Annotated in this window: 52 protein-coding genes and 1 pseudogene (2 of these 53 cut by a window edge); 28 read left to right on the top strand and 25 right to left on the bottom strand. The window is 61.0% G+C overall.

The genetic code is table 11. The features are described 5' to 3' along the window. Nucleotides 1–77 carry the beginning of a transcriptional regulator NanR gene (locus tag FHT84_RS02885; RefSeq protein ID WP_112344977.1) on the bottom strand. It extends 628 nt beyond the left edge of the window, so the window shows 77 of its 705 coding nt (coding positions 1–77); it begins with the start codon at nt 75–77; the stop codon falls past the left edge of the window. A 185-nt stretch (nt 78–262) separates the two neighbouring features. Here FHT84_RS02885 and oiaX point away from each other — a divergent pair, with 185 nt between their 5' ends. The 16 genes from oiaX to ugpC all read left to right on the top strand — a co-directional run bounded on the left by oiaX (nt 263) and on the right by ugpC (nt 18633). Continuing rightward, entirely contained in the window at nt 263–1522 is a 1260-nt protein-coding gene (gene oiaX, locus FHT84_RS02880; protein WP_112344976.1) for a 3-oxo-isoapionate-4-phosphate decarboxylase OiaX, read from the top strand. Between the two features lie 23 nt (nt 1523–1545). Continuing rightward, nucleotides 1546–2880: a four-carbon acid sugar kinase family protein gene (locus FHT84_RS02875; RefSeq protein ID WP_112344975.1), complete on the top strand. Its 1335-nt coding sequence runs from the start codon at nt 1546–1548 to the stop codon at nt 2878–2880. 89 nt (nt 2881–2969) lie between these two features. Then, complete coding sequence (locus FHT84_RS02870) at nt 2970–3797, top strand: phosphogluconate dehydrogenase C-terminal domain-containing protein (protein WP_112344974.1); 828 nt, start codon at nt 2970–2972, stop codon at nt 3795–3797. 79 nt (nt 3798–3876) lie between these two features. Beyond that, nucleotides 3877–4818, top strand: coding sequence for a D-ribose ABC transporter substrate-binding protein (locus tag FHT84_RS02865; protein ID WP_095436537.1), 942 nt, complete (start codon nt 3877–3879; stop codon nt 4816–4818). Between the two features lie 72 nt (nt 4819–4890). After that, on the top strand, nt 4891–5535 hold the full coding sequence (locus FHT84_RS02860) for a DUF2291 domain-containing protein (protein ID WP_112344973.1): 645 nt from the start codon (nt 4891–4893) through the stop codon (nt 5533–5535). Further along, complete coding sequence (locus tag FHT84_RS02855; RefSeq protein WP_112344972.1) at nt 5532–7085, top strand: sugar ABC transporter ATP-binding protein; 1554 nt, start codon at nt 5532–5534, stop codon at nt 7083–7085. The genes FHT84_RS02860 and FHT84_RS02855 overlap by 4 nt, the downstream gene beginning before the upstream one ends. After that, on the top strand, nt 7082–8146 hold the full coding sequence (locus tag FHT84_RS02850; RefSeq protein WP_112344971.1) for an ABC transporter permease: 1065 nt from the start codon (nt 7082–7084) through the stop codon (nt 8144–8146). Before FHT84_RS02855 ends, FHT84_RS02850 begins: the two co-directional genes overlap by 4 nt. A 1-nt stretch (nt 8147) precedes the next feature. Then, a complete protein-coding gene (locus FHT84_RS02845) occupies nt 8148–9182 on the top strand; it encodes a Gfo/Idh/MocA family oxidoreductase (RefSeq protein WP_112344970.1) in 1035 nt (344 codons plus the stop codon). Beyond that, on the top strand, nt 9179–11056 hold the full coding sequence (locus FHT84_RS02840; RefSeq protein WP_112344969.1) for a hypothetical protein: 1878 nt from the start codon (nt 9179–9181) through the stop codon (nt 11054–11056). Before FHT84_RS02845 ends, FHT84_RS02840 begins: the two co-directional genes overlap by 4 nt. Nucleotides 11057–11113: 57 nt before the next feature. Further along, entirely contained in the window at nt 11114–12130 is a 1017-nt protein-coding gene (locus FHT84_RS02835; RefSeq protein WP_112344968.1) for a dihydroxyacetone kinase subunit DhaK, read from the top strand. Next, nucleotides 12130–12768: a dihydroxyacetone kinase subunit DhaL gene (gene dhaL / locus FHT84_RS02830; protein ID WP_112344967.1), complete on the top strand. Its 639-nt coding sequence runs from the start codon at nt 12130–12132 to the stop codon at nt 12766–12768. The genes FHT84_RS02835 and dhaL overlap by 1 nt, the downstream gene beginning before the upstream one ends. An 87-nt stretch (nt 12769–12855) precedes the next feature. Beyond that, complete coding sequence (locus FHT84_RS02825; protein WP_112344966.1) at nt 12856–14109, top strand: extracellular solute-binding protein; 1254 nt, start codon at nt 12856–12858, stop codon at nt 14107–14109. 96 nt (nt 14110–14205) lie between these two features. Continuing rightward, on the top strand, nt 14206–15105 hold the full coding sequence (locus FHT84_RS02820; RefSeq protein WP_112344965.1) for a sugar ABC transporter permease: 900 nt from the start codon (nt 14206–14208) through the stop codon (nt 15103–15105). Between the two features lie 20 nt (nt 15106–15125). Beyond that, entirely contained in the window at nt 15126–15989 is an 864-nt protein-coding gene (locus FHT84_RS02815) for a carbohydrate ABC transporter permease (RefSeq protein ID WP_181592432.1), read from the top strand. A 38-nt stretch (nt 15990–16027) separates the two neighbouring features. Further along, nucleotides 16028–17542, top strand: coding sequence for a DUF5060 domain-containing protein (locus tag FHT84_RS02810; protein ID WP_112344963.1), 1515 nt, complete (start codon nt 16028–16030; stop codon nt 17540–17542). 23 nt (nt 17543–17565) lie between these two features. Next, the gene (gene ugpC, locus FHT84_RS02805) at nt 17566–18633 is read left to right on the top strand and encodes a sn-glycerol-3-phosphate ABC transporter ATP-binding protein UgpC (protein WP_113250402.1); all 1068 of its coding nucleotides are present in this window, start codon (nt 17566–17568) and stop codon (nt 18631–18633) included. Between the two features lie 22 nt (nt 18634–18655). Here the strand turns inward: ugpC and FHT84_RS02800 are convergent, their stop codons facing one another. Together FHT84_RS02800 and FHT84_RS02795 are read right to left on the bottom strand one after the other, a co-directional pair. After that, the gene (locus FHT84_RS02800) at nt 18656–19018 is read right to left on the bottom strand and encodes a hypothetical protein (protein ID WP_112344961.1); all 363 of its coding nucleotides are present in this window, start codon (nt 19016–19018) and stop codon (nt 18656–18658) included. Nucleotides 19019–19239: 221 nt separating this feature from the next. Then, entirely contained in the window at nt 19240–20148 is a 909-nt protein-coding gene (locus tag FHT84_RS02795) for a DMT family transporter (RefSeq protein ID WP_112344960.1), read from the bottom strand. 110 nt (nt 20149–20258) lie between these two features. On the opposite strand from FHT84_RS02795, the gene FHT84_RS02790 reads away from it, so the two are divergent. Beyond that, nucleotides 20259–21134 (top strand): LysR substrate-binding domain-containing protein, encoded by an 876-nt coding sequence (locus FHT84_RS02790; RefSeq protein ID WP_112344959.1) that lies wholly within the window; start codon nt 20259–20261, stop codon nt 21132–21134. Here the strand turns inward: FHT84_RS02790 and FHT84_RS02785 are convergent. After that, nucleotides 21109–22101: a GlxA family transcriptional regulator gene (locus FHT84_RS02785; RefSeq protein ID WP_183760858.1), complete on the bottom strand. Its 993-nt coding sequence runs from the start codon at nt 22099–22101 to the stop codon at nt 21109–21111. The two genes, FHT84_RS02790 and FHT84_RS02785, sit on opposite strands and share 26 nt — an antisense overlap. Before the next feature lie 106 nt (nt 22102–22207). On the opposite strand from FHT84_RS02785, the gene FHT84_RS02780 reads away from it, so the two are divergent. The 9 genes from FHT84_RS02780 to FHT84_RS02740 all read left to right on the top strand — a co-directional run bounded on the left by FHT84_RS02780 (nt 22208) and on the right by FHT84_RS02740 (nt 34005). Then, nucleotides 22208–23110 carry a 3-keto-5-aminohexanoate cleavage protein gene (locus FHT84_RS02780; RefSeq protein ID WP_112344957.1) on the top strand — a complete coding sequence of 301 codons (903 nt, stop codon included), beginning with the start codon at nt 22208–22210 and terminating at the stop codon, nt 23108–23110. Nucleotides 23111–23117: 7 nt separating this feature from the next. Then, nucleotides 23118–24608 carry a carnitine 3-dehydrogenase gene (locus FHT84_RS02775; protein WP_112344956.1) on the top strand — a complete coding sequence of 497 codons (1491 nt, stop codon included), beginning with the start codon at nt 23118–23120 and terminating at the stop codon, nt 24606–24608. Nucleotides 24609–24620: 12 nt separating this feature from the next. Then, nucleotides 24621–25781 carry an acyl-CoA dehydrogenase family protein gene (locus tag FHT84_RS02770; protein ID WP_112344955.1) on the top strand — a complete coding sequence of 387 codons (1161 nt, stop codon included), beginning with the start codon at nt 24621–24623 and terminating at the stop codon, nt 25779–25781. A gap of 4 nt (nt 25782–25785) precedes the next feature. After that, entirely contained in the window at nt 25786–27843 is a 2058-nt protein-coding gene (locus tag FHT84_RS02765) for an acetate--CoA ligase family protein (RefSeq protein WP_113250404.1), read from the top strand. A 6-nt stretch (nt 27844–27849) separates the two neighbouring features. Next, entirely contained in the window at nt 27850–28632 is a 783-nt protein-coding gene (locus FHT84_RS02760) for a carnitinyl-CoA dehydratase (protein WP_112344953.1), read from the top strand. A gap of 129 nt (nt 28633–28761) precedes the next feature. Then, nucleotides 28762–30351, top strand: a complete 1590-nt coding sequence (locus FHT84_RS02755) for an ABC transporter substrate-binding protein (RefSeq protein WP_112344952.1) — start codon at nt 28762–28764, stop codon at nt 30349–30351. Between the two features lie 198 nt (nt 30352–30549). Further along, nucleotides 30550–31557, top strand: a complete 1008-nt coding sequence (locus FHT84_RS02750; protein WP_112344951.1) for an ABC transporter permease — start codon at nt 30550–30552, stop codon at nt 31555–31557. Next, nucleotides 31554–32381 carry an ABC transporter permease gene (locus FHT84_RS02745; protein WP_112344950.1) on the top strand — a complete coding sequence of 276 codons (828 nt, stop codon included), beginning with the start codon at nt 31554–31556 and terminating at the stop codon, nt 32379–32381. Before FHT84_RS02750 ends, FHT84_RS02745 begins: the two co-directional genes overlap by 4 nt. Beyond that, complete coding sequence (locus FHT84_RS02740; RefSeq protein WP_112344949.1) at nt 32374–34005, top strand: ABC transporter ATP-binding protein; 1632 nt, start codon at nt 32374–32376, stop codon at nt 34003–34005. Before FHT84_RS02745 ends, FHT84_RS02740 begins: the two co-directional genes overlap by 8 nt. Nucleotides 34006–34018: 13 nt before the next feature. Here the strand turns inward: FHT84_RS02740 and FHT84_RS02735 are convergent, their stop codons facing one another. Beyond that, nucleotides 34019–34804, bottom strand: coding sequence for a helix-turn-helix transcriptional regulator (locus FHT84_RS02735; RefSeq protein ID WP_112344948.1), 786 nt, complete (start codon nt 34802–34804; stop codon nt 34019–34021). Nucleotides 34805–34926: 122 nt separating this feature from the next. Between FHT84_RS02735 and FHT84_RS02730 the strand changes: the two genes are divergently transcribed. Next, on the top strand, nt 34927–36507 hold the full coding sequence (locus tag FHT84_RS02730) for an ABC transporter substrate-binding protein (RefSeq protein WP_112344947.1): 1581 nt from the start codon (nt 34927–34929) through the stop codon (nt 36505–36507). Between the two features lie 21 nt (nt 36508–36528). Continuing rightward, complete coding sequence (locus tag FHT84_RS02725; RefSeq protein ID WP_112344946.1) at nt 36529–38532, top strand: CocE/NonD family hydrolase; 2004 nt, start codon at nt 36529–36531, stop codon at nt 38530–38532. Between the two features lies 1 nt (nt 38533). On the opposite strand, the gene FHT84_RS02720 is transcribed toward FHT84_RS02725, so the two are convergent. From FHT84_RS02720 to FHT84_RS02625, 20 genes and pseudogenes are all read right to left on the bottom strand, one after another. Next, a complete protein-coding gene (locus FHT84_RS02720; protein WP_183760861.1) occupies nt 38534–39454 on the bottom strand; it encodes an alpha/beta hydrolase in 921 nt (306 codons plus the stop codon). Between the two features lie 434 nt (nt 39455–39888). Continuing rightward, on the bottom strand, nt 39889–40287 hold the full coding sequence (locus FHT84_RS02715; RefSeq protein ID WP_112344944.1) for a cupin domain-containing protein: 399 nt from the start codon (nt 40285–40287) through the stop codon (nt 39889–39891). Nucleotides 40288–40462: 175 nt separating this feature from the next. After that, entirely contained in the window at nt 40463–42094 is a 1632-nt protein-coding gene (locus FHT84_RS02710; RefSeq protein WP_112344943.1) for an FGGY-family carbohydrate kinase, read from the bottom strand. Further along, nucleotides 42094–42822, bottom strand: coding sequence for an SDR family oxidoreductase (locus FHT84_RS02705; RefSeq protein WP_112345213.1), 729 nt, complete (start codon nt 42820–42822; stop codon nt 42094–42096). Before FHT84_RS02705 ends, FHT84_RS02710 begins: the two co-directional genes overlap by 1 nt. A 25-nt stretch (nt 42823–42847) precedes the next feature. Further along, on the bottom strand, nt 42848–44098 hold the full coding sequence (locus FHT84_RS02700; protein ID WP_183760864.1) for a sugar ABC transporter permease: 1251 nt from the start codon (nt 44096–44098) through the stop codon (nt 42848–42850). Then, a complete protein-coding gene (locus tag FHT84_RS02695) occupies nt 44095–44916 on the bottom strand; it encodes an ATP-binding cassette domain-containing protein (protein ID WP_112344941.1) in 822 nt (273 codons plus the stop codon). Before FHT84_RS02695 ends, FHT84_RS02700 begins: the two co-directional genes overlap by 4 nt. An 85-nt stretch (nt 44917–45001) precedes the next feature. Continuing rightward, on the bottom strand, nt 45002–46087 hold the full coding sequence (locus FHT84_RS02690) for a sugar ABC transporter substrate-binding protein (protein ID WP_112344940.1): 1086 nt from the start codon (nt 46085–46087) through the stop codon (nt 45002–45004). Nucleotides 46088–46289: 202 nt separating this feature from the next. Beyond that, on the bottom strand, nt 46290–47174 hold the full coding sequence (locus tag FHT84_RS02685; RefSeq protein WP_112344939.1) for an AraC family transcriptional regulator: 885 nt from the start codon (nt 47172–47174) through the stop codon (nt 46290–46292). 227 nt (nt 47175–47401) lie between these two features. Then, a complete protein-coding gene (locus FHT84_RS02680) occupies nt 47402–48355 on the bottom strand; it encodes an ABC transporter ATP-binding protein (RefSeq protein ID WP_112344938.1) in 954 nt (317 codons plus the stop codon). Further along, nucleotides 48356–49372 (bottom strand): ABC transporter ATP-binding protein, encoded by a 1017-nt coding sequence (locus FHT84_RS02675; protein ID WP_112345212.1) that lies wholly within the window; start codon nt 49370–49372, stop codon nt 48356–48358. A gap of 5 nt (nt 49373–49377) precedes the next feature. Then, the gene (locus FHT84_RS02670) at nt 49378–50292 is read right to left on the bottom strand and encodes a dihydrodipicolinate synthase family protein (RefSeq protein WP_113250406.1); all 915 of its coding nucleotides are present in this window, start codon (nt 50290–50292) and stop codon (nt 49378–49380) included. A 20-nt stretch (nt 50293–50312) separates the two neighbouring features. Further along, nucleotides 50313–51188 carry an ABC transporter permease gene (locus tag FHT84_RS02665; protein WP_112344936.1) on the bottom strand — a complete coding sequence of 292 codons (876 nt, stop codon included), beginning with the start codon at nt 51186–51188 and terminating at the stop codon, nt 50313–50315. 3 nt (nt 51189–51191) lie between these two features. Beyond that, nucleotides 51192–52151: an ABC transporter permease gene (locus FHT84_RS02660; protein ID WP_112345211.1), complete on the bottom strand. Its 960-nt coding sequence runs from the start codon at nt 52149–52151 to the stop codon at nt 51192–51194. 57 nt (nt 52152–52208) lie between these two features. Continuing rightward, a complete protein-coding gene (locus tag FHT84_RS02655) occupies nt 52209–53801 on the bottom strand; it encodes an ABC transporter substrate-binding protein (protein WP_112344935.1) in 1593 nt (530 codons plus the stop codon). A 28-nt stretch (nt 53802–53829) separates the two neighbouring features. Beyond that, nucleotides 53830–54540: a FadR/GntR family transcriptional regulator gene (locus FHT84_RS02650; RefSeq protein WP_112344934.1), complete on the bottom strand. Its 711-nt coding sequence runs from the start codon at nt 54538–54540 to the stop codon at nt 53830–53832. Between the two features lie 279 nt (nt 54541–54819). After that, nucleotides 54820–55224 (bottom strand): DUF983 domain-containing protein, encoded by a 405-nt coding sequence (locus FHT84_RS02645; RefSeq protein ID WP_112344933.1) that lies wholly within the window; start codon nt 55222–55224, stop codon nt 54820–54822. 199 nt (nt 55225–55423) lie between these two features. Next, nucleotides 55424–55729: pseudogene (locus tag FHT84_RS02640) on the bottom strand (PLP-dependent aminotransferase family protein); the annotation flags it as partial. A 142-nt stretch (nt 55730–55871) separates the two neighbouring features. Then, nucleotides 55872–56000 (bottom strand): cytochrome bd-I oxidase subunit CydX, encoded by a 129-nt coding sequence (cydX, locus tag FHT84_RS02635; RefSeq protein ID WP_112344932.1) that lies wholly within the window; start codon nt 55998–56000, stop codon nt 55872–55874. An 18-nt stretch (nt 56001–56018) separates the two neighbouring features. Continuing rightward, nucleotides 56019–57173 (bottom strand): cytochrome d ubiquinol oxidase subunit II, encoded by a 1155-nt coding sequence (gene cydB / locus FHT84_RS02630; RefSeq protein ID WP_112344931.1) that lies wholly within the window; start codon nt 57171–57173, stop codon nt 56019–56021. A 6-nt stretch (nt 57174–57179) separates the two neighbouring features. Beyond that, nucleotides 57180–57671, bottom strand: the end of a protein-coding gene (locus FHT84_RS02625; protein WP_112344930.1) for a cytochrome ubiquinol oxidase subunit I. Its footprint extends 1104 nt past the window's final position; 492 of the gene's 1596 nt are visible here — the last part of the coding sequence; its start codon lies off the right edge, out of view — the gene reads right to left on this strand; it ends in the stop codon at nt 57180–57182.

Raw genomic sequence — 57671 nt, 5'->3', positions numbered from 1 at the left:
GTGATCAACCGTTCCAGCCGCTCGAATACCTCATCGGACAGCTTTCGACGTACAATTTGTTCAACAGGCTGACCCATGGACCCCCGCTTTCCCAAAACCTTTTCTCCCTTATGCATTTTCGATTGCCGCGGCGGAAGCCCATACGAAACATGTTGTCGACTGCCGGGCAAAAAAATCGTTGCAGAAGTTGGAATACTCATTATACCAGATCACCAGTTTGCGCCACGTGAAAATCGTCGGCGAGAGGAGCATTCAGTCGCTTATGACCATCACCGTTACCTACCGTATCGAAACGCCTGGCAGCATCGAAGCGATGGCCCGCAAGATCGCCAGCGATCAATCGACCGGCACTTTCGTCGCGGTCCCCGGCGAAACGGAAGAACTCAAGGCGCGCGTTGCCGCGCGCCTCAGCGCGATTCGCCCGCTTGCCGATGCGGAGCATCCGACCTGGCCGGAAGTCGCGGAAGGACATGGCCCGATCCGTCGGGCCGATGTCGATATCGCCTTCCCGCTGGATGCGATCGGCACCGATCTTGCGGCGCTGATGACGATCGCGATCGGCGGCGTCTTCTCGATCAAGGGCATGACCGGCATCCGCATCGTCGACATGAAGCTGCCGGAGGCCTTTCGCGATGCACATCCCGGGCCGCAATTCGGTGTTGCCGGCAGCTTGCGCCTGACCGGCGTCAGCGGCCGCCCGATCATCGGCACGATCGTCAAGCCCGCGCTCGGCCTTCGGCCAAAGGAAACGGCCGCGCTTGTCGGCGAGCTGATCGGCTCGGGCGTCGATTTCATCAAGGATGACGAGAAGCTCATGAGCCCGGCCTATTCGCCGCTGAAAGAGCGCGTCGAAGCCATCATGCCCCTTATCCTCGATCACGAGCAGAAGACGGGCAAGAAGGTCATGTATGCCTTCGGCATTTCGCATGCCGATCCCGACGAGATGATGCGCAACCACGATCTGGTGCTGAAGGCCGGCGGCAATTGCGCCGTCGTCAACATCAATTCCATCGGCTTCGGTGGCATGAGCTTCCTGCGCAAGCGCTCCGGGCTGGTGCTGCATGCGCATCGCAATGGCTGGGATGTGCTGACCCGCCATCCCGGTGCCGGCATGGATTTTAGGGTTTACCAGCAATTCTGGCGCCTGCTCGGCGTTGACCAGTTCCAGATCAACGGCATCAGGGTCAAATATTGGGAACCGGACGACAGCTTCGTCGAGTCCTTCAAGGCAATTCGCACGCCGCTTTTCGGCCCATCCGACTGTCCGCTCCCCGTTGCCGGCTCCGGTCAATGGGGCGGCCAGGCGCCGGAAACCTACCAGCGCACCGGCCGGACGACCGACCTTCTCTATCTCTGCGGCGGCGGCATCGTCAGCCATCCCTTCGGACCGGCGGCCGGCGTTCGCGCCATCCAGCAGGCCTGGCAGGCGGCGGTTTCGGACATACCGCTTGCCGACTATGCGAGGAATCATCCGGAGCTTGCCGCCTCGATCACAAAATTCAGTGACGGCAAGGACGCCTAACAGCAATGTCCAGTCTTCCAGCAATGTCCAACCTTCTCCTCAGCTATTATGGCGATGACTTCACCGGCTCCACCGACGTCATGGAGGCGCTTGCCTCGAACGGCGTGCCGACTGCTCTCTTCCTCGACATTCCGAGCGAAGCCATGCTGGAACGGTTCAGGGATTGCCGCGCCATCGGCATTGCCGGCACCAGCCGAAGCGAAACGCCGCAATGGATGGATGAGCATCTGACATCCGCATTCGAATGGTTGAAGGGCCTCGATGCCGCCATATGCCACTACAAGGTCTGCTCGACCTTCGATTCCAGCCCCGGGATCGGCAATATCGGTAAGGCGATCGAGATCGGCAAAGCGCTCTTTGCACAACCCGTCGTGCCCGTTGTGATCGGAGCGCCGCAGCTGAAACGCTACACCGCCTTCGGTCATCTTTTCGCGGCCTATCAGGGCCAGGTCTTCCGCATCGACCGGCACCCGGTCATGAGCCGGCATCCCGTTACGCCAATGGATGAGGCCGATCTCACCTTGCATCTGGGCAAGCAGACGCCCCTCCCCGTCAGCCTCGCGGACCTCGTCATGATGCGGGCAGCCGATGCCGACGTGCGGCTAGATGCGCTGACGAGAGGCAAGGATGGTATCCTGCTTCTCGATGTCGACAGCCCGGAAACCCAGGCTGCTGCAGGACATCAGCTGTGGCGCCTCGCAGGCAAGGGCAATGCTTTTGTCGCAGGCTCATCCGGTGTCGAATATGCCCTTCTCAATGCCTGGCGCAACGAAGGTTTGATCGGAGAGAAGCCGAAGTTTGCTCCTCCCGGCAAGGTCGACCGCCTCGCGGTCGTCTCCGGCAGCGTATCGCCGACGACCGAACGGCAAATCCGCCGCGCCACGGCCGATGGTTTTGACGGCATCGATCTCGATCCCTTGGCGCTTGTCGGCGAAAATGGCGAGCGTGCTCTGGACGCAGCCGTCGCCGCGGGCGTGGCCAGCCTCAAGGCCGGCCGCAGCGTCATTCTTCATACGGCGCTCGGCCCGTCCGCCGACCGTGGCGGCGATATCGACCGCATTCCCGGCGCCCGGCATCGTCTCGGCCAAGCTCTCGGCACGATCCTGCGACGTCTGATCGAACAGGAAAATCTCGGTCGCGCCGTCATTGCCGGCGGCGATACTTCGAGCCATGCCCTGAAGGAATTGCGCGTCGAGGCCCTGACGACACGTCTCCCATTACCGCAAACGCCAGGCTCGCCGCTTTGCACGGCCCATGGCAGCTATGCGCCCACCAACGGCCTGCAGATCGCACTGAAGGGCGGGCAGGTCGGCACCGACGATTACTTCGCGCAGATCCGCGACGGCCGAGCATCTTAGCTGTGCATTCTCGGCAAGGTCATTGGCATGCTCATTGACTCATCATACCACTTGCGATACCACACATTGAAAGTGAACGAGGTACCAACATGACTGCAATTGCTCTTTTCGGCGCCGGCGGCAAAATGGGCTACCGGCTCGCCAAGAACCTGAAAGGCTCGCGCTTCGATGTGCGCCATGTCGAGGTCAGCGATGCCGGCAAGGCCCGACTGAAGAATGACCTTTCCATCGATTGCGTCCCTGTCGACGCCGCGCTGGATGGCGCGGACGTCGTGATCCTTGCAGTACCGGATACCGCGATCGGCAAGGTTGCCGCCGGCATCGTCGACAAGCTGAAACCCGGCACGATGGTCGTCGCGCTCGACGCCGCCGCCCCCTTTGCAGGCCATCTGCCGCAGCGCGAAGACCTCACTTATTTCGTCACCCATCCCTGCCATCCGCCGATCTTCAACGACGAGACCGACATGCAGGCCAAGAAGGACCATTTCGGCGGCCTCTTTGCCAAGCAGCATATCGTTTCGGCGCTGATGCAGGGTCCGGAAAGTGCCTATTCTCTCGGCGAGGAAATCGCCAAGGTCATCTGGGCGCCCGTCATGCGCTCGCATCGCGTCACCGTCGAGCAGATGGCGATGCTGGAACCGGGTCTTTCGGAAACGGTTTGCGCCTCGCTGCTCGTCGTCATGCGCCAGGCCATGGATGAGTGCGTTGCCCGCGGCGTCCCGGCGGAAGCCGCCCGCGACTTCCTGCTGGGCCACATGAACGTGCTCGGCGCCGTCATCTTCAAGGAAGTCGACGGCGTGTTCTCCGATGCCTGCAACAAGGCGATCGAATTCGGCATTCCTGCCCTCATGCGCGACGACTGGAAGAAAGTTTTCGAGCCGCAGGAGATCGCAGAAAGCATCCGTCGCATCACCTGATCGACGTCCCCGGGAGGGCAATGCCCTCCCCTTGCTGCCCTGCCGGGAACAGGGCCTGTTTCATAACTGGGAGGAGACCATGAAACTGACACGCAGACTGACACTTGCAGCCTTTACCGCCGCACTGGCGCTGGGGACGGCGATGCCGGCTTTCGCGGCCGATCTGATCGCCATCATCACGCCGGCCTTCGACAATCCATTCTTCAAGGCAGAGGCCGTCGGCGCCGAGGCCAAGGCGAAGGAACTGGGCTACGAGACGCTCGTCATGACGCATGACGACGATGCCAACAAGCAATCGGAAGTCATCGACACGGCGATCGGGCGTGGCGCCAAAGCTATTATTCTCGACAATGCCGGCGCGGATGCGACGGTCGCTGCACTGAAGAAGGCCAAGGATGCGGGCATCCCCTCCTTCCTCATCGACCGCGAAATCAACGTGACCGGCATCGCGGTCGCCCAGATCGTTTCCAACAACTACCAGGGCGCCCAGCTCGGCGCGCAGGAGTTCGTCAAGCTGATGGGCGAGAAGGGCAATTATGCCGAACTCGTCGGCCGCGAAGCCGATACCAATGCCGGCATCCGCTCGCAGGGTTATCACGACGTCATCGACGACTATCCGGATCTGAAGCTGGTTGCCAAGCAGTCGGCGAACTGGAGCCAGACCGAGGCCTATGCCAAGATGGAAACCATCCTGCAGGCAAATCCTGATATCAAGGGCGTAATCTCGGGCAACGATACCATGGCGATGGGCGCGATTGCCGCTCTGCAGGCCGCCGGCCGCAAGGACGTGATCGTCGTCGGCTTCGACGGGTCGAACGATGTGCGCGACTCCATCAAGGCGGGCGGCATCAAGGCGACGGTCATGCAGCCAGCTTACGCCCAGGCCCAGAAGGCGGTCGAACAGGCCGACGCCTATATCAAGAACAAGACGGCACCGAAGGATGAGAAGCAATTGATGGATTGCGTCCTCATCAATGCCGACAATGCCGACAAGCTTGAGACCTTCGCGCTGAAGAACTGATGCCACTAGGTTGGAGAGCGCGGGAAACTCGCGCTCTCCCGATGTCTTTCCTGCGAGATCGAGGTGTATTGCATGTTGAGGACCAGAGGCGCGCTCGTGGCCCTTGTTTTGGCCGCGGCATTGCCCGGCTGCAAGATTATCAAGACGCCGACGCCCGAGGAGAAAGCCGCGGCGGCAGCAAAGAGTGCCTTCGATCCCGCGGCAAAGGTCGATGCCATCTGGCAATCTCAGGTGCTGCCGAGCATGGAGAAGCGCGCGGGCGACATCAAGACGGTGTTGCAGGCCATAGCCGCTAATCCGGACGATGCCGGCGCGAAATACGGAAATCCGCGAAAGCAGGCTTCATCACCCTGGACCTATGCCGTCAAATTGAGCGGCAAGATCGTCGCTGCCGATACCGCCTCCCGTGCGGGCACCCTCGACGTCGATGTGGATGGCGACGGCGAGGCGGATGCGAAGGTGCAGATCGGTCCGGCCATCCGAGGCACGGCGCTGCGCGACGCGCTGGATTTCCTGGACTTCAACGAATTCAGGAACCAGATCGAATGGGCTCAATTCGGCAAGGCCTTCAATGAGAAGGCAAACTCATCTTTTCTGGCAGCACTGCCTCGCAACGAGCTGATTGGAAAGACGATCACGGTGACCGGCGCGTTTCCACTGCCCCCATCCGGCCAGCTTCCCCTGATCACCCCTTCAGCCCTGACATTGGGGCAATGACCATGAGCGAAACGCCGAGCAACGACATCATCCTGCGCCTAGAGGACGTTTCCAAGGTCTATTCCGGCATCGTCGCCGTCAGGCACGCTAACCTCGAGCTGCACCGCGGCGCGGTCAATGTGCTTGTCGGCGAAAACGGCGCCGGAAAATCTACCTTGATGAAGATCATCGCCGGGGTCGAACGGCCGACCTTGGGCCGCATCCTGCTCGAAGGCGAGGAAGTCTCCTTCAGCAGCCCGGCCGACGCGCAGGCGCGCGGCATCGGCATGATCTTCCAGGAGCTCAATCTCTTTGCCAACATGACGGTGGCCGAAAACATCTTTACCACGCGTGAAATCACCCGCGGCATCTTCGGTATCGACCACAAGGCGCAGATCGCCAGGGCCAACGCGTTTCTGGATCGGCTCGATGCCGGCATAGGCGCCGAAACCATGGTGGAGGACCTTCCGATCGGGCAGCAGCAGCTCGTCGAGATCGCCAAGGCCATCTCGCTCGATGCCCGCATTCTGATCATGGATGAGCCGACATCGGCGCTATCTGCCGCGGAAGTCGATATTCTGTTCAAGGTCATTGCGGAGCTGAAGGCTCAAGGCGTCGCGATCGTCTACATCTCGCACCGGCTGGAAGAACTGATGCGCATCGGCGACTACATCACCGTGCTGCGTGACGGGCAGATCACCGGTCAGGCCATGGTTCGCGATATCGATACGAAATGGATCGTCCGCTCGATGATCGGATCGGACGCCAAGGACTTCGCCAGGGACGGAGGCCATGCGATCGGCAAGGAAGCCTTCCGTGCCGAGGAGATCAGCCTGCCGCGACGCACCGGCGGCCTTGCCGTCGATCATGTCTCGCTGTCGGTGCGCGCCGGCGAAATCCTCGGCATCTACGGCCTGATGGGTGCCGGGCGCAGCGAATTCTTCGAATGCGTGATGGGCCGGCATATGCATTCGACCGGGCGGATCTACATCGATGGGGTCGAGGTTCGCGCACGCGACACCACCAGGCGCATCCGGCACGGTCTGGCGCTGATCCCCGAGGATCGGCAGCGCGAAGGGCTGGTGCAGGTCCTGTCCATCGCCAGCAATTTGACGCTTGCGAGCCTCGGCCGCTTCGCCCGGCTGTTTTTCCATATCGATCCGGGTGCCGAAAAGACTGCCATCCGCGACATGATCCGCGATCTCTCGATCAAGGCGCCCAATCCGGATTTCGAGGTAACCTCCATGTCCGGCGGCAACCAGCAGAAGGTCGTCATCGGCAAGGCGCTGATGACCGACCCGAAGGTGCTTTTGATGGACGAGCCGAGCCGCGGCATCGATGTCGGCGCCAAGGCCGACGTCTTCCGCACCATGCGCAGGCTCGCCGGCAAGGGTCTCGCAATCTTGTTTTCAACCTCCGACCTTGAAGAGGTCATGGCACTTTCGGACCGCATCGCAGTGCTCAGCAACGGCAAGCTCGTGACCGTTCTCGACCGAAGCGAAGCGACGGAAGAGGCCATCATCGCGGCATCCGCCAAGGGACACGGACATACAGGGAAACTCGCGTCATGACCGCAGATACGTCTTCCAGCCTTGCGGCCGATCGCTCGAACGGCTCCGTTCTCCTGACGCTGATGAAGCTCAGGACCTTCATCGCGCTATTTGCCGTCGTCATCTTCTTTGCGATCTTCGCACCGAACTTCACCTCGACCGCCAACATCATCCTGATGTCCAAGCACGTCGCACTCAACGCCTTTCTCGCCATGGGCATGACCTTCGTGATCGTCACCGGCGGGATCGATCTATCGGTCGGCTCGATCGTCGGCCTTTGCGGCATGGTGGCAGGCGCCCTCATCCTGAATGGCGTCGAACTGCCGATCGGCTATACCGTCTACTTCAACATCTACGAGATCATCCTCATCACACTGGCCGTCGGCCTGGGGATTGGGCTGATCAACGGCCTGCTCATCACCAAGCTCAACGTCGCGCCCTTCATCGCCACGCTCGGAACGCTCTATATCGCCCGCGGCCTCGCACTCTTGTCGTCCGACGGGCAGACCTTCCCGAACCTGGTGGGCCGGCCGGAATACGATACCACGGGCTTCGACGTCTTCGGCGCTGGCCGTATGCTCGGCCTTCCCGTCTCCATCTGGATCCTGATCGTGTTGGCGCTACTCGCCGCCTACGTCGCCCGCTCGACGCCGATTGGCCGGCACATCTTCGCCGTCGGCGGAAACGAGCGCGCCGCGCGCATGTCCGGCATCCGCGTCGATGTGGTCAAGATCTTCGTCTATATGTTCTCGGGGCTCTGCGCGGCCATCGTCGGTATCGTCATTTCGTCGGAACTGATGGCGGCGCATCCGGCGACCGGCGAAAGCTTCGAGCTGAACGCGATCGCGGCAGCGGTGCTCGGCGGCACCTCCATGTCGGGCGGCCGCGGCACCATAGGCGGCACGATCATCGGCGCCTTCGTCATCGGCATCCTTTCTGACGGCCTCGTGATGATGGGCGTCTCATCCTTCTGGCAGATGGTGATCAAGGGATTTGTCATCATCATCGCTGTTGTCGTGGATCAGGCGCAACGGCGTCTCCAGCAGCGCGTAACTCTCATGCAAATGGCAAAGGCAGGCTGAAATGGCAGAACTCAAGGGCGCATTGATCGGTTGCGGCTTTTTCGCGATCAATCAGATGCACGCGTGGCAAGACGTCGAAGGCGCCAGCATCGTCGCGATCTGCGACCGCGACCCGGAGCGGCTGAAACTCGTCGGCGACCAGTTCCGCATCGAACGCCGCTACACGGACGCGGCCGCCATGTTCGCCGATGGGGGCTTCGATTTCGTCGACATCGCAACGACGGTGCAAAGCCATCGCGCCCTAGTGGAGATGTCCGCCTCTTACAAGATCCCTGCAATCTGCCAAAAGCCCTTCGCAAAGACGTTGAGTGATGCCAAAGCCATGGTCGCGGCCTGCGCTGCGGCCGGCGTGCCGCTTATGGTGCATGAGAACTTCCGCTGGCAGACGCCCATTCAGGCCGTCAAGCATGCCCTCCAGTCCGGTGCGATCGGCGAACCCTTCTGGGGGCGTTTCTCCTTCCGCTCCGGCTACGACGTGTTTTCGGGCCAACCTTATCTCGCCGAAGGCGAACGGTTCATCATCGAGGATCTCGGCATCCATACGCTCGACATCGCCCGCTTTATCCTCGGCGACGTTTCTTCACTGACGGCCCGCACCAAGCGGGTCAATCCGAAGATCAAGGGTGAGGATGTCGCAACCATCCTGCTCGACCATGAGAACGGCGCGACGTCGCTCGTCGATGTCAGCTATGCCTCCAAGCTTGCGACCGAGCCCTTCCCGGAGACGCTGATCGAACTCGACGGCACGCGAGGCACCATTCGCCTCTCGCAAGGCTATTGCCTCGAGGTCAACGGCCCCGATGGCGTGAGCATCACGGATGCGTCGCCGCGGCTTCTGCCTTGGGCTTCGCGCCCTTGGCACAACATCCAGGAGAGCGTGCTCGCAATTCAGCAGCATTGGACCGATCGCCTTGCCGACGGAGGCGAAACCTCGACGTCGGGCGCTGACAATCTCAAGACCCTGGCGCTGGTCGAAGCCGCCTATGAGAGCGCCGCCAACGGGAAATCCGTCGATATCGGAGCGATGCTGCGATGAAGAGCGAGATCGATCTGTTCCAGCTTTACGGCACGCGCGAGCTCGAAACGCCGCCGGTCCGACTGACAGCGGGCAGGCTTGACGTCGACTTCAAGGACGGCAATCTCCGGGCTATCCGCTATGATGGCGTCGAGGTTCTGCGGGCCGTTTCCTATCTGATCCGCGATCGCGATTGGGGCACCTATGCACCTGATATCGACGATCTGCGGATCAATCAGCATCAGGATGGCTTTTTCGTCAGCTATGTTGCGCGTTGTGCCGGCCCTGAAAATACCGAACTTGTGATCGACGTGCGGATAGCAGCTGAAGCCGATGAAGCCCTGACCTTCGAAGCAATAGCGCTCTCGATGACCGGCTTCGAAACCAACCGCTGCGGCTTCTGCATCCTGCACCCGATCGTGGGGCACGCCGGCACGCCGGTATCGGTCGAGCATGTCGACGGCAGCAGAGAAAACACGCATTTTCCCGATCTTATCGAACCCTGGCAGCCCTTCAAGGATATGCGGGCGATTACGCATGGCGTGATGGCGAACGTAACAGCCGAATGCCGGATGGAAGGCGACACCTTCGAGATGGAAGATCAGCGCAACTGGTCCGATGCTTCCTACAAGACCTATGTTCGCCCGCTTGCACTGCCCTGGCCCTATCGAATTCCAGCCGGCGAGCCGATGCGGCAGCGTATCGTTCTGACCATCGGGAATAAGCGGCGTTCGCCACCCTCTTTTTCCCATACTTCGGATGCAGCGATCACCCTAAGCCCGGGAACAAAATCCGGTGCCATGCCGTCCATCGGTCTTGTCGTTACACCCGAGGAAGCGGACGCAACTCGGGCTGCGCGCAACCGGCTGGCTGAAATCGGACCGCAAGAACTGTTGTTTCACTTCGATCCGAATGCCGGCCATGGCGCTGATGCCTTCAAACGCTTCGCAGCCGTCACCGCACTCCATGCCGGCAAGTCGACGCTGGAAATCGCATTGCCCTGCCGCCAGGCACCGCTTGTCGAAGCACAGCAAATAGCAGACTGGATGCGGGCAGCCGGCTTCAAACCCGATGCCATCATGGTCTCTCCTTCGGTCGACCGGCAATCGACGCCGCCGGGCAGCAAATGGCCCGAGTGCCCTCCTCTTGAGGAAGTCTATGCCGCCGCGCACGCCGCCTTTCCCGATGTGCGTATCGGCGGCGGCATGCTGAGCTATTTCACCGAGCTCAATCGCAAACGTGGGCCAGCCGACACTCTCGATTTCATTACGCATTGCACCAATCCCATCGTGCATGCGGCTGACGATCTGAGCGTCATGCAGACGCTGGAAGCGCTGCCATTCATCACGCGTTCCGTACGCGCCATTTACGGCGACAAATCCTATCGCATCGGCCCATCGACCATACCGATGCGGCAGAACCCCTATGGCAGCAGGACAATGGACAATCCCCGCGGCGGCCGTATCGCAATGGCCAACACCGATCCGCGGCACAATGCCCGTTTTGGAGAAGCCTTTGCGCTGGGTTACGCTGCCCGTGTCCTCGATGCCGGACTGGAATGCCTGACGCTTTCGGCACTGACAGGATCTTTCGGCCTGATCGCTGGAGAGAACGAGCCATCGGCGGCAGGCACTAAACGACCGCTGTTCAATACGGTCGCGGCGCTATCCCGCCTCGCCGGCCAGCCATGGCACGAGTGCCTGTCGTCCGATCCGAGCGCGGTACTCAGCTTCATCACGGTACGATCCGGCGGATCGCGGTCGCTCCATCTGGTCAATATCACACCCATTCCGCAACGGGTGGAGCTGGAGACATTCCAGCTGAAGGAACAGACTGAAAGCAAGAGGCTCTTGCTTGATGCCTATAGCACAGTTTCGGCAGCCTTGATGGATTGACCTTCAATCGGAGACGCGCATGTTAGTCCCAACGATCGCAATGATTTGGAGGACTGCGTGAAGACGAAGAAGCTGATCAACGAAGGCGCGGCCGCCGTGGATGAAATGCTGGCCGGGATACTCGCAGCCCATCCGCGCCATCTCCGCGCCGTTGAAGGATCGCCGCGCTCGATCGTGGCGAACCATGGTCCGCGAGATGGTAAGGTCGGCCTGGTCATCGGCGGCGGCTCCGGACACGAGCCGACATTTCTCGGCTTCGTCGGCAAGGGACTGGCCGATGCCGCCGCCATCGGCAATGTCTTCGCCTCGCCGCCGCCCGATCCTATCATCGAATGTGCCAGGGCTGTCGATGGCGGCGCCGGCGTGCTGTTCATGTATGGCAATTACGCAGGCGACGTCATGAATTTCGACATGGCGACGGAAATGCTTGCCATGGACGATATCGAGGCGCGTACCGTGCTGACGACGGATGACATCGCGTCTGCACCGGTCGATCAGAAGGAGCGCCGTCGCGGGGTTGCCGGCAACGTCTTCATCTTCAAGGCTGCGGGTGCCGCATGCGACCTGATGTACGGTTTCGACGATGTCGAACGGGTGGCACGCTGGGCGAATGAGCGCACCTATACGATGGGCGTCGCACTCTCGCCCTGCTCTCTGCCGCAGACGCGCAAACCGAATTTCGAGATCGGCGCCGACGAGATGGAGATCGGCATGGGCATCCATGGCGAGCCCGGCGTCGCACGCGGGCCGATGCGGTCTGCGGACGAGGTGACGAGCGAACTCGTCGGCAAGATTCTCGATGAGATGAAGCCGGCACGCGGTGACCGGGTTGCCGTGCTCGTCAACTCCTTGGGCTCCACACCGCTGATGGAACTCTACATCATGATGCGCAAGGTCAAGGCCATGCTCGACGATGCAGGCGTCGTCATTCACTTGTCGCTGGTCGGCAATTACTGCACGTCGCTGGAAATGGCTGGAGCCTCCATCACCCTCATCCATCTCGATGACGAATTGCAGCGACTGATCGATCACCCCTGTGATTGCGCCATGTTCCGCTCCGGCGAGGTTTTGTAATGACAACGGTTACAACGGAGGATCTGAAATCGCTTTTCGTGCGGATCGCCGAAGCGATGGCCCGCGAGAGGGATCGTCTCTGCGAACTGGACGGCGTGATCGGCGACGCTGACCACGGCATCGCCATGGAGCTCGGCTTTACCGCCGCCGCCAAGGCGGTTTCGGAGCTGGATTCATCGACATCCGAGCCGACGCTGGTCTTCAACACGGCGGCGAAGTCCTTCCTCAACGCCGTGGGTGCCTCGTCCGGACCGCTCTATGCGACCGCCCTGATGCGCGCAGGCGCGGTCGCCAAGGGAAAGTCGTCATTGAGCGACGACGATATGGTCGAGATATTTTCTGCCTTTGCCAAGGGCATTCAGGATCGGGGCAAGGCAGAGGTCGGCGAAAAGACCATGGTGGATGCCTGGGCACCCGCCGCCACCGCCTGCCGCGCGGCCAGGGATCGAGGGCTTTTGCTTGCCGACTGCTTGGCCGCCGCCCTTGAAACCGGCGAAGCGGGCGCGGAAGGAACCAAAAATATGATCGCGGCAAAGGGCCGCTCGTCGCGCCTCGGCGATCGGGCCTTGGGACACATCGATCCCGGCGCGGCTTCGGCCGTGGTCGTCATCGCCTGCTTCCGCGACCACTTCATGTGATACCGCTGATAAGCTCATCATACCAGTTGACATGTTGACAACGATTTGTCAAAACCGCCCTCAGCTTTGCTCAGAGGAGGACGGGAAATGGCTGGCAACTTCAAATATGCGCGTTGGTTCGGCGCTGCTGCGATAGCGGCGGCGGCTTTCTCGGCAACCAATGTCGCCGCGGAAGACTTGACGCTGTGGACATTGAACTTCGACAACGGCGCGGCGAATGGCGCGCTGAAGAAGGTGGCGAAGGATTTCGAAGCCGCCAACCCCGGCACCCACATCGAAATCGTCCAGCGCGGCGTCGATGAGCACAAGACCGCGCTTCGTGTTGCAGCGGGTTCCAGCAAGGGCCCGGATATCTATTTCAGCTGGGCCGGTCTTGGCCTCGGCGGCGAATATGTGAAGGCGGGCCTCTCGCTGCCGCTCGACAAATACTACACCCAGTACAAGTGGAACGACGAGCTGCTCCCGTCGGCCGCCGCTTTTGCGGATCTCTATCCGGGCGGCAAGCATGGCGTTCCCTTCACCTTCAAGGGCGAAGCGATCTACTACAACAAGAAGCTTTTCCAGAAAGCCGGCATCACAGGGGAACCAAAGACCTACGAGGAGCTGCTGGCCGCAGCCGATAAGCTCAAGGCCGCAGGCATCCCGGCCTTCACCTTCGGCGGCTCGGTCAACTGGCACGTCATGCGCCTGATGGATGTGCTGCTCGAAACCAAGTGCGGCGCCGACAAGCACGACGCGCTGATGGCGATGAAGACCGACTGGACCAAGGAGCCCTGCGCGACCGACGCATTTACCGAATTTGCCAAGTGGACGAAGGATTACACGCTGAAGCCCTTCATGGGCATCAGCAACCAGCAGTCCTATACGCTGTTCGTCGCCGGCCGCGCCGCGATGATGCTCGAAGGCGACTGGCTGGTCAGCCAGCTGAGCGGCAGCAAGGTCAATCTCGACGATTACGGCGTCGTGCCGTTCCCGACGAACACCAACCGCCTCTATGGCTTTGCCGAGTACAATTACGTCAGCACCAAGAGCAAGAGCCCGGATCTTGCGGCAAAGTTCCTCGACTACTTCCTCTCGACGAAGGTGCAGCAGGATCTCGTCGGCCAGATCAGCTCGATCTCGGTCAACAAGAATGTCCAGTACACCGACCAAAAGCCGCTCGAGGCGAAGTGGCTGGAGATCTTCAAGACCTACAGCAAGGTCTACATGAATGGCGATCAGGCCTTCCCGCTCGACATCACCACCGAATACTTCCGGGTGATCAACGATGTCGCCTCCGGCAATATCCAGCCGGCCGATGCCGCCAAGCAGCTGCAGACCTTCATCGCCGGTCGCACCTGATCTTTCGAGGGAAGCCGTCACTCCGATTGCCAATCGCTACGGCGGCTTCCCTCACCTTCATGCCCATGCGTCAGCTGCCGCCGGGAGCAATCAGAAATGTCATTCCGCAATCGTACTCATGATTCTCGCGTCCAGGCAGTGATCCTGCTTGCGCCGGCCATGCTGATCTACGTGATTTTCGCGCTCTATCCGATGCTGAACGTTGTGGTGCTGAGCTTTCAGAAATGGAACGGCCTCGATCCGCAGCGCCCCTTCGTCGGCTTGGCGAACTATCAATATATCTTCACGCAGGATCCGGTCTTCTGGGTCGCTTTCCGCAACACCGTGATCTGGACGATCATGTGCGTGATCTTTCCGCCCATGGTCGGCCTCTTGCTCGCACTGAGCCTTAATCAGAAGCTTTTCGCCCGCAATACCTTCCGCGCCATCTTCTATCTGCCCGTCATCATCGCCCCGATCGCGGTCGCGACCATGTGGAAATGGATGTACGATCCCTTCTTCGGTCTCTTCACCGAAATCCTGACCACAATGGGTCTGCAGGACTGGATCCAGGACTGGCTCGGCGACAAGGATATCGCGCTCTATTCCGTCTTCGTTGCCTATCTCTGGCAATCCGTCGGCTTCTCCATGGTCCTGTTTCTCGCCGGCCTGCAAAATGTCTCGCAGACGCTGGTCGAAGCCGCCCGCATCGATGGCGCTGGGCGCTGGAACATCTTCCGCTACGTCACCCTGCCCGCGCTGCGCACGACGCTGACGATTGTACTTGTGCTCTCGGTGATCTCGTCGCTGAAGGCGTTCGACATCGTCTATGGCCTGACAGGCGGCGGGCCGGCGCAATCCACGCAGATGCTGGCGCTCTGGGCCTTTACGCAGGCCATGCAGATCTTCGATTTCGGCCGCGGTGCCGCGATCTCGGTCGTCCTGCTGCTCATCACCATCGTCGTCGTCATTCCCTACCTGCGCTGGACGCAGAAGCATGAGGAGGCCGAACAATGACGGCAGCATCGGCCACATCCATGTCGGACGACTTCGAAACGATTGCACCGGCAAAGCGCAAGCGCGATCCTGTCCTGATCGGCCTGTGGATCGCACTGCTGGTCGTCGCTGCGATCTGGCTCGCGCCTTTCGTCTTCATCGTCTTCACCTCGCTGAAAACGCAGGCTGATGTGACGTCGACCGGCGCCTTCATGCCGCCGCTCGATCCAGCCTTCGAGAATTATTCGAGCGCCTGGGGCCGCGGCAATTTCGCCAGCGCCTTCCTGAACAGCACCATCATTACCGTCATCAAGGTGCCGCTCGGGCTTATCCTCTCGGCAATGGCCGCCTATGCGCTCGCCAAGATCCGCCTGCGGTTCGGCAAGTTGCTGCTGCTCCTCGTCATCTTCGGCACCATGATCCCGTTCCAGGTGATGCTGGCGCCGCTGTTCACGCTGGTCAATTCGCTCGGCCTCATCGACACCTATCCCGGCGTGATCCTTCCCTATATCGCCTTCGGTGTGCCCTATCAGGTCTTCATTCTGCACGGCTTCTTCAAAGGCATTCCGAAGGAATTGTCGGAAGCCGCCCTGATCGACGGCGCCAGCCATTTCACCATCTTCCGCCGGATATTTCTGCCTGTCTGCCTGCCGGTGCTCGCGGCGCTGCTGATCCTGGATTTCGTCTCGACATGGAATGAATTCGCAATGGCGCTCGTGCTGCTGCAGGATCAGCACATGTGGACGCTGCCGCTCGGGCTCATGTCCTTCCAGGGCCAGTTTTCCAACGATTACGGGCAGTTGAACGCGGCGATCGTCATGACCGTGCTGCCGGCCACCATCGTTTATCTGATCTTCCAGCGCTACTTCGTCTCCGGCCTCACCTCCGGCGCGGTCAAGGGCTGAGCGGTCGGACCATCCATACATCTTCCGAGGAGAATATCATGTCCAACGCGTCCGTCGAAAAATGGGGAGTCTTCGAAGCGGCCTTCAACGGCCCTTCCGGTGGCAATCCCTATCTCGATGTGGCATTCGATGCCGTCTTCAGCCAGAACAGCCGTGAGGTACGCGTGCCCGGCTTCTATGATGGCGACGGCGTCTATCGCGTTCGCTTCATGCCGGACAATGAAGGCGATTGGTCGTTCCGCACGCGCTCGAAGACATCGGAACTGGATGACAAGACCGGCTCTTTCGTTGCGACCAAGCCATCCGAAGGCAATCACGGCCCCGTGCACGTCCGCAACAAATTCCATTTCGCCTATGCCGACGGCAAGCCTTTCCTCTCCTTCGGCACGACCTGCTATGCCTGGACGCACCAGCCGCTCGAGATGCAGGCCCAGACGCTCGATACACTGAAGAAAGCGCGTTTCAACAAGATCCGCATGGGCGTTTTTCCGAAGGATTACCCCTATAACGTCAACGAACCGCTCTATGCCTGCTTTGAAAAAGGTGCGGACGGCAGGCAAGATTTCGACCGGCCGAACCCCGTCCTCTTCCGCCATTTCGAGAGCCAGGTCGCAGCCCTCTGCGATCTCGGCATCGAGGCCGATATCATCATGTTCCACCCCTACGACCGTTGGGGCTATGCCGACATGACGGCCGAGCAGGATTTCCGCTATGTCGCCTATCTCGCGGCGCGGCTTGCCGCTTATCGCAATGTCTGGTGGGCGCTTGCCAACGAGTACGACTTCCTTCTCGACACCAAGCCGCTGCAGCAGTGGGACCGCTATTTTCACATTCTCGAAGAGAACGATCCCTATGGCCATCTGAAGTCGATCCACAACGGCGAGCCGACGATGAACTTCGATCATCGCAAGCCGTGGGTCACCCATACCTGCATTCAGAACTGGGACGTGAAGCGCACGCAGGAATGGCGCGAGGCCTATGGCAAGCCTGTCGTCAACGACGAGCCGGAATATGAGGGCAACATCATCCAGTCCTGGGGCAATCTGACAGCACAGGAGCTGGTGCATCGTTTCTGGATCACAGTGACACGCGGCGGCTATGCCGGCCATGGTGAAACCTATTCGCATCCGGAGGATCTGATCTGGTGGGCCAAGGGCGGCGAGCTGCGCGGCGAGGCCTGGAAGCGCATCGGCTTCCTGCGCGATCTTCTGGAGCAGGATGTGGTCAACGGCCTAGAACCCATGTCCTCGTATGGCGAATGGCCGTGGACCCGCGTTTCCGGCGCGCATGATGGTGATGTCAGTTACATCTATCTCGGCGAACACCAACCCACTGTCTGGTCCACTGGGCTGCCCAAGGATGGAACCGACTATGATGTCGACATTATCGACACATGGGAGATGACGATCACGCCGGCGAAAAAGGTGGAAGCACCGATTCCGCATCCGACGCGCCACGGCGCGATCGTGCGCGGCGGCAAGGCGGATGCCGCCTTCGGCGTGGAGCTGCCGGGCAGGCCATACCAGGCGCTCCGCATCCGCAAGAAGCACTGATCGATCTTCAGGGAAAGAATGTCATGTCCGGATTGACCATTAAGAACGTCAGGAAGTCCTACGGCGCGGTAAACATCATCCATGGTGTGGATGTCGAAATCTCGGACGGCGAATTCGTCATTCTCGTTGGCCCTTCGGGCTGCGGCAAGTCCACATTGCTGCGCATGATCGCCGGGCTGGAAGACATCACCGGCGGTGAGATCTCGATCGCCGGACGGGTTGTCAACGACCTGCCGCCGAAGGATCGCGACATCGCCATGGTATTCCAGAACTATGCGCTCTATCCGCAGATGACGGTGGCGCAAAACATGGGCTTTGCGCTGCAACTTGCCGGCGCGAAGCGTGCGGAGATCGACCGGAAAGTCGGCGACGCGGCCAAGATACTGGGGTTGCAGCCATTGCTGGATCGCAAGCCCGCCCAGCTTTCCGGCGGCCAGCGCCAGCGCGTCGCCATGGGCCGGGCCATCGTGCGCGATCCGAAAGTCTTCCTGTTCGATGAACCGCTCTCCAACCTCGACGCCAAGCTGCGCGTGAAGATGCGCGCGGAAATCAAGGCGCTGCACCAGCGCTTGAAGACGACGATCGTCTACGTGACGCACGATCAGATCGAAGCCATGACCATGGCCGACAAGATCGTCGTTCTGCAGGGCGGAAAGGTCGAGCAGGTCGGTTCGCCGCTGGAACTCTACGATCGGCCCAAAAATGTCTTCGTGGCCGGTTTCCTCGGTTCGCCGGCCATGAATTTCCTCGAAGGCAAGGTCACCGGCGGCGCGTCACCGGCACTAGTGCTGCCGACCGGCACCCGCATCGAACTTGCCACTGCTCCGGCTCAGTCGGAGGACCAGGAGGTCGTCCTGGGAATACGTCCGGAAGACATTTCCTTCGCCTCGGAAGACGGGGTGGCGGCAACCGTGACCGTCGTCGAGCCGACTGGTTCGGAAACGCATGTCGCGCTTGACCTGGAAGGCAAGGAACTGACGTGGGTCATGCGGGAGCGCGCCGAACTCGCACCGGGGCAGACGATTCGGATCTCGCTCAAGACCCCGAACCTCCACTTCTTCGACAAGGCCAGCCAGCAACGGCTGGGATAACAGAAGCGCCGGTTGGCTCGGATCACTCAGCCGCGCGCTTTTGACCGCCGTTCATGACCAGGAAAACCCGTTTGACGAAGGCGTCGCCATCAAACTGCCGGGCGGCACCTTCGGTCGTATGCTCGGGGCGATCGAATATGAAGGCTTCGATATTGACAACGGGCAGGTTGAAGCGATTGCGGACCTGGCCGATCATCGCGGTATGCGTGACCACAAGCTGGCAACCATTCGGCTCGAACCACTCCTGAAGCCCGGTCGTGGGGATAATCAGCACCGTCAATCCCTGTTGCGACAGAACCGTGCCGATGCGGGACGCCACCTGCTGATTGTCGAGACAGATCAGCACATCGGTTTGTGAAGGGGACGGCGCCTGGTTAGCCTGCATCAAGTGACCTCTCGTTCGAATACGAGCGGAATATACCGATTCGGGCGTGACGTGGTGTTATGAGTTGTTACATTTTGTTGCAGATCGAAGGCGCATTCGATGGCGTGCCAAGACAGGAGCACCCTCATGTATAACACCAGAAAAATCTATTAAGTTATTCCATTTACGTTATATTTATACGCTGCCGAGGATTTCGGCTGGTCGCTTATAGCCATAGCTCGCTAGACCGGCGCCCGACGGCGGCGGCTATGCCTGAGGTCGATGGCCGTATGCCAGACGATCGTCGCGAAGATGATCGCTCCGCCGACAAAAGTGGCAACCGGCGGCATCTCCGAGAAGAAGAGCCAGACCCAGAAGGGCGTCAGCACGATCTCCATCGAGCTGATGAGTGCAGCGTCGGCAGCCGGCATCTTTCTTGATCCGAACAGGAAAAGGACGAAAGCCAGCGCAAAATTCGTCGCCCCGAATGCGGCGAGCAGAAGCCAGTTGTGAACGTCCACCGAGCTCGTCGAGGCAAAGGGCACGAAGACCACGAAGGTCAGAAGCCCGCTGACGACGCTCGATGGCAGGATCGGGATGCCGGGATCCATGCGAGGGATGACGATGATAAGGGCAAAGGTGACCGTCATGCCGAGCGCCAGCAGATCGCCAGCGCCGGTACCGCCGCCAATCGAAGATGCGACAATGACCGCAACGCCGACAAGGCAGATGCCGCCGGCCACCAATGTCCGCTTCGCGACCTGCTCCTTCAGCATGATCCAGCTGAGAAACGCGGCGATGAACGGGGCGGTCGCATAGATCATCGTCACGTTTGCGACCGTGGTCGTATAAAGTGCGCCGATGAAACACGCCTGGCTGATGGTCTGGCAAGCCAGCATCGCCAGCCCGGCGGGATGAAAGATCGATGCCCATTGCCGCCTGGAGAACCCACCTTCGAGGAAAAAGCTGGGAATCAGCAGAAACAGACCACCGAACAGCGAACGCCAGGAGATCGCCGTCCATATGTCCGTGGTCAGGAGACGTGCGTAGATGCCGCTGCAGCTCCACGCAAGCATTGCTGTCGCCACGAGTAGCACGCCCCTCTCATAATCGCTGGCAAAAGCGGAGCGGGTCGGAAGCTGGAATGTCATGTATGGACTCAGGGAATGAGCAGAAGGAACCTGCCCTGTGTGCGCCGATATTTGACATCAGGCAAACGAATAGTAGAGATAGTGGCTATCAGAAATATTTGTGACCTGCCATGCGCGAACCTATCGAAAGCGATCTGCTGCGGACCTTTCTCGTCGTCACCGAGACAACTAATTTTTCTATCGCGGCGCAGCGGATCGGCCGCACCCAATCGGCTGTCAGCGCGCAGATCAAGCGGCTCGAGGATACGATCGGCGAAACGCTCTTCGAAAGAAGCGCTCGCGGAGCGGTGCTGACCCGCGCCGGCACTCAGTTGCTTCCCTACGCGCAGCGGGTGATCGAGCTCCTGAACGAGGCTGCGGCAAATATCCGCACGAAGCCCCTGGACGGCCCAGTCCGGATCGGCATTCCGGAGGAATACAGCCAGACCATTCTTCCCGCCGCCTTGGCCGCTTTCGCTATCAGGCATCCGGCCGTCGAAGTCACTGTCTCCTGCGATTACACGGTGCACAACCTGGCCGCGCTGGAAAAAGATGAGCTGGACCTGGCCGTCGTCTTCGACTGGAACAACCAGAGCAAAGGCGAAGTTCTCTGTATCGACCCAACGGTCTGGGTGACATCATTGGTCCATCGCGTGCATGAGGCGACACCGCTGCCCATCGCTGTTTATCGGGATTCGACATGGTGCCGCGATTTCGCCCTGAAATCATTGGAGCAAATCGGGCGGCGTTATCGTATCGCCTTCATTGCCGACACGAGTTCCGGCTTGAAGAATGCCGTCTCCGCCGGGCTTGCCGTGACGACGCTATCGCGCAGCAACATTCCGCATGGCTGCCGGGAGCTGACGAGCGATGACGGCTTTCCGCCGGTCGATTCTTCCCGTGTCGTGCTTCGCCGCAACCCCTATCATTCGAGCGAGGCAATCCGCGAACTGGCGGAAATGGTGCGCGAGGCGTTTCAGCCTATGTCGGCTCTGCTGCAGTTGTAGTGCGCCGGCGCAGCCTGCGGCGCGTCTCGGACGGACTTTCGGAAAAGCTGGCACGGTAACTGCGGGAGAATGCCGATGCCGAATTGAAGCCGGTTGCATCGGCAATCTCGGTAAAGGAGGCTTTCGTCTCGATGACCTTGCGCCGAGCCGCATTCAACCTCAACGCCAGGTAATGCACATGCGGCGGCGCACCGATACTCTCCTGGAAGAGCGCCTGCAGATGGCGGGCGCTGACGCCGACCCGACGGGCAAGACGTGTCAGCACCAGCGGCTGCTCGATATGATCCTCCATCAGGCGAATGGCTTGAGCAACGCGGGGATCGCGCATGCGCAGACCGGCCGTTGATGGTGAAAGCTCCGCGGCGCTTGGCGTGCTTGCCGGCTCGTAGATGAACAGGCGGCTGACTTCCAGCGCCAGCGAATAGCCCTGCCGCCGCCGGATGATCTCCAGCATGAGGTCGACCGTCGGCAACGAACCGGCAGTGGTGATCCGCTTACCATCGATCACGTAGCGATCCTTGACCGCGCGCACCTGCGGATAGGCCAGCGCAAAATCGTTGTAGTCCTCCCAGTGGACGGCGGCGGAGACATTATCCAACAAACTTGCTTCGGCCAGCAGCCAGGTGCCGGACTCGATGCCGGCAACCATCGACCTGTGACGCGCGGTTTGCGACAATTGCATTTTCAATGCCTGCGTCGCGTTGCGACGCCAATTGTAGCTGGCGAGCACGAAAAGCGGTGCGGTATCCGAGCTCGAACGAAAGCTGGAACAGGCGGGCACCGGAATAAGGCTCGTCGTCTCCGCGGGAGACCCATCCGGTGTGAAAAGGCGCCAGCGATAGAGCTCGGCTCCGGAAATGCGGTTGGCCCCGCGCAGAGGTTCGATCACCGAAGCGATCAGGATGAGGTTCGTCTCCGGAAGGATCAGGAGGTCGATGTCGAGTGTTTCGTTCGCCGCTGTCAGCATCACGCATTCCTCCAGTAGTTCCGAAACTGTATCGAATGCCTCCGATAATGCAAAGCATGAAGGCGTCTCATGGCTCGTAATGTCCTTAATACGAGGGAGAACAAAAATGCCTCTTGCAATGAATCGCGATGTCTTCATCACCTGTGCCGTCACCGGCGCCGGCGATACGGTTTCCAAATCCAGCCATGTTCCGATCACTCCCAAGCAGATCGCGGAATCCGCGATCGACGCCGCCAAGGCTGGGGCGGCAGTGGTTCACTGCCATGTCCGCGATCCGGAAACGGGCGCCGCCAGCCGCCGCAACGAGCTCTATAGGGAAGTGACCGACCGTATCCGTTCGGCAGACATCGATGTCGTACTGAACCTGACCGCCGGCATGGGCGGCGACTTGATTTTCGGCGATGTCGAGAGCCCCCTGCCCCTGAATGCCAAGGGCACCGATATGGCCGGCGCCACCGAGCGTGTCAGCCATGTCGCCGAATGCCTGCCTGAAATCTGCACGCTCGATTGCGGCACGATGAACTTCAATCTTGGCGACTACGTCATGACCAACACGCCCTCGATGCTGCGGGCCATGGCGAAGAAGATGACCGATCTCGGCGTGCGCCCCGAGATCGAGGCCTTCGATACCGGTCATCTCTGGTTCGCCAAGCAGCTTGCCGAGGAGGGCTTGATCGAGGATCCGGTTCTCATCCAGCTCTGCATGGGCATCCCCTGGGGGGCGCCCGATGACCTCAACACCTTTATGGCGATGGTCAATAACGTTCCCAAAAGCTGGACCTTCTCGGCCTTTTCCATCGGTCGCAACGCGATGGCCTACCCGGCGGCTGCGATCCTTGCCGGCGGCAATGTCCGCGTCGGGCTGGAGGACAATCTCTATGCCGGAAAGGGCATGCTCGCGACCAACGCGCAGCTCGTCGAAAAGGCGGTGCAGGTGGTGGAAGGCATGGGCGCGCGCATCATCGGCCCCGAAGATGTCCGCAAGAAGTTGAAACTGACGAAGCGCTGAGGCCCCGATGACCAAGATCAACAAGGCGGCCTGTATCGGCGGCGGCGTCATCGGCGGCGGATGGATCGCCCGTTTCCTGCTCGCTGGCATCGATGTCGATGTCTACGACCCGCATCCAGAGGCAACGCGCATCGTCGGCGAAGTTCTGGCCAATGCCGAAAAGGCCTATGCGATGCTGACCGGTGCGCCGCTGCCGCCGCGTGGAAAGCTCACCTTCAGGGACACGCTGGAAGCAGCTGTCGAGGGCGCCGACTGGATTCAGGAAAGCGTGCCCGAGCGGCTGGATCTCAAGCGCAACGTGCTGATGCAGATTGATGCAGCCGCAAAGCCCGAGGCCTTGATCGGCTCATCCACCTCCGGCCTTCTGCCGACCGATTTGCAGCGCGACATGCGCCATCCCGAGCGCCTCTTCGTCGCCCATCCCTATAATCCCGTCTATCTCCTGCCGCTCGTCGAAATCGTCGGTGGCGAAAAGACCAGCGCTGCCACCATTCAGGCGGCGATGGAGCGCCTGCCGCCGATCGGCATGAAGGGCGTGCATATCGCCAAAGAGATCGAGGCTTTCGTCGGCGACCGCCTGCTGGAAGCCCTTTGGCGCGAGGCCTTGTGGCTGATCAAGGACGATATCTGCACCGTCGAGACGTTGGACGATGTCATCCGCTATTCTTTCGGCCTGCGCTGGGCGCAGATGGGCCTGTTCCAGACCTATCGCATCGCCGGCGGCGAGGCGGGCATGCGGCATTTCCTGGCGCAGTTCGGCCCTGCCCTGCAGTGGAACTGGACGAAGCTGATGGACGTCGTCGATCTCGACGACGCACTTGTCGAAAAGATCGGTCAGCAGTCGGATGAACAGGCCGATGGCCTGTCGATCCGTGAACTCGAGCGCATCCGTGACGAAAATCTCGTCGGCATCCTTCAGAGCCTGAAGGGAAGCCATGGCGGCAAGGGCTGGGGCGCGGGCAAGCTGCTGAAGGATTTCGAGCAGCATCTTTGGAGCGCGGGTGGCGGAGCGAAGCAAGGTTTCGACATATCGAGGCCGCTGCGCCTGATCGACACGAAGGTCAGCCCGGCCTGGGTCGATTATAACGGCCATATGACCGAGCATCGCTACCTGCAGGTGTTCGGCGATACGTCGGATGCGCTGTTGCGCCTGATCGGCGTCGATCTCGATTATGTCGAGCGCGGTCACAGCTACTACACGGTAGAGACCCATATCCGCCATCTCGGCGAAGCTAAGCTCGGACAGGTCATCCATTCGACGGCGCAGATCCTCGCATCCGATGAAAAGCGGCTGCATGTCTTCCATGCGCTGCACGACAGCGCCAGCGGTGAGGTGATCGCCACCGCCGAACAAATGCTACTGCATGTCGACGCGAAAGCAGGCAGAGCCGTTGCCGCACCGGAGGAGGTGCTGAGCAAATTAAGGCCGATCGCCGCTGCGCACGCAGCTTTGGCCGTGCCGGAGGGAGCCGGCCGTCATGTGGGACAAAAACGCTAGGAGGAAGCGATCGTGAATTTCGGGCTCAGCGAAGAACAGGAGATGATCGTCAAGACGGTCAGGGACTTCGTCGAGACGGAGATCTATCCGCACGAAAACGAGGTCGAGCGCACCGGCTTCGTGCCACCCGATCTTGGGCTGGAGATCAAGCGCAAATGTATCGAGCTCGGCTTCTATGCTTGCAATTTCCCGGAGGAGGTCGGCGGCGCCGGGCTCGATCACGTCACCTTCACGCTCGTTGAACGCGAGCTCGGCCGCGGCTCGATGGGGCTCACCGTCTTCTTCGGACGCCCATCCGGCATCCTGATGGCCTGCGAGGGCGAGCAGAGGGAGCGCTACCTCCTGCCGGCAGTGCGCGGGGAAAGGGTCGATGCGCTCGCCATCACCGAACCGGATGCCGGCTCCGACATGCGCGGCATGAAATGCGCAGCACGGCAGGATGGTAACGATTTCGTACTCAACGGCACGAAGCATTTCATCTCGCATGCCGATGTCGCCGATTTCGTCATCGTCTTTGCCGCAACCGGCGAGGAAGACACACATCGTGGCCTCAAGAAGAAGATCACAGCCTTCCTGGTCGATCGCAGCACCCCAGGCTTCGAGATACTGAAGGGTTATGACTCGGTCTCCCATCGCGGCTATCACAACTGCATCCTGAACTTCACCGATTGCCGCCTGCCTAAATCACAGGTGCTCGGAGAGGTGCATCGCGGTTTTGATCTTGCCAATCAGTGGCTCTACGGGACCCGCCTGACGGTTGCCGCCACCTGCGTCGGCCGGGCGCGACGCACCTTTGATCTGGCCCTGTCCTATGCGGCTGAGCGCAAGCAATTCGGCAAGCCGATCGGCGCCAATCAAGGCGTGTCGTTCAAGCTCGCCGACATGATCACTGAGATCGACGCGGCCGATCTGCTCACACTGTCGGCCGCCTGGAAGCTCGATGCTCGGATCCCGGCCAATCGCGAAATCGCCTCGGCCAAGCTCTATGCGTCGGAAATGCTCGCTCGCGTCACCGACGAGGCAATCCAGATCTTTGGCGGCATGGGCCTGATGGACGACCTGCCGCTCGCCCGCTTCTGGCGCGATGCCCGCGTCGAACGCATCTGGGACGGCACCTCGGAAATCCAGCGGCACATCATCAGCCGCGACCTGCTTCGGCCGTTCGGAGCATGAGCCCATGACCCAGCGTTCGCTCGACCGCCTGATCCGACCCAGAACGATCGCCGTCTTCGGCGGTAGAGAGGCACGGCGCGTCATCGAGCAATGCGACCGCATGGGATTTGCCGGCGAAATCTGGCCGGTGCATCCGACACAGGAAGACGTGCTCGGCCGCCGCTGCTACCGGTCGGTCGCCGAACTGCCTGGCGCGCCGGATGCCGCTTTCGTCGGCGTCAACAGGGTGCTTACCGTCGATATCGTGAGCGAGCTTTCCGCCAGAGGCGCCGGCGGCGCCGTCTGCTATGCCTCAGGCTTCAGCGAGGCTGTGGTGGAACTGGCTGACGGAGCGGATTTGCAGCGCGCTCTGGTCGAAGCGGCAGGTAGCATGCCGATCGTCGGCCCGAATTGTTACGGCATGATCAACGGGTTGGACGGCGCCCTGCTCTGGCCGGATCAGCATGGCATCGTGCGAACCGAGCGCGGTGTCGCGATCCTGACGCAATCCTCCAACATCGCCATCAACTTGAGCATGCAGAGACGTGGCCTGCCCATCAGCTACCTGATGACAGCGGGCAACCAAGCGCAGACCGGGCTGTCGGACCTTGCGCGGGCCGTTCTTGAAGACCCGCGCGTCACAGCGGTCGGCCTGCATATCGAAGGCTTCGGTGATATAAGGGCACTGGAAGCCCTCGCCATGCGCGCCCGAGAGCTGAAGAAGCCCGTCGTCGCGCTGAAGGTCGGAAAATCCGAACAGGCTCAACGCGCCACCGTTTCGCACACAGCCTCGCTTGCCGGCAGCGATGCGGTGGCCGGCGCCGTTCTCGATCGCCTCGGCATCGGTCGTGTCGAAACGCTGCCGGAGCTCGTAGAGACGCTGAAACTCCTGCATGTTGCCGGGCCGCTGGAAAGCAATGCCATCTCCTCTATGAGCTGTTCGGGCGGCGAGGCCTCACTGATGGCGGATGCCGCCGTCGGCCGCAACGTCGAATTCCGTGCCCTGAAACCCGAACAGCTACCCGCCTTGCGCGCGAGCCTCGGCCCGATGGTGACGCTTTCCAATCCGCTGGACTATCACACCTTCGTCTGGGGTGATCTGGCCCGGCAGACGGAGGCCTTCAGCGCCATGTTCGCCGGCGGCTATGCCCTCAATCTGCTCGTTCTCGATTTCCCACGCGAGGATCGTTGTGATGGCGCCGACTGGATGATTACTGTTGCGGCGGTTGCAGCGGCAGCGAAACAGACGGGCGCCCGCGCAGGCATTCTGGCGACCCTGCCGGAAAACATGCCGGAACCGATTGCCGAGCAGTTGATCGAAGCTGGGATCGTGCCGTTTTGCGGCATCAGCGAGACGCTGGTGGCGGCGGATATCGCCAGCGGTATTGCCAAGGCCTGGAATGGGCCGCTGCCATTGCCGCTCCTCAACGTCTCCATCACCGAAGGCGAGGTAGAGACCCTGAGTGAAGCTGCCGCCAAGGCAGAGCTTGCAGCAACGGGCCTTGCCGTCCCACTAGGCAGGACCGCCACCACGCCAGGCGAGGCGGCCGATTGCGCGGAGCAGCTCGGCTTTCCGGTCGCGCTCAAGGCGCTCGGCGTCGAGCACAAGTCCGATGTCGGCGCGGTCAAGCTCAACCTGTGGGATAGAAACGCCGTCGGGGACGCGGCGGACGGCATGGCCGGTGTCGCACACGGATTCCTTGTCGAGCGGATGATCGACCGCCCTATCGCGGAGCTGATCGTTGGTGCGGTCCGCGATCCGGTCGTCGGCCTGACCCTGACGGTCGGCGCGGGCGGAATTCTCGTGGAATTGCTTGAGGATTCCGTCGTTTTGCCACTCCCCGTGACGAAAGCCGAGGTTCTCGAGCGGATTTCGCGGCTGAAGGTTCGGAAATTGATCGAAGGCTATCGCGGCAATGCAGGCAGCAGCCTCGAAATCGTTGCTGACGCCGTCCTATCAGCGGCAGAATATGTCGTAAAGAATGCTGCAAAGCTTGAAGAACTAGACATTAATCCATTGATGGTTCTAGCAGAATCTCGGGGCGCCATTGCGGCGGATGCCCTCATCCGGCGAAGGAGGTAGCGGAAGTTGCAAGACCCCATTCGAACCCGCTCCGAAGACGGCATCCTCGAGGTCATCATCGACCGGCCCAAGGCGAATGCCATCGATCTCGCGACCAGCCGCAAGATGGGGCTGATCTTTCGCGATTTCCGCGACAACCCGGATCTGCGCGTCGCCATCGTCACCGGTGCCGGCGAAAAGTTCTTTTCCGCCGGCTGGGATTTGAAGGCCGCGGCTGATGGTGACGCGGTCGACGGCGATTATGGCGTCGGCGGCTTCGGTGGCATGCAGGAACTGCGCGACCTCAACAAGCCGATCATCTGCGCCGTCAACGGCATCTGTTGCGGCGGCGGGCTGGAGATCGCTCTGTCAACCGATCTGATCATCGCCGCGCCGCACGCGACCTTCGCGTTGCCTGAAATCCGCTCCGGCACCGTCGCCGATGCGGCTTCGATCAAGCTTCCGAAGCGCATCCCCTATCATATCGCCATGGATATGCTGTTGACCGGCCGTTGGCTCAATGTCGAGGAAGCGCATCGCTGGGGCTTCGTCAACCAGATCGTTCTCGCCGACAAGCTTATGGACAGGGCCTGGGAGCTCGCCCGCCTGCTCGCAAGCGGGCCGCCGCTCGTCTATGCAGCGATCAAGGAAATCGTTCGTGAAGCGGAAGGTTCGACGTTTCAGACTGCCATGAATAAGATTACCAAACGGCAGTTTGCAACCGTCGACGTCCTCTATTCGAGCGAAGATCAATTGGAAGGCGCACGGGCTTTCGCGGAAAAGCGAGCTCCAATCTGGAAAGGAAGGTAGGAGGCGGCAGCAACCGCTGAATTTCCCGCATGTCACGGGCAACAAACAGGCTTCAGGCGGAAGAGGAACCGAGACCTGAAGTGGCTTGCCCGGGAATTTGTCAACACGGCAAGAAGAAGGAACAGGGGAATGAACGACTATACGAAATATCTCGCAAGCCGCGTCACCGCAGGCGGGCTCAGCCGCCGTGAATTCATGGGACGCGCAATGGCCGCCGGCGTGACTTTGACGCTCGCCGACAAACTCTTCACCGAAGGTGCGATGGCAGCTGAGCCGAAGCGCGGCGGTCATCTTAAGCTTGGCCTCGAAGGCGGTGCTGCAACCGATTCAAAAGACCCGGCAAAATTCCTGTCGCAGGTCATGTTCTGCATCGGCCGCTGCTGGGGCGACATGCTGGTGGAATCCCACCCGCTGACGGGTGCTGCCGTTCCCTCGCTCGCAGAATCCTGGGAGCCGTCGAAGGATGCCGCTACCTGGACCTTCAAGATCCGCAAGGGCGTCAAGTTCCACAATGGCAAGGATCTGACCATCGACGACGTCGTCGCCACGCTCAAACGCCATACCGATGCGAAATCGGAATCGGGCGCGCTCGGCGTCGTGAAGTCGATCAAGGAAATCAAGGCCGATGGCGACAACCTCGTTCTGACCTTGACCGAAGGCAACGCCGACTTGCCGTTGCTGTTGACCGATTACCACCTCGTCATCCAGCCGAATGGCGGTTATGACGATCCCTTGGCCTCGATCGGTACCGGCCCGTATAAGATGGTCAGCTTCGAGCCCGGCGTGCGTGCCACGTTCGAGCGCAACAAGGACGACTGGCGCACCGACCGCGGCTTCGTCGACAGCGTCGAAATCATCTGCATGAACGATGCAACGGCGCGTATTGCGGCGCTTTCGTCCGGTCAGGTCCATTACATCAATCGCGTCGACCCGAAGACCGTGGATCTTCTGAAGCGCGCGCCGAACGTCGAGATCCTGGCCACAGCCGGCCGCGGCCATTACGTCTTCATCATGCATTGCGACAAGGCGCCTTTCGACAACAACGACCTGCGCCTTGCGCTGAAATACGCCATGGACCGCGAGACCATGGTCAAGAAGATCCTCGGCGGCTACGGCAAGGTCGGCAACGATTTCCCGATCAACAGCACCTATGCCCTCTTCCCGGAAGGCATAGAGCAGCGCGCCTACGATCCGGATAAGGCCGCCTTCCATTACAAGAAGTCGGGCCATAGCGGATCGGTCTTGCTGCGCACCTCCGAAGTCGCCTTCCCTGGCGCCGTCGATGCGGCCGTTCTTTACCAGGAAAGCTGCAAGAAGGCGGGGATCAACATCGAGGTGAAGCGGGAGCCGGGCGACGGCTACTGGACGAATGTCTGGAACGTCCAGCCCTTCTCCACCTCCTATTGGGGCGGACGGCCGACGCAGGACCAGATGTATTCCACCGCCTATCTCTCGACGGCGGACTGGAACGACACGCGCTTCAAGCGCCCCGACTTCGACAAGCTCCTGCTTCAGGCCCGCTCCGAACTGGACGAAGCCAAGCGCAAGGAGCTCTACCGCGCCATGGCGATGATGGTGCGCGACGAAGGCGGCGTCATCCTGCCGATGTTCAACGATTTCGTGAACGCCTCCACCAAGCAGGTGAAGGGTTACGTCCACGATATCGGCAACGACATGTCGAACGGCTATGTCGCGACCCGCGTCTGGCTGGACGCCTGATGCCCGAAGCCGGGCGAAAACGCCCTCATCTCTGACACAGCCAGGACCGCGAAAACCTTTCGCGGTCCTCCCGACGTTTCAAGCAATTCCCGGAAAATGCACAGCTGTTTTTCGTCCGGAATTGCGTAAAACAACAAGATTGAGCGGCTTAACGATTCCCATGAAACATGGAGCCGCTCTCAGTGCGAGGCATCGGCCATGTCCAATTCACCTCCCGGAACCGTTCTGCCCGGGTTGAGGTTCAAGCAGCGCTTCCCGCTGCTGTCCCTTATTATCGAGCGTTGCGTGCTCAGTATCGTTCTGCTCTTTGCGGTTTCCGTCCTGATCTTCGGCGGGCTCGAAGCCCTGCCCGGCGATTTCGCCACCACCTATCTTGGCCAGTCCGCAACGCCGCAGGCCGTCGCCAATATCCGCGAGGAGCTTGGCCTCAACCGGCCTGTGGTCACCCGCTATGTGCAATGGCTCGGCAACGCCGTGCAGGGAGATTTCGGCACCTCCTGGGCGAGCAAGAATTCTGTCGGCGAGCAGATCGGCAAGCGGCTCGGCAATTCCCTGTTTCTCGCTGGCTTTGCCGCCTTGATCTCGGTGCCGCTGGCGGTCTGTCTGGGCATGCTGGCGGTCCACTTCCGTAACCGCATGCCGGACAAGATCATCAATGTCATCTCGCTAGCGGCGATCTCGCTGCCGGAATTCTTCATCGGCTATCTCCTCATCATGTTCTTTTCCGTCAAATTCGGTATCGCGACCTTTCCGGCGACGGTCTTCGACGGCATGGGCGTCATCGACCGGCTGAAGGCGATCGCGCTGCCGACAGCGACGTTGGTTCTGGTGGTGCTCGCGCACATGATGCGCATGACTCGCGCGGCCATTCTGTCCGTCATGTCTTCGGCCTATATGGAAACTGCCGAACTCAAAGGGCTCTCCGCCTTCCGCGCCATCGTCAAGCACGCCGCCCCCAATGCGCTGGCGCCGATCATTAACGTGATCGCGCTGAACCTTGCCTATCTCATTGTCGGCGTCGTCGTTGTCGAGGTTGTCTTCGTCTATCCCGGCATGGGTCAGTATATGGTCGATGCCGTGACGGTGCGCGACATGCCGGTCGTCCAGGCCTGTGGGCTGATCTTTGCCGCGGTCTACATCTTCCTCAACATGACGGCGGACATTCTCGCCATCATCGCCAACCCGCGTCTGAGGCATCCGCGATGAGATTGAGAGATATTCCCATCACCGCCTGGGTCGGCATCATCGGTATCTTGATCGCCTTCATCTGCGCGATCTTCGCGCCCTGGATCGCTCCTTTCGGCGAGACGGAAGTCGTCGGTAACGTCTGGCAGCCTGCCGATGCGCAATATTTCTTCGGCCTCGACAATCTCGGCCGCGATATCCTGTCGCGTCTGATCTACGGCACCCGCACGACGCTCTTCGTCGCGCTGGCGGCAACGATCATTTCCTTTTCGCTCGGCATCATCCTGAGCTTTACCGCTGCCGTCTCGCGCGGATGGATCGACACGGTCTTTTCGCGCTTCAACGACCTGATGATGTCGATCCCGACACTGATCTTCGCGCTCGTCGTGCTGGCGGTTCTGCCGCAGAATCTGATCGTGCTGATCCTCGTCATGGCGATCCTCGACTCCACCCGCGTCTATCGCCTCGGCCGCGCCGTGGCGCTCGATGTCGCGGTCATGGAATTCGTCGAAGCCGCGAAGCTGCGCGGTGAGGGCAAGATCTGGATCATCTTCCGCGAGATCCTGCCGAATACGCTATCGCCGCTGCTGGCCGAATTCGGGTTGCGCTTCGCCTTCTCGATCCTGTTTCTCTCCACCCTCTCCTTCCTCGGCCTCGGCATCCAGCCGCCGGCAGCCGACTGGGGCGGCATGGTCAAGGACAACAAGGATGGCATCATCTTCGGCATCTCCGCCGCGCTCGTGCCGGGTTCTGCCATCGCGGCACTCGCAATCTGTGTCAATCTGGTGGTCGACTGGCTCTTAAGGCGCACCTCCAGCCTCAAGGGAGGGCGTGGCGATGCCTGAGCTTCTTTCCGTTCGCGATCTCAAGATCGAGGCCACCAGCTATCCGCCGGGCGAGCCACCGAAACGCGTCACCATCGTCGATGGCGTCTCCTTCGACTTGCAGAAAGGCAAGGTGCTCGGGCTGATCGGCGAGTCCGGTGCCGGCAAGTCCACCATCGGCCTTTCCGCCCTCGCCTATGGCCGTGGCGGCGCCGAGATCACCGGTGGCCAGGTATTGCTTGACGGCACCGACATCCTGCCGCTCGGTAAATCCGGCATCCGCAGGATTCGTGGCGCCCGGGTCTGTTATGTCGCGCAATCGGCAGCGGCCGCCTTCAATCCGGCGCATCGGCTGGGCGATCAGGTGATCGAAGCAACCGTGAAACATGGCTTGATGACGAAGGAAGAGGCAAGAAAGCGGGCGCTCTATCTCTTCCGCGTGCTTGGCCTGCCCAATCCGGAAACCTTCGGGGACCGCTATCCGCATCAGGTCTCCGGGGGCCAGCTGCAGCGCGCCATGACCGCGATGGCACTCTGCTCCAATCCCGAACTGATCGTCTTCGACGAACCGACGACCGCGCTCGACGTCACCACGCAGATCGACGTTCTCGCGGCCATCAAACACGCCATCGAGGAGACGCATACGGCCGCGCTCTATATCACCCATGACCTCGCTGTCGTCGCTCAGATTTCCGACGACATCATGGTATTGAGGCATGGCAAGACGGTGGAATATGGCAGCGTCCAGCAGATCATCGAGGAGCCGCGCCAGGATTATACCCGCGCCCTCGTCAACGTCCGCCAGGAGGCGCGTGCAGAAGCCGCCGATCAGACGAGCGCACTTTTGAAAGTCGAGAATATCAGTGCGCAATACTCGAATGGTTTCAAAGTATTGCACGATGTTTCTCTACACGTTCCTAAAGGCCAGACGCTAGCGGTCGTCGGCGAGTCCGGTTCCGGCAAATCGACGCTTGCCCGCGTCATCACCGGCCTGCTGCCGCCAAGCGACGGGCGGATTTCCTTCGACGGCAAGCCGTTGACACCGGCCTTGAAAGACCGCTCGCGGCAGGAGCTGCGGCGCATCCAGTTGATCTATCAGATGGCCGATACCGCCATGAACCCGCGCCAGACCGTGCGCGATATCATCGGCCGCCCGCTGACCTTCTATGACGGCCTCCGTGGCGCTGCAAAGACGGCGCGTGTGAAGGAGTTGCTGGATCAGATCGAGATGGGCAATGGCTTCATCGACCGTTATCCGGCCGAGCTTTCCGGCGGGCAGAAGCAGCGTGTCGCCATCGCCAGAGCACTTGCGGCCAAACCGGAACTCATCCTCTGTGATGAGCCGACCTCGGCACTCGATCCGCTGGTTGCCGAAGGCATTCTGAAGCTGCTCTTGAAACTGCAGGAAGAGGCGCATCTTTCCTACGTCTTCATCACCCATGACATCGCCATCGTGCGCGCCATCGCCGACAGCGTTGCGGTGATGCATCGCGGCAAGCTCGTCCGCTTCGGCCCGAAATCGGAGGCGCTGTCGCCGCCTTTCGACGATTACACCGACCTGCTGCTGAAATCCGTACCTGAGATGGAGATCGGCTGGCTGGAGCGCGTGCTGACGACGCGGAGGATGGCAAGCGCTGGCAATTGAAGGCTCGAAATCTTCAATACTCTGCCGGCACCGCATAGACTTCTGCGGATGGATCAGCGAGGAATGAGCGGACCGTCGGCGGCAGCCGGCGTGACGATAGCGGCAGCGGCCCGCAGCGCGACAGAAGCTCGCGCAAATCGGGCTCGGCGCCGACATGGCGCCAGATCATCCGCGACGCATAAGGGAGGTTTTCCTTTCGCCAGGAAACTCCCATAGTCGTCCCGCGCAGATAGACGCGCTGATACTCGTCGAAGGGCAGGAGGATCGTCTGTGACAGTATGGGATTTGGGCCGACGACCCGCTCCGTAATGAAGATCCGGTTTCGATAGAAGGCGGCCAAACCCACATATTTCGAAAACTGCTGGATGCCGTTTCCGGGGTCTCGCAGGCGCTCCATCGATTTGACATGCACCAGCCCGCCCTGCTCGATAATGCGACTGCAGGAACAGACAACCATTCCAGGCCAGGACGGTGAGCGATGGTAGGTCTGGAAATAGCCGATATGGCGCCGGAGCGCGGTTAGATCTCCGGGGAACGCCTTTAACAATTCGGAACTTTGATTGAGGTCCAGCGCCGGTTTGCGAAGCCGCTCGCGAAAGAGCCTGGGAGCGAGACCAAAGTCGGCTGCATCCAGATCGAAATACTTGGCGATACGCGCCAGATTATGAGCAGACGGCCGCGTCTGACCATTGATATATCGGTTGAATTGTTGCCGGTTGATATCGATTGCACGGCACAGATGCGAAATGGAACGCTGCGTTGCGCAGGCAATTTTAAGGTTCTCGACCAGGTGAGGCATCCGCAACTCCGTCTTGGAATGAACTAGCGTAAACTCGCTTAAAGATGCGTCAAGTCGCGAAATTGCGTGAAGCAGCCTGACCTCTACGTTCCCTCCCAACGAAGTTGAAAAAGGGAACTGCAATGACACGTGAAAAGGACCAATCTTCGCCTCTGAGCATCGGCCGCCGTCATTTCCTGGGCGGTGCCGTCGCGCTGGGCGCTTTGCCTGCCCTCACCTCCGGTCTCCTGATGCCGCGCGATGCCCGCGCGGAGGAAGCGAAGCGCGGCGGTCATCTGAAACTCGGCCTCAAGGGCGGCGCCACCAGCGATGCGCTCGACCCGGCAACCTATAGCGCCTCCGTCTTATTCGTCATTGGCCGCCTCTGGGGCGACACACTTGTCGAATCCGACCCTAAGACCGGCGCACCCTTGCCGTCGCTGGCGATTTCCTGGACACCATCGGCGGATGCATCCGTCTGGACCTTCAAGATCAGGAACGACGTGCAGTTTCACGACGGCAGCAAGATGACCGTTGCCGATATCGTCGCGACACTGAAACGACATGCAGACAAGAATTCGCAGTCCGGCGCTCTGGGGCTGATGGCCTCGATCACCGGTATTGAAGAAAAAGCAGGCGATCTTGTCCTGGCGCTTTCGGAAGGCAATGCGGACCTGCCGCTCCTTCTCACCGATTACCACCTGATCATTCAGCCGAAGGGCGGCGTCGATAGGCCGGCGGCGGCCATCGGTACAGGTCCCTACATTCTGAAAAGCTTCGAACCGGGCGTTCGCGCCACCTTCGAGAAGAACCCTACGGATTGGCGCTCCGACCGCGGCTTTGTCGACAGCGTCGAAATCCTCGTCATCAACGACAACACCGCCCGCATTGCAGCGCTCGCCTCCGGTCAGGTCCATTTCGTCAACAATGTCGACCCGAAGACCGTCCCGATGCTGAAGCGGGCACCGACCGTCGACATCCTCCGCAATGCCGGCAAGGGCTTCTACTGCTTCCTGATGCATTGCGACACGGCGCCCTTCGACAACGCCGATCTTCGGCTTGCGCTGAAATATGCGATCGACCGTCAGTCGATCCTCGACAAGGTTCTGGGCGGCTATGGAACGATCGGCAACGACTATCCGGTCAATTCCAACTACGCTCTCGCCCCGACCGATATCGAGCAACGGCCGTATGATCCGGATAAGGCTGCCTTCCATTTCAAGAAATCGGGCCTCGATCGCCCCGTTCAGTTGCTTACATCCGATGCAGCCTTTCCGGGCGCCGTGGATGCGGCGATCCTGTTCCAGCAAAGCGCGCGCAAGGCCGGCATTACGATCGACGTCAAGCGCGAGCCGGAAGACGGCTACTGGACCAATGTCTGGAACAAGCAGCCCTTCTGCGCCTCCTTCTGGGGCGGCCGTCCGACCCAGGATTCGCGCTACTCTACGTCCTACCTGTCGACCGCAGAATGGAACGACACGCGTTTCAAGCGCCCTGACTTCGACAAGTTGGTCCTGCAGGCGCGGTCTGAACTCGATGAAGCCAAGCGCAAGGTGCTTTATCGGCAGCTGGCGCTGATGGTGCGAGACGATGGCGGTCTGATCCTGCCCGTCTTCAACGACTACATCATGGCCTCTTCGAAAACGCTGAAGGGATATGTCGACGATATCGGCAACGATATGTCCAACGGCTACATCGGCAGCCGTGTATGGTTTAATGCCTAAACCTCTTCTGGATATATGACCATGTCAGACCGCAGCTTCACGACCATCGAAAATCAGTGGATCACCCTGAAGGACGGCACGCGGCTCGCCGCGCGCATCTGGATGCCCGACGGCGCAGAGAGCGATCCCGTGCCGGCGGTCTTCGAGTTCCTGCCCTACCGCAAGCGCGACGGAACGAGCCCGCGTGATGAATCCACCTACCCGGTCTTCGCCGCAGCCGGGATTGCCGGCGTGCGTGTCGACATCAGGGGCTCCGGAGAGTCCAGCGGCATTATCGACGGCGAATACACCGAGCTGGAGCTCGCCAATGCCTGTGAGCTGATCGCCTGGATCGCAGCACAACCTTGGTCGAACGGCTCGGTCGGCATGATGGGCATTTCCTGGGGCGGCTTCAACTGCCTGCAGGTCGCAGCCTTGAAGCCCCCGGCGTTGAAGGCGGTAATATCGATCGCCTCCACGGTCGATCGCTATAATGACGACATCCACTACAAGAACGGCTGCCATCTCTCCGCCCAGCTCTCCTGGGCGGCGACCATGCTTGCCTACCAGTCGCGCTCGCCTGATCCAGCCATCGTCGGCGACGACTGGCGCGATATGTGGCTGGAGCGCCTTGAGCAGGAACCTTTCTTCATGGAGGAATGGCTCCAGCATCAGCGTCGTGACGATTTCTGGCGGCACGGGTCGATCTGCGAAGATTTCGCAAGCTTCGATATTCCCGCCATCGTTATTGCCGGCTGGGCTGACGGTTATCGCAACACGCCGCTGCTGGCCGTCGAGGGTCTCGGCGAGAAAGCGAAGGCATTGCTCGGCCCGTGGATCCACAAATATCCGCATTTCGCCTGGCCGAAGCCGCGCGTCGATTTTCATGGCGAAGCCATCGCCTGGTGGAACCACTGGCTGCGTGGCGAACCTAACGGCGCCGAGGCCATGCCATCGGTGCGTGCCTATATTCTCGATTCGATAAAGCCAGCCACACGCCGCGACTTCGACCCCGGCTTCTGGATCGCGAAGCAAGAATGGCAGCAGCCCGAGATGCAGTGCTTCTATGTCGAGCAATTCGGCACGCTGATGGAAGGCATGCCGATCCCGCATGCGCCGGAACATCCCGTCTACCTGCGCTCGCCGCTCGACACGGGCACGGCCTCGGGCGAATGGTTCACCCTGAAGCCCGATGCGGAATTGGCGATCGATCAGCGTGTCGACGATGCCGGGTCGCTGACCTTCCAGACAGCGCCACTGGTCGAGGATCACGACTATCTCGGTCGCCCGGTCGTCACCTTGACGCTGCGGTGCGATGCCGAAACCGCCAATCTGTGCGCGAGGCTCGTCGATATCCATCCGGACGGCACGGCAACGCGCGTTTCCTTCGGCGTCCTCAATCTCGCCCATCGCAACGGCAATGCTGCGCCGGAGCCGCTGATTAAGAGTCAGCAGGTCCAGGTGACTCTGACGCTCGATGCCTGTGGCTATCGTTTCCGCAAGGGGCACCGCATTCGCCTGTCGCTGTCGACAGCCTATTGGCCGATGGTGCTGCCGCCACCTGAAGATCCGGGACTGACGATCGATATCGCCTCCATCGGCCTTGCTTTGCCGCAGCTCGGTGCACATGAGATTATCGACATCAAGCAGCCCGACAACCCCGATCCGCTGCCGAAATATATCGAACATGCACCGGGCTCGACGAAGCGACAGGTGGTGCGCGATCTCTCGGCCGGCGTCACCCGCTATGAAATTCATGAGGACACCGGCCTCTTCGAACATCCCGGCACGGGACTTTCCACACGGCAGTTGCGCGAAGAGGTCTGGTCGATCGCGCCGGACGATCCGCTGTCGATGACGGGCATCTCGACATGGACCTGCGACATGAGCCGCCCCGGCTGGTTCGTTCGCACGGTGGCGACATCGTCCATGTCGTGCACGGCAAAGGACTGGGTGATCAGCGCCTCGGTCGTTGCCTATGAAGGCGAGACCGAGATTTTCCGGAAGATCTTCGAGGAGAAGCGTATCGCGCGCGACCTGATGTAGGTCAACGGGAGCCCGCAAACCGGCTTGCCGCCGCGCAGATGGCGGCAAAGCCGACCCGCGCACCTTCGCTCATATGCCGTGCCCGCAGCCACGCATGCACCATTTGCGGCTCCTCGCGGAACCAGACTTCGACGCCTGCTTGCGCGAGCCGAGCCGCGTAATTGCGGCCATCGTCGCGCAGAGGATCGTAATGCGCAACCGTGATGAAGGTTGGTGGAAGTCCGGCCACGGAAGACGAGGCAAGCGGCTCGGCGACCGGATTGCCTGACGGAGCCTGCAGAATGGTGCGATAATAGGCGACATCCGCGGTCGTCAGCCCCGGCGCGTCGGCCATCTCCTCATAGGAGCCGGAGACGAGATCGCCGCCGAGCGCAGGGTAGATCAGGATCTGGCCGACAATTCCCGAAAGCCCCTCCGCTTGCGCCCGCACGGCCAATCCCGCCGCGAGATTGCCGCCGGCGCTGTCGCCGATCAGCACGACCGACGTCTTCTCGGCAAGCAGCTGCTCGAGAACACTGAAACAATCATCCGTCTGCGCCGGCCAGCGATATTCCGGCGCCAGCCGATAATCGACCGAGACCAGCTCGGCGCCGGCATGATCGGCGATCTCGGCGCAGATGGCATGATGGCTTTCAAGCGAGCCGACGACGAAACCACCGCCATGGAGACACAGCAGCTTCGTTGCGGTACGGATATTGGCGGGCTTGTAACGCCTGACGGGAATCGTTCCGGATACGAGATCATCCGCGGTCTGCATGCCGTCGGGCAAGGGGCGATCGAAGCGCGCGCATAAGGCGTCATACCATTGGCGCTGTTGCGTAATGGAGGCCGTGACCGCATCCGGCGGATAAAAGGAGTCGCAGATCTCCATGAACTGCAGGATGCCTGCCTCGTTCGGCATGGGACGCTCGGCAGTAGCCATCGGATATCCTCGATTCGTGCCTATCGATCAAGGATAGCGCAACGATGCAAGCGAATGCTTACCTGCCTACGGCCAGCACCGCCGCGATGGCGACATCTGCCTGGTTGCGCCGCGTTCAATCGGCCGCAAATACGCTGCTCGACAGCAGGGAAAAACCCGTAGGCATCTGCATGCATTGCGCGTTGGACCAGGTGAGTACTGCAAGCGCGAGAGCCGCGCCAATCACAAGCCGAAGCATGATATTTCCTCATCGGTGTTGCTGCCATCGCGAGCTCAGTTGCATCGCGGGCATTGGATCGTTAGGCCAGCGCCGTGGAAGCGGCAGGGTTCCGTCTATATGGACCTCGTGCGGCTGACTTATGGCCAAGTCATGGCAGGAATTGAGTGTTCGCGAGCGATCCGCTCGGTGCTGGCCCGATCGCGGGGTTGGACCTTCACCTTGCGTGATATTGCTCGTCCGTCACATGCTCCAGCCAATCCACCACCTTGCCGTCGAGATGTTCGTGGATGGCGATATGGGTCATGGCTGTTGTCGGCGAAGCGCCGTGCCAGTGCTTCTCGTTCGGTTCGAACCAGACGACATCCCCGGGCCGGATCTCCTCGACCGGGCCGCCTTCGCGCTGAGCGAGGCCAAGGCCGGCGGTGACGATCAAGGTCTGGCCGCGCGGGTGGGTATGCCATGCCGTCCTCGCGCCAGGTTCAAAGGTGACGCTGCCGGCGGCGGCCCGGCGGGCGTCATTGGCAGCAAACAGCGGGTCAATCCTGACCGTACCGGTGAACCAGTCGGAGGGGCCTTTGCCGGAGGGTTGCGTGCCGTTCTTCTTGATGTCCATGATGACGTCCTTCCTGAAATCGGCTGCGTTGGCGCGACCGTGTGGGAATTAACTTAGCTCACGATTCACGGAGCGGTAGAGGGCCGTTCACGCATAGACTTATGAATAGGGACGATAAATCCCTTTCGAGTGGGAGGACGTAGCAAGTGCCCTGGGGTTGACCGTGCAGCCATGTTCATCGCGACATCAAGGCGCGGATGCTGCGATCTGCCGACTGCAGCAGCTCGAAGGCTTCGTAACGCCGCTGATGCAGCGCCTTGACGGCGCCATCCGCCGGCTCGAACCTCTTCGCCAGCCGTGACATGGCAGCCATGGCTTCCACGAGCGAGCCGCGATGTCCGCCAGCCGTAGCGCCGAGCATGGCCGCACCGAGAAGAACGGGCTCCTCCGTATCGGCGACAGCGACCGACCTGCCGGTCGTATCCGCCAAAAGCTGACGTACCAATGCGCTCTGGGCAGCCCCGCCGCTGGCGATGATGAGATCGCAGGTGATCCCGTCCTGTGCCAGCTTTTCGAGCAACTGCTTGAGGCCATAGCCGATACCGCAGAGGCCGGCGACATAAAGAGCGATCAGATCGTCGATGCCGGTTTCGAGCCCAAGGCCGGAAATGACGGCGCGCGCATCAGGATCGGCATAGGGCGACCGGTTACCGAGGAACTCGGGAACGACCTGTATGGATTGCGCGAGCTTTACGGCGTCGGATGTGTTTCCGCTCGCCTTCATGGCCTGCCGGTCCAGCCAGGCGACGAGCGACAAGCCTTCCGTCTCGGCCTTCTGATGCGCCTCGCCGGATGCCGGATGCATGGTAACGAGATGATCGATCGCAGCCCCTGCCGCAGACTGGCCGCCTTCCGTCAGCCAGAGGCCAGGCACCATGGCCGAATAATAGGGTCCCCAAACGCCATCGACGAACACAGCGTCATCGCTCGACGCCATCGAACAGGCGGAGGTGCCGAAGATATAGGCGAGCCTGTTCCTGACATCGGCTTTGCCGTCCGGTCCCTGGCCGCCAAGCGTGCCGACGCCGCCGGCATGGGCATCGATCAACGACGCACCGACCGGCGTACCAACGACGAGGCCAAGATCGCCGGCGGCAGCTTCGTTCAAGCCGCCACCGAGTGCGGTACCCGGCTCGACGATTTCTGTACCGATCCGCACAAAGCCTTCGTCGGCCAGCTCACCAAGGCCGATATCCTTGAAATATTGCGCGTCCCAGCGCTTTTCGTGGGCGAGATAGGTCCATTTGCAGGTGACCGTGCAGACCGATCTCTGCAGCGAGCCGGTTGCGCGCCAGGTCAGATAGTCGGCGAGATCGAAGAAATGATCCGTTGCCGCGAAGGATTGCGGCAGGTTTCGCTTCAGCCACAAGAGCTTCGGCGTCTCCATCTCGGGTGAGATACGGCCGCCGACATAGCGCAGCACGGCATGGTTGCCGGCATTGATCTCCGCCGCCTCGCCGGCCGCGCGATGATCCATCCAGACGATGATATTGCGATCGGCATCGCCCGATGGTCCCACAGCCACGGGCCGGCCATCCGCCTTGACCGCGACCAGTGAACAGGTTGCATCGAAACCGATGCCCGAAACGTCACCGGCCGCTATCTTTGCCGCTGCGACAGCCTCTTTGACGCTGTCGCAAACCGCCTTCCATATCTGCTCGCTCGACTGCTCGACGATACTGCCGGCCTCGTGCCAGATGGTGATCGGCCGCTTGGCGGCGGCGAGCAGATGGCCATGCGCATCGAAAACCCCGGCCCGGGCGCTGCCGGTGCCGACATCGATGCCGATGAAATAAGGTGCCGTCATCAGAGATCCGTACTCAAAGGCAGGATCACCAGATCCCGGATTACGATGTTACGCGGTCTGGATAGCATGAAGAGCACCGCTTCCGCCACTTCGGTCGCCTCCATCAGGCCGCCCGCGGCAATCGCTTCGTCAAGCTTTGCCTGTGGCCAGTCGCTGATCAGTGCCGTTACCACCGGCCCCGGCGCCACGGCGCCAACGCGGATGCCATGCTTGGCGACCTGGCGCCGAACCGTGTGCGTAAAGGCCTGCACGGCATGCTTGGACGCCGTATAGATCGGCTCCCAGACCACCGGCACCAGACCGGCGATCGAGCTGGTCATGATGATATCGCCTGTTTTGCGCTCGATCATGTGCGGCAGCACCATGCGAACCGAGCGGAAGGCCGCGTTGATATTCAGATCCAGCATACGGTCCCAGGAATCGGGATCGCCTTCCGCAACCTCCCCGCCGATATAGGCGCCGGCATTGGCATGGAAGATATCGAGCTTGCCGAACTTGCCAAGAATCTGCGGCATCATCGTCGCTACGCTCTCTGGGTTCAGAAGATCGACGACGACGGGAAAGGCGTTCGGCCCTAGTTCTGCGCAAAGGCTTTTCAGGCTGTCTTCAGCCCGGTCGACGAGGGCGACACTGGCGCCCTCGTTCAATAGCGATTTGGCGCATTCCAGGCCAATTCCAGACGCAGCCCCGGTGATGGCGGCGACCTTGCCGGCAAAATCCTGTCTCATAGCAATCCTTACCTTCTTGAAGAAATCAGCCGCGCCCATGCGAGGCGCGGGAACGACGGGCGAGCGAGTCGACGATGACGGCAATGGCAAGAACTGCCCCAGTGATCATGTAGCGAAGCGCCGACGACAGATCGAGCATGGTGAGGCCGCTCGCGATCGACTGGATGACGATGATGCCGAGCAGTGCCGAATAGGCGCTGCCGCGGCCGCCGAAGAGGCTGGTGCCGCCGATGACGGCCGCCGCAATCGCATTCAGATTGACGTCGCCTGTACCCGCCTGCTGGCTGGCAGAGGCGAGACGTGCCGCCGCCAGCACACCACCAAGGGCTGCGAACATGCCGCAGAGAACGAAGGCGCTGGTATAGATCCTGCGTACGTTGATACCGGCGCGGCGCGCTGCCTCGCGATTGCCGCCGACGGCGGACATCGACCGGCCCCATTGCGTGCGCGTCAGTGCGTAGTCCATGACGATAACAAGCACCACGAACAGGGCAAACATCCAGGGAATGCCGCGATCCTGATTGAGATAGAAGGCGACGAACTCCAAGGCCACGGTGATCACAGCCGCCTTCGCCAGCAGGCCGCCGACGGAGGGCGCGGAGAGGTTCGCCTGCTTGCGTCGCCGCACAGTACCCAAGCCGGTCACCAGCAGGACCGCACCCGGAATGAGCGCGAAGAGATAGGCAAGCGGTCGAGGAATGACAAGGAGTTGGCCGAAATTCACGATCGCCGAGCCATAGGGCAGATTGATCGAGCCGGTGGCGCCAAGCAGATAGAGCTGCATGCCGAGTACGGCGAGAAGGCCTGCCAATGTGGCAACGAAGCTCGGCATACCCAGGCGGTTGAACAGCACGGCATAGATCACGCCAATCACGCCACCGACGACCAGCGCCGCCAGGATCGCCAAGGCCACCGGCCAGCCCTCATTCACCCAGAGCATGCCGACCATGGCCGAAGCGAAGCCACTGATCGAGCCGACGGAAAGATCGATCTCACCGACCATCAGCACGCAGACTATGCCGAGCGAGATGATGCCGACGGTCGAAGCATCGAACAGCAGATTGGCGAGGTTGTTGCTTGAAAGGAAGGTCGGGTTCAGCGTGCCGAACACCGTCCAGATGATGACGAGACCGACGACGACGGGCAGCGAGCCGAGATCGCCGGAACGAACCTTGTCGATGGAGGAGCGGATGGTCGCGCCAAGCCCGGTGTCATGATTGACCCGGACGTCGCTGCGGTCAAGCAGCATGGTCGATTGCTTGCTGTCCTGGCTCATGGCTGGCCCCCTTCCCTCAATTCCTGCTGGGCCTGACGCCTCCCTGCCCGTCGCGACACGGCGTTTTCCGTGGCTCCGGTGATGGCGCTGACGAGTTCCTGGTTCGAGGCATCTGGATAGAAGATGCCGTTGTTGCGGCCGAGGCGCAGTACGACGATGCGGTCGGCAACGGCGCGCACATCCTCCATATTGTGGCTGATCATGATGACACCGAGCCCCTTGTCGCGGACGCGTTCGATAAGGTTCAGCACTTCGGCGGTTTGTGCGACGCCGAGCGCTGCGGTAGGCTCGTCGAGCATGATGAGTTTCGGCTCGAGCAGCAGCGAACGGGCGATCGCCACCGTCTGCCGCTGGCCGCCCGAAAGGGATGCGATGGGGATGCGTACGCTCGGGATACGCGCGGCAAGCTCATTGAGCAAAGTCCAGGCGCGAACCTCCATCGCGGTTTCGTCGAGCTTCAGCGGACTCAGTTCCCGGCCGAGGAAAATGTTGGCGACGACATCGAGGTTCTCGCAGAGCGCCAGATCCTGGAAAACCGTGGCGATGCCGAGATCAAGAGCCGTTGCGGGATCGCTGAGCGTTACCTGCTTGCCACGGAATGTGATGGTGCCCGCACTCGGTTGATGGACACCGGCCAGAACCTTGACGAGCGTCGATTTGCCGGCGCCATTGTCGCCGACAAGCGCCACCACTTCACCGGCATGCACATCGAGGTTGATATCCGTCAGTGCCGAGACGGCGCCGAAGTGTTTGGAGATCCCTTTGAGGCTGAGCACAAGCTCGCCGGACGGGGCTCTATGATCGGAAGCGTTACTCATGACTCGCCACCTTCTCGGGTTGAAATGCTATCGGATGCGTTTTGCCTCCGGCCGCCGAAGCGGCCGGAGACTGGGAGGAGCAGCCTTAGCTGCCGATACCGAGTTTCTTGCAGCCATCGGCATAACGGTCGTTGCAGAGCTGTTCCGGCGTCTGGATCGGCTTGCCGTTGACCGTCTTGTCGATGATCTCGGCCTTCAGGTTTTCGGACGTGACCAGGGCCGGCGTGAAGAGCTTGGTCGGCGTGTCGAAGAGCTTCGTGTCGGCCTTCGGCGTCTCGCCGGAGAGCAGCTCGATCGCGACATTGGCGGCAGCAGCCGCCACGATCTCGCTCGGCTTGGAGATCGTATTATACTGATCGCCCGAAATGATGAGCTGCAGGCCGGCAATGGTCGCATCATTGCCCGTGACCGGCGGCACCGGATCGTAGCCGGCGGCCTTGAAGGCAGCGACGGCCGCACCACCCGTGCCGTCATTGGCGGCGACGACACCGAGGATCTTCTTGCCGAAGCGGGTGATTTGGCCGCTTGCCCATTGCTGCGCCTTTGGCGGTGCCCATTCCGGCGTGTCGAATTCGGCCAGCACCGGATAGCCGCCGTCGGCCAGACCGGCATGGATGCCCTTCTTGATCAGGCCGGCAGCAGCATCGGTCGGCGAGCCATTGATTTCGAGAAGGCCGCCATCGCCAGCCTTCACGCCCTTCGCCTTCAAATGATCGACCAGTGACTTGGCGATCATCTTGCCGATCTCTTCATTGTTGAAGGACACGTAGTAGTCGGCGGCCGCCGACGGGATGGGCCGGTCATAGGCGATGACGCGCACGCCCTGGCTCTGCGCGAGCTTCACCAATGATGCGGCGGCCGTCGAGTCCACCGGGTCGAGCACGATTGCCTTCGCACCCTGCGAGATCGCCGAATTGAACTGCTGCTGCTGACGCGAGGCATCGCCATTGGCGTTCTGGTAGATGACCTTGCAACCGGCGCAGAGCTTCTTCATCTCGGCCTGGAAACCAGGGAAATCGTGCTCCTCATAGCGCGTCGAGCTCTGGTCGGGCATCAGGAAGGCGACGGTTGCGTCCGTCACCTTGGCGGATTGCGCGAAGGCGGAAGTGCCGGCCAGAAGACCGACCGCAAGCGCGGTTATGCCGGCGATTTTCAGTGCGAAATGGTTCATTGGAATTTCTCCGTTCCAAGTGGTAATGGTTTCCCTCGATCATCGCGGCTGTCCGCACGCGATGCTCTTGTTGATGCGTCGCCGAAGGCGATCTCAGACCGACGCGACGGTAATTTCGGACAAGCCTTCTCCTTCGGACGGCAGAGATGCCTGCCCGTTCGCTCGCCCTGAATTTTGTCTCTCCTCCCTGTCCTCCCTTGTGTTAGGCGGCCTCCACCGCGCGTGCGTGCTGTGCCAAGAGCGACCTGAACCGGGAGGGCGCCATGCCCTTCTGATCCAGAAAACGCCGATTGAAGTTCGAGATATTGTTGAAGCCTGCCGCAAAGCAGATGTCGGTGATCGTCATCTCGGCCTTGCTCATCAAAAGATGACAGGCGAAGTTGATGCGCAGCCGATTGACATACTGCACCAGCGCCATGCCGGTATGGCGGCGGAAGCTGCGCGAGAAGGCGCTTGGGCTTTGACCGGTCAATTCGGCCAGATCGCACTCACTGAACGGCTCGGTGAGATGTGCATTGATGTAAGCCAGCGCCTGGTTGACGCCCGCCGACATGAAGCCTGAGGGATCCGGCTGATAACCGGCGCTGGCGAGCGTGCGCGTACCTTCAGCGCGGCTCATAGCGTCGAGAATATTCATGAAGAGCTCGATGCGGCGGATGCCCGACGCCTCTACCAGCTCGCCGAGGATCGGGCCAACGATGACAGCCGTCTCAGGCGTGAAGAGCGCACCGCGGCGGCTCGTCTCAAGAATGCCGGCGCAGGCCGACAGTTCCGGGAAGACCTTGCTCGCATCGGCAAAGAAGGATTCGGAAAATTGCAGGACGCGGCAGCGCAACGGCAGGGTGACGCCGACCGGTACGTCGCTCACCCAATTATGCGGGAGGTTCGGTCCTGTCAGCACCAGATTGCCGGGCTCGAACTCGCCGATGAAGTCACCGATGAAATATTGGCCTGTTGTCGCGACGACATGGTGGATTTCATATTCGGGATGAAAATGCCAGCGAACCGTGCGGTAGGGATAACCGTGCTCCCACGCTTTGAAGGATTCTCCGCTGCCGATCGCGACCACTTCCAAATCGGGATTCATCGGCAAACCTCCTTTCGTCCGTCCGCATTCGTTACGGTTACGGCGCCTCCTCCCAGAGGCCATCGCATCTTTTATGTGGTAACCCTACCCCTCATAGCCGCCCGCCGCTACTACGCCTTGTACGTCCAACCGATACTTTTTTGACATCAAAGGCGGCCCGTTTGGTCAAATGTGCAGTGCGGCATAGCCAACCGCATAGCGAGACCCGTATGAGCCCGAAAGCGGGATCAATCGAGATCGTCGCGAATACAGGCCTTGAACTGCCCCGGCGCGACCTCCCGCAATTGCGGAACTGTCGTCGCGCAGGCGTCGAGCGCGAAGAGGCAGCGCGTTCGGAAGACACAGCCACTTGGCGGGTTTGCCGGGCTCGGAATATCGCCCTTCAGAATTTGCCTGTTACGCCTGCGATCCGGGTCCGGCGACGGGATGGCTGACAGCAAAGCGCGCGTATAGGGATGTCGCGGTCTGGCGTAGAGATCAGCGCTTGCGGCAATCTCCATGATCCGCCCGAGATAAAGCACGATGACGCGATCACAGAGATATTCGACCACGGCAAGATCATGCGAGATGAACAGCATGGTAAGCGCGAGGCGTTGCTGTAGGTCGCGCAGCAGATTGATGACCTGCGCCTGGATGGAGACATCCAGTGCCGAGACGGGTTCGTCGGCGACCAGAAACTCCGGCCCGAGCGCAAGTGCGCGCGCAATGCCGATCCGCTGGCGCTGGCCGCCTGAGAATTCGTGGGCATAGCGATTGATGGCGTCCGCCGGCAGATCCACCTGTTCGAGCGCCGCCCGCGCGCGATCCAGCCGATCGATACGGCCCCCGATGCGCTGGATCTTCAGCCCCTCGGTCAGGATCTCGCCGATGGTCATGCGCGGCGACAGACTGGCGAAAGGATCCTGGAAAATATACTGCATGCGCGGCCGCATGCGCCTCAGACCGCCGGCGCCGAGCCTGGTCAGTTCCGTGCCGTCGAAGCGCACGCTGCCAGCCGATGGCTCGACCAGCCGCAGGATGGACCTGCCGATCGTCGTCTTGCCGCTGCCGGATTCGCCGACGAGACCCACCACTTCGCCTCTCCCGATGTCGAAGGAGATATCACGAAGGATGGAAAGCCTTGCACCGCGGGACACATAATCCTTGGCAAGATCCCGAACGGAGACGAGCGCTTCCGTCATCTAAATCTCCCGCCAGCGGATGCAGCGGCTCGCATGGCTTGCGTCGACGGCCTCGAGGGACGGCACCGTTGCGCTGCAAGCCTCGATCGCATGGGCGCACCGCGGCGCGAAGGCGCAGCCGGATGGCATTCGCATCAGGCTCGGCACGGCACCGGGAATGGCGTATAGCGGCTCTCCGGCCTGCCGCATCCGTGTCGCCTCGCCAAGCCGCGGCATGGAGGCCAAAAGGCCGCGTGTATAGGGATGCCTCGGATTGCGGAACACGGCTTCCGTCGGCCCCTCCTCGACGATCCGGCCGGCATACATGACGGCGACGCAATCGGCGATCTCTGCCACCACACCGAGATTATGCGTGACGAAGAGGATCGCCATGCCGCGCTCCCGCTGTAGTCGCTGCAGGAGATCGAGGATCTGCGCCTGTATCGTGACGTCGAGCGCCGTCGTCGGCTCGTCTGCGATCAAAAGCACGGGATCGCAGGCAAGTGCCATGGCAATGGTCGCGCGCTGGCGCATCCCGCCGGATAGTTCATGCGGATATTGCCTGACGCGGCGTTGCGCATCGGGAATTCCGACGTTTTCCAGCAGCGCGATCGCCTCACGCATCGCGGTGGCACGATCTGCCCCCCGATGAATGCGGATCGGCTCGGCAATCTGATCGCCGATTGTCAGCACCGGATTGAGGCTCGACATCGGCTCCTGAAATACCATGCCGATATCGCCGCCGCGGATCTCGCGCATACGGCTGTCGTCCAACGCCGCAAGATCGCTGACGATACCCTGCCTGCCCCGCAGCCTGATGCTGCCGGCTGCGATCCTCCCGACATTACGCGTCAGCAGCCGCATCACCGAAAGGCTCGTCACCGACTTGCCCGAGCCGGATTCGCCGACCAGCGCCAGCGTCTCGCCCGCGTCGATGGTCAGGTCGATATCTCTGACAGCGGTCAACTCGCCGCCGCGGGTACGGAAGACGGTCGTGAGGCCCCTGATATCGAGAACGGGTTGGGCAGCCACCATCATCATACCTACAACAGCCCCGTATTCTTCAGGATCGCATCGATCCTGGCCGTTTCCTCCGCATTCAGCGCCGCGCGCGGACGGGGCATGATAGCGGTATCGATGATGCCGAGACTTTTCATCGCTGCCTTGAAGGCACCGATGCCGGCGGCACCGCCGCTGACGCGCCCCTGCGCGACCCAGACGATCTCGAACAGGCGGCAAAGCCTTTCCTGCTCGCGCCGGGCCGCCGCCCAGTCGCCACGCTGTGCGGCATCCCACAGCCGCACATAGCCATGCGGATCGACATTGGCGATGCCGGGCACCATGCCATGCGCGCCCATCAGAAGCGCATTGTCGACGACGATTTCGGAGCCCGTCATCAGGAAGATATCCTTGTGATCGGCAAGATCGAGCAGCGCATAGCGGAAATTGCCGTCGTCGCCGCTGGAATCCTTCAATCCGATGATGGTCCCCTCTTTTGCGAGGGCGACCACGGTCTGGCGCTGCAGCTTCACGTGCACACAGACCGGGATGTCATAGGCGACGAGCGGTACATCGACGGCATCCCGAATATAGCGGAAATGGTCCAATATCTCTGACTGGCTGGTCACGGTATAGAAGGGAGCGGTGACGACGACGGCGTCGGCACCGATCTCTTTTGCGATTTTCGAATGCGCGATCACGCGGTCGGTCGTGGGGTCGATGACGCCGACCAGCAACGGCACGCGACCGTTCACGACCTTGGCGGAATGCTCGATAATCTCGCGCCGCGTCTTTTCGTCGTGAAAGACGACTTCGCTGGTGGAGCCCAGCACGAAGACGCCGTGGCAGCCGCCATCAATGAGATGCTCCAGCACCCTCGTATAGGATGGGTAATCCACCGTGAAATCGTCGTTCAGCGGCGTTACGACGGGAGGCACCACGCCCTTGAATTTGCTCATTGTCTCTTTCTTTCTTGGGTTCAACGAAGCTCGGCGCGCGGATCGAAGGCATCCCTCAGCCCGTCGCCGATGAAATTGATGGCAAGGACGGCAAGCACCAGCGCGGCGCCGGGAAACAGCCATTGCCAGGGATATTGTTCAAGAACGGCTGTGGATCGGGCCGTATTCAGCATATTGCCCCAGCTCGCCGCGGGCGGTGCAATGCCGAGCCCGAGAAAGGAAAGCCCGGCCTCCAAGAGGATCGCATTGGCGACCTGCGTCGTGGCGTAGACCACCAGAATATCGATGCAGTTCGGCATGCCGTGGCGCAGCAGCATGTGCGGCAGCCCTGCCCCCATGCCGCGCGCAGCGGTGACGAAATCGCGTTCGCGCAGTTCCAGCAGCCTGGAACGCACCATGCGGGCCAATAACGGCCAGGACAGCAGCGATATGACTGTTATCGTCGGCAAAATGCCCGTGCCGGTGATGGAGGCCAGCACCAGCAGGAAGATCACCGGCGGCAAGGTCATGACCAGATCGACGAAGCGCATGCTGAGCGCATCCGCCCAGCGGCCGGCAAAGGCAGACACGAAGCCGAACAGAAAGCCAATAATGGCCGAAATGACTGTGGAACCTGCCGCGACCATCAGCGATATACGGCCGCCTTCAAGCACTCTGGCAAAGACATCGCGCCCGACGCCGTCCGTTCCGAACCAGTGCGTCGCATTGGGTGGCGCGTTCATGGCCAGGAGATCGATGTCGTTGGGCTGGAACCGCCACCAAAGCGGATAGGTGACGATCAGCAGCAGCATGGGCACGGCGATGCAGACGCCGAAAAGGGCAGCCCCGTTCAGCCGGAAGCGATCGAATGCCCGGGCAAGTGGCCCATGGCTTGGTCGTTCGGTTCGCGCCAGCATCGCTCAACCCACCTTGATGCGCGGATCGATCACCGCATAGGCGAGATCCGTCAGCAGGTTGACGATGATGACGCAGGCGCCGATGACGAGCGTCGCCCCCATGATGACGGGATAATCGCGCGACGTGACCGCATCGACGAGCAGCAGGCCCATGCCTGGCCAGTTGAAGACGCTTTCGACGAAGATCGCACCACCGATCGCCAGCCCTATGGTCGAGCCGATGACGGTGACGACAGGCAGGAGCGCATTGCGCAGGGCATGCTTGACGATCACCCAGAACTCGAACACGCCCTTGGCCCGCGCCGTGCGCACATAATCCTGGTTGAGGACCTCCAGCAGCGAAGCGCGCATATAGCGCATGATGAGCGCGGCTTGCGCGATCGCCAGAAGTGCGGCCGGCAGGATGAGATGCCAAAGCAGGTCGCTGATGGAAAAGTCCTCGCCGGGCGTCAGCATGCCACCCGAGGGCAGCCAGCCGAGACGCACGGCAAAGATATAAAGACCAAGAAGCGCGCTCAGAAAGGCCGGGCTCGATATGCCGGCGAGCGCCAGTACGGAGAGCGAGATATCCGTGACCGAATTGCGCCTGACGGCACCGATGACGCCAGCGACAATGCCGGCGACGATCGCCATGATCAGGGCAGAGCCCATCAGCAGCACCGTCGGACCGATGCGGGACAGCACGAGCGTCAAGACAGGCTGATCCAGCCGCTTGACGGAATAACCGAGATTGCCCTGCAGAGCCTGCTGCAGCCAGCCGACATATTGCAGCGGCAGCGGCCGATCCAGCCCGAGCCGCTCACGCAGATCGGCCATGGCTGCGGGAGACAGAGGCGTGCTCGGATCGATATAGGCATCGATCGGATCGCCAGGCGTCAGCCGCAGCAACACAAAGACCAGCACGCTCAAGGCTATGAGCATGCCGATGCCGACTACCAGACGCTTGAGACCATAGTGAAGCATATCGAACCTATGTGTCGAGGAAGGCGCCGGCCACAGAGCCTGCGGCCGGCTCAAAACCTAGTTTGAGAGCTTCCACGCTTCCGGATGCGCGATGTATGGCCCGCCGCCGGGCGCCGGTGTCCATATGAAATCCTTCACCTTGGACGAAACCACGCCATAGCGGTTGGCCACCCACATGGTCGCCCAGGGCAGATCCTTGTTCATGACCTTGCAGACATCCTGGTAGCGCTGATCACGCTTGCCGGCGTCCGTTTCGGCAATCGCCGCATCGAGCGCCTCGGTCAGATCGGGCATGCGCGCGCGCACCACATTGGCGCCCGCCGGCGGGATCTGCTTTTCGTTGAGCCCGGTATTGATATTGCTTGGATCCGGTCCGTTCTGCAGGCCGGCGTAGACGAGCTGGAATTGCGATACGTCGGCATTGGGGTTCAGCACGATGCCATTATAGGTCGGCGCATCGACGGCGCGCGGCACGACATTGATGCCGACCTGCGCCAGCATGGCCTGCACGGCCGCCAATACGTTCGTCGCAAGCGGCGTGTTGTAATAGGTCAGTAAGGTGATCGGCTTGCCGCCGTTGATCTTGTCCCAGCCGGCCGCATCGAGCAATTGCTTGGCCTTGGCCGGATCGTAGGGATAGGCTTCGATGCCGTCCGGAACCAGCTGATTGGCGACATAAGCGCAATTGGCCGATTTTGCTGCGCCGCCATACAGGCTCTTGATGATCGCATCGCGATTGATGGCGTGCATGACGGCCTGCCGGACGCGAAGATCCTTCCACAGCGGCGAATCCTGGTTGAAACCAAGATAATTGACCACGAAGGAATCGCCCTCGATGACCCGGAAGGACTTGTCGTCCTTGAAGGTCGGCACATCGTTGGAATCGACATAGGTGAACTGGATCTCGCCTGCCCGCAGCGCCGAGATCGCCGCGGCCGGATTGGCGAAATAGCGGTTGATCAGCCGATCGAGAACGGGCTTGCCGCCGCGATAGTCGGGATTGGCTGTCAGCTCCACATATTGATCCTGCACATATTTGACGAATTTGAACGGCCCCGTCCCGATCGGCGAGGTCGACCACCAAGTGCTCTTTGCAAGCTGATCGACGGGCACGGCGGCGAGCGCGTGCTCAGGCAGCACCATGATCTTGGCCAGCGTATCGAGCAGGCTCGCGGAAGGCGCGGAAAGCTTGATGACAAGCGTATGATCGTCAGGCGTCTCGACCGATGACAGCAGTTTAAAGCGGGCAGCAAAGATCGAGCCGGTCTTGGCGTTGGCTGCAAGATCGATGGTGAACTTGGCGTCCTTGGCCGTAAAAGCCTTGCCGTCATGCCACTTGGCATCGGCAAGCTTGAACGTATAGGTCAGTTGATCCGGGCTCACCTCATAGGAGGAAGCAAGCACGCCGACGATCTTCTGCAGCTTTTCGTCGTAGCTGACCAGAGGCTCGAAATAGGTACTGAGCCAAGTGAGACCGGCGGTTGCCGCCAGCGGATTGAAGTTGCCTTGAAAACCACCGGGACCGACATCGAAACCGCCCGACATGGTTGCGGCGGTGGCAGGCGCAGCCATGCCACTCATGGCCGGTACTGCGGTGGCCGACAGCAGCGCTCCCAACGCGATTGCCGGCAGATGAAAAGCTTTCCTCATTGCAATCCTCCTCCCTTGTTTGTGGTCGCTATTCTTTCTTGTTGTTGGCGATCACCTGCGAAATTCCCTCGTAGTGGCGGTCGAGGCGCATGCGCACCTCCTTGAGATTTTTGGATTCCAGTGCATCGACGATCGCCTCATGGTCACGCCAGGTGGCCATGGGATCGATATTCTCCAGATCGAAAAAGCGGGACGCCTTGTAGAAGGCGAGCCAGAACACATCGATCAGACGAACGAATGTCTCGTTGCCCTGGCAGCGAAACAGCAGCCGGTGAAACAGCTGGTCGTCTTCGGCAAAAGGCTCGCCACGCTCGGCATGGGCGCGCATTCGGTCGGTGGTCGCGCGCAGCTCGGCCAGATCCTCGGGCCCGATCATCTCGAGGGTCTTGCCGATCAGGCCGACTTCGAGCGTGCGGCGGATTTCCAGCACCTCCTCCATGTGCCGCAGCGCATCGCCGAGCCCATAGGCGAGATTGTCGAGCAGCGGGGCGAAGGAGAAGGCCTTGACGAAGATGCCGATGCCGCGGCGCGTCTCTAGTACACCGAGGGATTCCAGCGCCTTGATGCCTTCGCGCAGGGAATTGCGGCTGACACCCAATTGCACGGCGAGCTCACCTTCGGCCGGCAACATCGTACCGGCCTGAATGGCGTTATCCACGATGTAATTGCGCAGGCTTTCCTGCACGGAGACATGCAGCAATGGCGCGCGCGTCAAAGGCTGCATTACTTTCCCGACCATAGAACTGGACTCCCATAGAGATCGGCAATGATCCTATGAACTTGTAGGATATCCGTCAAGTGAACATGTAGATAGGCAATATCCAGCGGGGGAAGTCTTGCAGGACTGTGTCCGTCAAAGGCGATCAATGAAGATATTGCTTTTGAGCCCGGAAAAGCCCGGTCGGGCTTGCTGGCCTGATACTTCAAGCATCTGCAACCGCCGCGGCCGGCAGCATTCAGCCGATGATCTGCATGCCGGCAGACGGCCCGCTTCGGTTTGCGCGGGGATTGCCAGTGCTCACTTCGCCGTGTGCGGCATATCCGTCGCGGGCAAACGAACGAGCTTGCCCTCCTCGGCCTTGTAGAAATACTGGCTGGCAACCAGCCACCCCTTGAGCGGCCGCAGCGGTGGAATGCAGGTCGCCAGCATGAATGGCCCCGTCACCAGGAACTGAACCCAGATCGGCGCCGAGAAGGCAACCTCCAGCCATACGCCGAGAAGCACGCTCGGAATGCAGGCAAAACAGATGACGAAGAAAGCAGGCCCATCGGCGGGATCGGCAAAGGAATAGTCGAGGCCACACGCTTCGCATTGTTTTCGCAGCGTCAGAAACCCGTCGAACAAGCGCCCTTGTCCGCAACGGGGGCAGCGGCAACGAAGACCGGTCTGAACCGGGCTCAGCGGTGGATATTCAGTTTCCATGGCGGCATCGCTCCTCAATCAACATTCCTAGACATGCGATCAATATGGATATTGCATGCATTCAATATAGTTACAATGAATGCATGCAACGAGTCCACCTGCCAGAGTGACGCAGGCGGTCGCTCGGCGAGCGATGCAAGATTACCACCGAGCTGAAGCTTACGCTCCGTCAGGATCGGCAGCGAATTGCAGTTGAACTCTAAAAGAACGATGCCGCCATTTCCGGCGGTCCCTCCATTGCATGCGCCAGGAAGTCCAACGCCCCCTTCAAAGCCTCGCGACTTATCGGGCCGCCGAGGCAGACCCGCACGGCTTCGGGCACCGTGCCGTCTACCGTGAAAGCATCGCTTGCGAGAACGCCGATGCCCGCATTGCGCATATGGCTGGCAAAGGTGGCCCGCGTCCAGCCATTGCCCAAGGGCAGCCAGATATTGAAGCTGAGGGGATCGGCGCGATAGCTCCGAGAAGGCAAAATGTTCGCCACCATCTTTTGGCGGGCGGCTGCAATTGAATGGATGATGATAGGATTTCGTTTCACGGGATGCCGGGCCCGATGGAAGGAAACCATTCGGACGATAAACGGCACGCCGGCTGGAGCCGGCGTGCCGTTTATCTGGCAGAAAGCCTTCAAACAACGGCCATGCAACTCATTTTTCTTGAGTGCGAGCTGCCGCTTTCGCCTTTGCTTGATCGTCCATGAGTTCGTACCACATGGCGTTGAGGACGGCGAATGCCGCCGCGAGAGGAAAGCCGAGAAGCCAGGCAAAGTACCACATAGGAAATCTCCCTTAGGATCAGTAGGCGTGACCGCTCTTGTCGTTGACCGTCTCCTCGTCGACCTTGCCCCACAGCACGCGATAGACCCACGCGGTGTAAGCCAGGATCATCGGCAGAAAGATGATGGTGACGACAAGCATGATGAACAGCGTCAGGTGGCTGGACGATGCATCCCAAACGGTCAGGCTCGAGCGGGGATCGAGCGAGGACGGCAAGAGGAACGGAAACATCGACAGTCCCACTGTCGAGATGATGCCGAAGATGGCAAGTTTGCTGAAGAGCAGTCCGGCGATTTCGCGCCGGCCCAGCATCGCAAGCAGGGCTGCCGCCGCACCGATGAAGCCGAGAACCGGGGCGATCATCATCCACGGATGGGCACTGTAGTTGGCAAGCCATGCCCCCGCACTATGCTCTACCGTCTTCAGCAACGGATTGGACGGCCCATTGGCATCGATCGCGCTTGCGATGCGATAGCCGTCGATGCCCATCCACAGGAACAGGCCACCGAGCGCAAAGAGCACGATGGCCGCTAAAGCCGCCAAAGTGCCAAAGCTGCGAGCGCGTTCGGCAACCGTGCCGTCGGTCTTCACCTGCAGCCAGGCGGCGCCATGCATGACGAGCATGGCGACTGACAAAAGGCCGCAAAGGAGAGCATAGGGGTTCAGAAGCGCGAAGAACGATCCCTCGTAATAGATGCGCATATCGTCGTCGAAGCGGAAGGGCACGCCCTGCAGCACATTGCCGACGGCGACGCCGAAGATCAGCGACGGAACGAAGCCGCCGATGAACAATGCCCAATCCCAGCCGGCCTTCCAGCCGACGCTATCGCGCTTGGAGCGGTATTTGAAGGCAACCGGCCGGAGGATCAGTGCGAAGAGGATGGCGAACATGGCGAGGTAGAAGCCGGAGAAGGACACGGCATAAAGCGGTGGCCAGGCGGCGAAGATGGCGCCGCCCCCGAGGATCAGCCAGACCTGATTTCCCTCCCAGGTCGCGCCGATCGAATTGATGGCGATGCGCCGCTCCGTATCGGTCTTTGCGACGAATGGCAGCAGCGCACCGACGCCGAGGTCGAAACCATCGGTGACGGCAAAGCCGATCAAAAGCACGCCGAGAAGCAGCCACCAGATGATGCGCAGGGTTTCGTAGTCGATCAGTTCATGCAGGATCATGGCAGGTCACTCCGCAGCCGGAACGAGGTTTTCGGAAATCAGCTTGGCCTCCGGCTCGTCATCCGGTTCGGGACCTTTGCGGATCGCCTTGATCATCAGCGTCATCTCGATGACGATGAGGACCGTGTAAAGCGCGGCAAAGCCGAGGATGGTGAGCAGCACCGTGCCGGCGCCGAGATTGGAGACGGCCGCCGCCGTCGGCAGTACGCCTTCGATGATCCATGGCTGGCGGCCGAATTCTGCAACCACCCAGCCCAGTTCGATCGCGACCCATGGCAACGGGATGGCGAAGGCCGCAATCCGCAACAGGGCTGGATATCGATCGAGTTTCCGCCGCGCCGAGAGCCAGAAGAAGACCGTCATCAGCAGGATGAAGAATATGCCGAGGCCGACCATGATGCGGAAGGACCAGAAGAGCGTCGGCACATGCGGAATGGTATCGCGGGCGGCCTTTGCGATCTGCTCTTCGGTTGCCTGGCGCGGATCGTCGACATAGCG

The organism is Rhizobium sp. BK289 (genome assembly GCF_014193575.1).
GTDB lineage: Bacteria > Pseudomonadota > Alphaproteobacteria > Rhizobiales > Rhizobiaceae > Rhizobium > Rhizobium tropici_C.
The sequence above is the reverse complement of the archived record's forward strand: the minus strand, read 5'-3'. Positions and strand labels throughout refer to the sequence as shown.

What these genes read in the sequence shown, in the direction of transcription:
- FHT84_RS02750 (WP_112344951.1), top strand. Translation starts at nt 30,550, where the DNA reads ATGTCCAATTCACCTCCCGGAACCGTTCTGCCCGGGTTGAGGTTCAAG.
- FHT84_RS02795 (WP_112344960.1), bottom strand. Translation starts at nt 20,148, where the DNA reads ATGACATTCCAGCTTCCGACCCGCTCCGCTTTTGCCAGCGATTATGAG.
- oiaX (WP_112344976.1), top strand. Translation starts at nt 263, where the DNA reads ATGACCATCACCGTTACCTACCGTATCGAAACGCCTGGCAGCATCGAA.
- FHT84_RS02700 (WP_183760864.1), bottom strand. Translation starts at nt 44,098, where the DNA reads ATGAGCCAGGACAGCAAGCAATCGACCATGCTGCTTGACCGCAGCGAC.
- FHT84_RS02820 (WP_112344965.1), top strand. Translation starts at nt 14,206, where the DNA reads ATGTCATTCCGCAATCGTACTCATGATTCTCGCGTCCAGGCAGTGATC.
- FHT84_RS02645 (WP_112344933.1), bottom strand. Translation starts at nt 55,224, where the DNA reads ATGGAAACTGAATATCCACCGCTGAGCCCGGTTCAGACCGGTCTTCGT.
- FHT84_RS02800 (WP_112344961.1), bottom strand. Translation starts at nt 19,018, where the DNA reads ATGCAGGCTAACCAGGCGCCGTCCCCTTCACAAACCGATGTGCTGATC.
- cydB (WP_112344931.1), bottom strand. Translation starts at nt 57,173, where the DNA reads ATGATCCTGCATGAACTGATCGACTACGAAACCCTGCGCATCATCTGG.
- FHT84_RS02825 (WP_112344966.1), top strand. Translation starts at nt 12,856, where the DNA reads ATGGCTGGCAACTTCAAATATGCGCGTTGGTTCGGCGCTGCTGCGATA.
- FHT84_RS02865 (WP_095436537.1), top strand. Translation starts at nt 3,877, where the DNA reads ATGAAACTGACACGCAGACTGACACTTGCAGCCTTTACCGCCGCACTG.
- FHT84_RS02735 (WP_112344948.1), bottom strand. Translation starts at nt 34,804, where the DNA reads ATGCCTCACCTGGTCGAGAACCTTAAAATTGCCTGCGCAACGCAGCGT.
- FHT84_RS02870 (WP_112344974.1), top strand. Translation starts at nt 2,970, where the DNA reads ATGACTGCAATTGCTCTTTTCGGCGCCGGCGGCAAAATGGGCTACCGG.
- FHT84_RS02705 (WP_112345213.1), bottom strand. Translation starts at nt 42,822, where the DNA reads ATGAGACAGGATTTTGCCGGCAAGGTCGCCGCCATCACCGGGGCTGCG.
- FHT84_RS02715 (WP_112344944.1), bottom strand. Translation starts at nt 40,287, where the DNA reads ATGGACATCAAGAAGAACGGCACGCAACCCTCCGGCAAAGGCCCCTCC.
- FHT84_RS02660 (WP_112345211.1), bottom strand. Translation starts at nt 52,151, where the DNA reads ATGCTTCACTATGGTCTCAAGCGTCTGGTAGTCGGCATCGGCATGCTC.
- cydX (WP_112344932.1), bottom strand. Translation starts at nt 56,000, where the DNA reads ATGTGGTACTTTGCCTGGCTTCTCGGCTTTCCTCTCGCGGCGGCATTC.
- FHT84_RS02680 (WP_112344938.1), bottom strand. Translation starts at nt 48,355, where the DNA reads ATGACGGAAGCGCTCGTCTCCGTTCGGGATCTTGCCAAGGATTATGTG.
- FHT84_RS02725 (WP_112344946.1), top strand. Translation starts at nt 36,529, where the DNA reads ATGTCAGACCGCAGCTTCACGACCATCGAAAATCAGTGGATCACCCTG.
- FHT84_RS02670 (WP_113250406.1), bottom strand. Translation starts at nt 50,292, where the DNA reads ATGAGCAAATTCAAGGGCGTGGTGCCTCCCGTCGTAACGCCGCTGAAC.
- FHT84_RS02810 (WP_112344963.1), top strand. Translation starts at nt 16,028, where the DNA reads ATGTCCAACGCGTCCGTCGAAAAATGGGGAGTCTTCGAAGCGGCCTTC.
- ugpC (WP_113250402.1), top strand. Translation starts at nt 17,566, where the DNA reads ATGTCCGGATTGACCATTAAGAACGTCAGGAAGTCCTACGGCGCGGTA.
- FHT84_RS02720 (WP_183760861.1), bottom strand. Translation starts at nt 39,454, where the DNA reads ATGGCTACTGCCGAGCGTCCCATGCCGAACGAGGCAGGCATCCTGCAG.
- FHT84_RS02815 (WP_181592432.1), top strand. Translation starts at nt 15,126, where the DNA reads ATGTCGGACGACTTCGAAACGATTGCACCGGCAAAGCGCAAGCGCGAT.
- FHT84_RS02860 (WP_112344973.1), top strand. Translation starts at nt 4,891, where the DNA reads ATGTTGAGGACCAGAGGCGCGCTCGTGGCCCTTGTTTTGGCCGCGGCA.
- FHT84_RS02755 (WP_112344952.1), top strand. Translation starts at nt 28,762, where the DNA reads ATGAACGACTATACGAAATATCTCGCAAGCCGCGTCACCGCAGGCGGG.
- FHT84_RS02730 (WP_112344947.1), top strand. Translation starts at nt 34,927, where the DNA reads ATGACACGTGAAAAGGACCAATCTTCGCCTCTGAGCATCGGCCGCCGT.
- FHT84_RS02685 (WP_112344939.1), bottom strand. Translation starts at nt 47,174, where the DNA reads ATGAATCCCGATTTGGAAGTGGTCGCGATCGGCAGCGGAGAATCCTTC.
- FHT84_RS02695 (WP_112344941.1), bottom strand. Translation starts at nt 44,916, where the DNA reads ATGAGTAACGCTTCCGATCATAGAGCCCCGTCCGGCGAGCTTGTGCTC.
- FHT84_RS02850 (WP_112344971.1), top strand. Translation starts at nt 7,082, where the DNA reads ATGACCGCAGATACGTCTTCCAGCCTTGCGGCCGATCGCTCGAACGGC.
- FHT84_RS02845 (WP_112344970.1), top strand. Translation starts at nt 8,148, where the DNA reads ATGGCAGAACTCAAGGGCGCATTGATCGGTTGCGGCTTTTTCGCGATC.
- FHT84_RS02765 (WP_113250404.1), top strand. Translation starts at nt 25,786, where the DNA reads ATGACCCAGCGTTCGCTCGACCGCCTGATCCGACCCAGAACGATCGCC.
- FHT84_RS02780 (WP_112344957.1), top strand. Translation starts at nt 22,208, where the DNA reads ATGCCTCTTGCAATGAATCGCGATGTCTTCATCACCTGTGCCGTCACC.
- FHT84_RS02710 (WP_112344943.1), bottom strand. Translation starts at nt 42,094, where the DNA reads ATGACGGCACCTTATTTCATCGGCATCGATGTCGGCACCGGCAGCGCC.
- FHT84_RS02790 (WP_112344959.1), top strand. Translation starts at nt 20,259, where the DNA reads ATGCGCGAACCTATCGAAAGCGATCTGCTGCGGACCTTTCTCGTCGTC.
- FHT84_RS02650 (WP_112344934.1), bottom strand. Translation starts at nt 54,540, where the DNA reads ATGGTCGGGAAAGTAATGCAGCCTTTGACGCGCGCGCCATTGCTGCAT.
- FHT84_RS02740 (WP_112344949.1), top strand. Translation starts at nt 32,374, where the DNA reads ATGCCTGAGCTTCTTTCCGTTCGCGATCTCAAGATCGAGGCCACCAGC.
- FHT84_RS02655 (WP_112344935.1), bottom strand. Translation starts at nt 53,801, where the DNA reads ATGAGGAAAGCTTTTCATCTGCCGGCAATCGCGTTGGGAGCGCTGCTG.
- FHT84_RS02665 (WP_112344936.1), bottom strand. Translation starts at nt 51,188, where the DNA reads ATGCTGGCGCGAACCGAACGACCAAGCCATGGGCCACTTGCCCGGGCA.
- FHT84_RS02690 (WP_112344940.1), bottom strand. Translation starts at nt 46,087, where the DNA reads ATGAACCATTTCGCACTGAAAATCGCCGGCATAACCGCGCTTGCGGTC.
- FHT84_RS02775 (WP_112344956.1), top strand. Translation starts at nt 23,118, where the DNA reads ATGACCAAGATCAACAAGGCGGCCTGTATCGGCGGCGGCGTCATCGGC.
- FHT84_RS02745 (WP_112344950.1), top strand. Translation starts at nt 31,554, where the DNA reads ATGAGATTGAGAGATATTCCCATCACCGCCTGGGTCGGCATCATCGGT.
- FHT84_RS02675 (WP_112345212.1), bottom strand. Translation starts at nt 49,372, where the DNA reads ATGATGGTGGCTGCCCAACCCGTTCTCGATATCAGGGGCCTCACGACC.
- FHT84_RS02840 (WP_112344969.1), top strand. Translation starts at nt 9,179, where the DNA reads ATGAAGAGCGAGATCGATCTGTTCCAGCTTTACGGCACGCGCGAGCTC.
- FHT84_RS02875 (WP_112344975.1), top strand. Translation starts at nt 1,546, where the DNA reads ATGTCCAACCTTCTCCTCAGCTATTATGGCGATGACTTCACCGGCTCC.
- FHT84_RS02855 (WP_112344972.1), top strand. Translation starts at nt 5,532, where the DNA reads ATGACCATGAGCGAAACGCCGAGCAACGACATCATCCTGCGCCTAGAG.
- FHT84_RS02785 (WP_183760858.1), bottom strand. Translation starts at nt 22,101, where the DNA reads ATGCTGACAGCGGCGAACGAAACACTCGACATCGACCTCCTGATCCTT.
- dhaL (WP_112344967.1), top strand. Translation starts at nt 12,130, where the DNA reads ATGACAACGGTTACAACGGAGGATCTGAAATCGCTTTTCGTGCGGATC.